The organism is Ensifer sp. YR511 (assembly GCF_900103045.1).
In the GTDB taxonomy this organism is placed as follows: Bacteria; Pseudomonadota; Alphaproteobacteria; order Rhizobiales; family Rhizobiaceae; genus Ensifer; species Ensifer adhaerens.
In genome coordinates this window covers 1-56,651 of sequence record NZ_FNGR01000005.1, presented here as the reverse complement: position 1 = coordinate 56,651, position 56,651 = coordinate 1, and the positions used below count along the sequence as shown (strand labels likewise).

Here is a 56,651-nt window from a genome sequence, read left to right as displayed (position 1 = left end):
GAGGCGCGCGCGGACGACCTGGTTTTCCAGCTGAAGAACAACACCGGCGCGGTACTGACGAATTTCTATACGTCGCCGGTCGGCGTCAATGAATGGGAAGACGATGTTTTCGGTCGGCAGGTCCTGAACCCCGGCGAGAGCATGGAGATCACCATTGCCGACGGGCGGGACGTCTGCAAATACGACATGCGATTCGAATTCGAGGAAGGCTCGGCCCTCGATACGACCGAGGACACGCAGGATCTCTGCGAACTCGGCGAATACACGATCCACGAATAAGCGATCTGGATTTCAGGTCGCCTTAAATGGAAAGAGCCTCGCCACTTTCAGTGGCGAGGCTCTTTTGATTCGGCGTTCTGCCTGGAATTCAATGGTAGCGGCGGATCAGCCCGACGAGCTTGCCCTGGATTTTCACGCGATCCGGTCCGAAAATGCGCGTCTCGTAGGCGGGGTTGGCCGCTTCGAGCGCAATCGACGCGCCCTTGCGACGGAAGCGCTTCAGCGTCGCTTCCTCGTCGTCCACGAGCGCCACGATGATGTCGCCGGGATTGGCCGAGTTGCCGTTGCGGATGATCACCGTGTCGCCATCGAAGATGCCGGCCTCGATCATCGAATCGCCCTTTACTTCGAGGGCGTAATGCTCGCCGCTGCCGATCATGTCGAGCGGAACGGTAATGTCATGGGTGTTGTTCTGGATCGCCGAGATCGGCACGCCGGCAGCGATGCGGCCCATCACCGGGACGGAAACAGACGTGCTTTCGGCGACCGTCGCCGGCTTCGGCGTGGCAGGAGCGGCGGCCGGCGGCTTTCCGAGGCTGCCCTCGATCACGCTCGGCGAGAAGCCTCTGCGCGGCTGTTGCTGGCCGGCGGCGTAGGCTTCCGGAAGCTTGATGACTTCGAGCGCGCGCGCCCGGTTCGGCAACCGGCGAATGAACCCGCGCTCTTCGAGCGCCGTGATCAAACGGTGAATGCCGGACTTCGACGCCAGGTCGAGCGCATCCTTCATTTCATCGAAAGACGGCGGTACGCCCGACTCCTTCATGCGTTCGTGGATGAACAGAAGCAATTCCTGTTGCTTGCGGGTCAGCATGGCACGTCGCTCCAGAGGCGTGAAACAAATCAAGAACAGACACTATCTGTTCCATATGTGTTCCGCAAGTGCCTAAAATTCCGTGAATTCAGGCAATTGGCTGCTTCTGTGGGGGGCGATTGGTCACTTTTGCGGGAGCGGGGCGGTTTTCGGCGACGGTTGCGTCCCAAAACAGCGCCGGGCAGGCCGGTCGCGCGCGTGATTCGAACGAATCGCGGCTCTCTTCGCGGAGAGACTTAAGTCGCTTGCGAGGCCGAGCAGGCGTCTTCGAACTCCTTCACCGTCTCGGCGCTGTTGTCTTCCGGAAGCACTGCGTCGGCCGCATCGGTCGCAACGGGCGTATCGCCGTCATAAACGAAGGACTGGATGTAGAACGCGAGCGCGCCCTTCCAAACATTGCGTCCATCGATCTGATGGCACGGTACGGCCCGTTCGAAATCGGTCTGGAGTTCATCCACCGTCGCGGCACTGAGCTTGACGTCAGGCATATTGGGCGATGCGACTATCGAAGCGAGAAGCAGGGCGGCAAGCACGGTGATCGTCCACTTGATGAAGGGGTGGGACTACGGGTTGGTAAACGATGTGAACCGCGCTTTCGTTCCGAAGTCCAGCAAGCATGGCGATCACTCTGCCATGTTCAACAGCTCTTTGCCCGCAGGCTGTGGCTGATTTGCGCCAGCCGCTCCATCTCAACCTCGTCTCGGCCGTTCTTCATGGACCGGCGCGGAGAATGCATCGGAGCTGCCAGCTTTCGCATCGGGCCTGGGGCGCGCAAAAATCCCTGCGGGGAAGGGCCTTCGCCGTCTCGACAGGCCTCTAAAAAAAGATAACTTTGCGTGGAAAGTGGGGTGGTTGCATGCATAGATTGTCGTTGGTGGTGCTCGGCCTGTTGCTCACGGCTGGAGCGGCGTCTGCCGAAGAAGGGCGTTCGAATATCTGGAAACGGATCAACGCCTGGACGGTGGGATCCGATCCTTCCCTGGGAGGCTCGTGTTACGCGGCGACGAGCTATGACGCCGGCGCTATCCTTCGTATCGGCTTTTATCCGCGGGGATCGACGAACCTGGCGTTTCTTTCGATCGGCAATGCCGAATGGAAATCCATCGAGCCGCAGCGGGAATACGATGTTGCCTTGCAGCTCGACCGTGGTCGTCAGTGGCCGGCCGTTGCGTTCGGTGTTGATCTGACCGGCGCCAAGGCCCTTGTCGTCAACTTTTCCAACACCGACTTCTTTACCGAATTCGTTCGCAAGAACACCTTGGCGCTGGCCTTCGAGGGGCGCGTCGTCGCGAGCCTAAGCCTGCGTGATTCGATGAAGGCGGTAAGCGAGATGTTCAAGTGCCAGGAGGCGGTGAGCGCCTTGATCCCGAATGGCGGTCAGGGAGCGGCGAACGATCCCTTTGCGGGCGCCGGTGGCAATGCGCCGAACAACGATCCCTTTGCCGGCGGCGGCCAGACCAAGTCATCGAAAGATCCTTTCGCCATGTGATGGGCAGTCCGCTTGCCGCGGAGAGGTGAATATTCCTAAAATATTGCCTGGGATCGGCTAGGCACCCTCGACAGCGATGCGGGGACCTATCAAAATGCGGGCAAACGGGGGTTTTGCATGCGTAGATTGCTGGTCGGATTGGTAAGCTGTCTGATCGCCGCGGGATCGGCCGCGGCTGAGGAGTCCGAAATCATCAAGTGGAAGGATGTCGACGGCTGGACCGTTGCTTCCGACACCTCGATGGAGGGCTCCTGCTTCATCTCGTCGGTATTCGACGGCGGGGTCACCTTGCGCCTTGGGTTCTATCCCAAGGGCTCCGAGTCGCCGCTCTATATGAGCTTCGCCAGCGACGACTGGAGGTCGCTCGAGGTCGGCAAAGAGTACGACCTGACCTTCCGCTTCGACAAGACCGATCCCTGGAGCGCTTCGGCGACCGCTGCCGGTGATGCGAGCGGAAAGTTTCTGTTCGTGAACGTCACCGACGCCGAGTTCCTGACGGGCTTCGTGCGCAAGCGGGCCTTGGCCATCGCGTTTGAAGATCGCGTCATCGCAAATCTCAGCCTGCGCGGCACCGGCCCGGCGGCCGACGAGCTGATGAAGTGCCAGCGGGCGGTCGACGAGATTATCGCCGACGAGGGCCGCAAGTCCAAGGAGAAGAAAGCCGACCCGTTCAGTGCACCGAGCGAGAAGCGATCGGCGCGGGATCCGTTCAGCCTCTGAAAACAGGTGGCCACGGGATCGGGCAGCGTTTCGCGAAGGCCGAACGGTGGCTTAGCATGGTGGTGTCCCCGAAAAGACTCGAACTGGCGATCTGCTGATGACAAATCAGCCGCTGTTCCGATACCTCGGCAACCGGGCACCTTCTGATCGTTTTGGTGGAGCCGAAGGGAGTCGAACCCTCGACCTCCGCAGTGCGATTGCGGCGCTCTCCCAACTGAGCTACGGCCCCGTAGCATTCAGTCAACACGACCGGCGCCGATCCTGTCAATACGCGCGCCAGCGCGCCCGCTCGAACGCCGTTGCACGATATGCGTTGTTCGATCCGGCCGGGCGCCGAAGGCGGTCGGTCTCTGAACCGCTTCTGCACTCCACCCATTGTCGAACTCTGCCGGCGGGTTTACGCTGCAACCTGACGATGGCGCTACGTGAACCACGTTGAAGTGTTGGCGGTATACGCCAAGCAGGAAATGACGTCCGGGCACTGGCTGTGAGCGCCATGATGCTCGAGCCAATTACACGATTTTCGTATGTGAGATAGGCCCCTGCCGGCCCACTGTTCCCATAAGAAACCTCTCCGTGGCCCGGCGATTGGAGGAGGATTGGCAAATGGCTCAGGCGATGAAGGCAGCCGTCGTTCGGCAATTCGGCGCGCCCCTGACGATCGAAGAAGTGGCGGTGCCCACGCCGCAGCCGGGACAGATCCTCGTGAAGTACGAAGCAACGGGCGTTTGCCATACCGATCTCCATGCTGCAAATGGCGACTGGCCGGTGAAGCCCAGCCCACCGTTCATTCCCGGGCACGAGGGGGTCGGCTATGTCTCGGCGGTCGGCGCCGGTGTCAAAAGAGTGAAAGAGGGCGACAGGGTCGGCGTTCCCTGGCTTCACAGCGCCTGCGGCTACTGTCCGCATTGCCGCACCGGTTGGGAGACGTTGTGTGCGGCCCAGTCGAACACGGGATACTCGGTCAACGGGACGTTCGCCGAATATGGCCTGGCGGATCCTGATTTCGTCGGCAGCCTGCCCAATGGGCTGGAGTTCGGTCCTGCCGCGCCGGTTCTGTGTGCCGGGGTCACCGTTTACAAGGGGTTGAAGGAAACGGAAGTCCGTCCCGGTGAATGGGTTGCCATCTCCGGCATCGGGGGGCTTGGCCACATGGCCGTGCAGTACGCAAAGGCGATGGGCATGCATGTCGTCGCGGCGGACATCTTCGACGACAAGCTGGCACTTGCAAAGCAATTGGGCGCCGACCTGACAGTCAACGGCAAGGCCAAGGATGCGGTCGAGCAGGTGATCAAGGCCACCGGCGGCGTGCATGGAGCGCTTGTGACTGCAGTCTCGCCCGCAGCGATGGAACAGGCGTTCGGTTTCCTGCGTTCGCGCGGCACCATGGCGCTCGTCGGCCTGCCCCCAGGTATGATCTCGGTGCCGGTCTTTGAGACTGTTCTTAAGCGCATCACCGTGCGTGGATCGATCGTCGGCACCCGCCAGGACCTGGAAGAGTCGCTCCAGTTCGCCGCTGAAGGCAAAGTCGCGCCGCATTTCTCGTGGGATAGCCTCGAGAATATCAACGAGATCTTCCGCCGCATGGAAGCCGGGAAGATCGACGGTCGCATCGTGATGAGCCTGCAGTAATCGACTTTGACAGGCCCGGCTGGTCGAGGCTTGCCGGGTCCGTGTCGATGCCCAAGCGACACGTGTCGAGCATTTACTCTTATGCGCCTTCCTTAGATCGCCGGTCACCAGAGGGCCGTCGGGCGAGATGCCGATAGACCTTTTGCAGAAAGGAAATGGCAATGAGCAAAGGCATGTTCTCAGACCAGCATGCACTGTCCAGGCGCGATCTCCTGCTGGTGGCGGGAACTGCGGCGGCCACGCTTACAGCCTACAGTCATGCTGCCCGTGCCGCGCCAGGCCCAAGCAACCTCGTGATCGACGACGTGAAGCAGGATGAGGATGTCTTTGCCTATATCAGCAGGATCAAGGGCGGCTTTGACGAGACGACCTATCGGCAGGTTCTGGGATGCGCGAATGCGTTCAAGGAAGGAGACCAGACGATCGCCGTGGCTGCGGAAAATGATACGTCCCGAACGAACGCCCGAGCCCTCCTGGCAAGAACGAAGATCGCAGACCTCGATCAGCACCCGCTGTTTGAGGACGATCTGCAACGACTGATTTGGCAGACCACCGACAGGGCTCAACAAGAAAAGCTGAAAGACTGGACGATGGGCCAGCTGAAGGAATTTCTTCTGACCAAATCGGAAGATGAGATCAAAGGCGTCATGTATGGCCTGACCAGCGATACCATCGGCTGTGTACCGAAGCTGATGAGCAATGAAGAGCTGGTGGCCGTCAGCCAGAAGATTTTCAATGTCATGCCCGGCACCAAGTTGGGCGCCAAGGGATACATGGGCGCACGTATCCAGCCGAATTCGCCGACCGACCACCCCGACGACATCATGTGGCAGGTCTTCGATGCGTTTTCCTATGCGACCGGCGACATCGTCATCGGCACCAACCCGGTGGACAGCACCGTCGACAGCGTCGTCACGGTGGAGCGGGCGCTCAAGGACATCGTGGATACGTTCAAGCTGGTCGACGTCATTCCGTGGTGCGTGCTCGCTCACATCGACGTCCAAGGTGAGGTAAGCGAAGACTTCCCCGGCACAGTTTCCACCGTGTTCCAGAGCCTTGCCGGTACGGATGATTGCAACAAGATCTTCGACATCACCAATGAGAAGATCCTGAAATATGCGCGCGCCAAGGCAGGGGAGCGGTACGGCCTTTACTTCGAAACCGGACAGGGCTCGGAATTCACCAACGGCGCGGCAAACGGCGTCGACATGATGGTGCTTGAGTCCCGGAAGTACGGGTTCAGCCGGGCTGTCGGCATGGAGCTTGCGAAAGTGCAGCCGAAAGGCGCATGGCTGCATGTCAACGATGTTGCCGGCTTCATTGGGCCGGAGGTCTTCAAGAGCCGAGAACAACTCGTTCGGTGCTGCCTCGAGGACATGGTCATGGGCAAGCTCCATGGGCTGACCATCGGTCTCGATATATGCACGACCCTGCACATGACCGTCAGCCTGGACGATCTGGATTGGTGCCAGGATCAGATCATGCCGGCCAATCCGGCCTATCTGATTGCTCTGCCGACCAAGAACGACCCGATGTTGAGCTATCTCACGACCGCATTTCAGGACCACGTACGCGTGAGGGATAAGTTCGGCTTCAAGGTCAACGATGCGATGTGGGATTTCTACAAACGCCTTGGAATTGTCGGCAAGGACAACAGCTACACGTCAAAATACGGCGATCCTCTTTGGGTCTATTATCAGTACCGCCTCGCCAAGGGGGACAAGCGCTCCAAGGACGCCGTTTACGCCGAGGGCAGGCGGATGATGACGGAGGTCGAGGCAAGAGGCGTCGACCTGGCCACGGGCCACGGTGAGAAGATATGGGATCTCAACCCGTCGCTCGCGGCGAAAGTGAGGGGTCTTTATGACGACGCCAAACTCTCTCTTTGGGCCGAGCTTACGCCGGAGTTCATAGCGGCAGTGCCCAGCGTCGTTCCGGTTCGCACTCTGTCCAAGGACCGGAACGACTACATCGCGCATCCGACGACCGGTGAAACGCTGAGCCCGGACTCAATCAGGGCGATTGACGCGATCAGGACGTCCTGGAAAGGCGATATGCCCAAGGGCCAGATTGTCATCTCAGATGGTCTGAACGCCAAGGCCATCATGGATGACGGCCATCTTTCGCCCTACCTGGAGGAGATGCGCAGGCTGCTCGGCGATGCCGGCGTGTCGGTGAGCGACAAGAATATCCTGGTCACCAGCGGCAGAGTGCGGGCCGGCTACCGGATTGGCGAGATGCTGTTTGCCGACGCCGATCCCAACACGTTTCGCGGAATTCTCCACATCATCGGCGAGCGGCCCGGAACCATGCACCACGCCTACTCGGTCTACATCACGGTTGCGAAGGGCAAGCGTTGGGCTGAGAAGGATATCGATCACGATATGACGAAGCTGGTCAGCAACGTCGCCGATACCGCACTCGCACCCAGGGAGGCGGCGAAGGAAACCCTGACCATTATCCGGGAGATCATCGGCAAGGACGTAAACGGCAGCCGGCGATTCGGGTGACCACAAACGCGCTACAGGGCAACAAGGGCGTCCGTCCGGAATAGGCGTCGGGCCGTGTATACCGTTGGGGCAGCCGCATACTCTCGCTTTCGGGCCCCCAAAGCGCGGTTGCTTCTTCGGATCGTGGCTTTCCGGCGTCAGAATCGCTTCTTTAGAAAGTAGCGCGCAATCGCCCCATCACCACCTTCAAGCTCGCCGAAAACTTCGAAGCCGAGTTTTTCATAAAAGGGCCTGGCCTGGAATTCGAAGGTGTCGAGCCAAAGGCCGACATAGCCGCGCTGGCGCGCGATCTTCTCCGCTTCTTCGACAAGGCGCCGGCCAAGGCCCTGGCCGCGGTACTCATCAGGGACGGCGAGGTAACGGATAAAGGCCCAGCCATAGCCATCCGTCGCATAGAGCCCGCCCGTCGCGACTTTCGTCTCCGGATCGCGAAGCACGATTGCAAAACCGGGCAGATCGACCATGCCGCTATGGGCATCGTTATAGGCATCCAGCGGCGCAACGATGCCGCTGAGGTCATTCTGACTGGGGTCTTCGAGAAGGATGTCTATGATCGGGGTGAGCATGATGGGAACTTGGTCGAATGGTGGTTCGGTCTATAAATTCTCGTTTTGTTCTCTAGAGAAATCCAACCCGAGGAAAACCTCGGGTTGGCAATGATGGTGGTCGTCGTCGTCATCAACGACGACGGGCCGCTTAGCTGCAGCCGCTCGTCGCGCCGCAGGTGTCGCACTTCTCGCAGGTACCGTTGCGCACCATCGTGAAGTTTTGGCATTCGGTGCACATGTTGCCGGTGTAGCCCTGCATGATCGAGCGGGCGCGGCGCTCAGCTTCCACCTTCTTGGCGTCCGACTTGGCCGATGCCGCTTCGGCGGCCGCCTTGTCGGAGAAGAGGGCGGTTACTTCCTGCTCGACTTCGTCGGCGATCTCTTCTGCCAGTTCCGCAGCGCGCTCTTCATAGTCGCGCTTGAAGGCGACGATTTCGGACGTTGCGATCGCCGTCGTCGTCTCGATCTTGCGCACCGTGTTTCCGGCGATCGCCGTCACGGTTGCGCCAGAGGAGGCGCGGGCAGGGGCTGCCGTCGACGAGCCCTTCGGCTCGCTGGAGGCCCGGTCACCGGTGCCACCGACGATCGTCGGCTTGTAGCCGCGGGTCCAGCCGGTCGAGATCAGGTTGGTCTTGCCTTCCTGAATGCCCTTGCCGAGCGCGGTATTGCCGAAGTCTGACGTGTCGACATGGGCGAGGTCGTGACGGCCGAGATAGGAAACCGCCAGTTCGCGGAAGACGTAGTCGAGGATCGACGTCGCGTTCTTGATCGCGTCGTTGCCCTGGACCATGCCGGCCGGCTCGAACTTGGTGAAGGTGAAGGCCTCCACATATTCTTCGAGCGGCACGCCGTACTGCAGGCCGAGCGAGATGGCGATGGCAAAGTTGTTCATCATCGCACGGAAGGCGGCCCCTTCCTTGTGCATGTCGATGAAGATCTCGCCGAGGCGGCCGTCACCGAATTCGCCGGTGCGCAGATACACCTTGTGACCACCGACGACGGCCTTCTGGGTGTAGCCCTGGCGGCGGTTCGGCAGCTTTTCGCGGGCGCGGATCACCTTCTCGATGACGCGCTCGACGATCTTCTCGGTGATGGTGACGGCCTGGGCGGCGGCGGGCGCCTGGATCAGATCCTCCAGCGCATCCTCGTCCTTGTCGTCCTCGATCAGCGAGGCGTTCAGCGGCTGCGACAGCTTGGAGCCGTCACGGTAGAGCGCGTTTGCCTTCAGCGCCAGCTTCCACGAAAGCATGTAGGCGTTCTTGCAGTCCTCGACGGTCGCCTCGTTCGGCATGTTGATCGTCTTGGAGATCGCGCCCGAGATGAACGGCTGGGCGGCCGCCATCATGCGGATGTGGCTTTCGACCGAGAGATAACGCTTGCCGATCTTGCCGCAGGGGTTGGCGCAATCGAAGACGGGCAGGTGCTCGTTCTTCAGGAACGGTGCACCTTCGAGTGTCATCGCGCCGCAGACGTGAATGTTCGCCGCTTCGATGTCCTTCTTGGAGAAGCCCATGTGGTCGAGCAGGTTGAAGTCCATCGCAGCGAGCTGTTCGTCGGAGACCTTCAGCGTGCCCTTGAGGAAGTCGGCGCCGAGCGTCCACTGGTTGAAGACGAACTTGATGTCGAAAGCGGACTTCAGGGCGGCGTTGACGGCTTCCACCTTCTCGTCGGTGAAGCCCTTGGCCTTCAGTGTCGACGGGTTGATCGCCGGAGCCTGGTTCAGGTTGCCGTGACCGACTGCGTAAGCTTCGATTTCGGCGATCTGGCTTTCGCTGTAGCCGAGAGAGCGCAGCGCTTCCGGAACGGCGCGGTTGATGATCTTGAAGTAGCCGCCGCCGGCGAGCTTCTTGAACTTGACCAGCGCGAAGTCAGGTTCGATGCCGGTCGTGTCGCAGTCCATGACGAGGCCGATCGTGCCGGTCGGCGCGATAACCGTTGCCTGGGCGTTGCGATAGCCGTGCTTTTCGCCGAGTTCCAGTGCCTTGTCCCAGGCGCTCATGGCGTGGATGACGAGGTCCTGGTCCGGATTGTCGGCATGGATGAGCGCGACCGGGTTGACCGAAAGCGCTTCGTAACCGGTCGTCTCGCCATAGGCGGCGCGGCGATGGTTGCGGATGACGCGCAGCATGTTGTCGCGGTTTGGCGCAAAGCCCGGGAACGGACCGAGCTTTTCGGCCATCTCGGCCGAGGTGGCATAGGAGACACCGGTCATGATCGCCGTCAGCGCACCGGCGATGGCGCGGCCTTCGGTCGAGTCATAGGGAATGCCCGAGGACATCAAGAGGCCGCCGATGTTGGCGTAGCCAAGGCCGAGCGTGCGGTATTCGTAGGAAAGCTCGGCAATCTCGCGGGACGGGAACTGCGCCATCATGACCGAGACTTCGAGAACGATCGTCCACAGGCGGACGGCGTGCTCGTAGTCTGCGATGTTGATGCGCTTGGTCGCCGCATCCTTGAACATCATCAGGTTCAGGGAGGCGAGGTTGCAGGCGGTGTCGTCGAGGAACATGTACTCCGAGCACGGGTTCGATGCGCGGATCGGGCCGGCAGCGGGGCTCGTGTGCCAGTCGTTCATCGTCGTGTTGAAGTGCAGGCCCGGATCGGCCGACGCCCAGGCGGCGTAGGAGATCGATTCCCAGAGGTCGCGTGCCTTCAGCGTCTTCATGACGCGGCCGTCCTTGCGGGCGGTCAGGTGCCAGTCGCCATCGGCTTCGACGGCGCGCAGGAAGTCGTCCTTGATCGAGACCGAGTTGTTGGAGTTCTGTCCCGAAACCGTGAGGTAGGCTTCCGAATCCCAGTCGGTGTCGTAGGTCTTGAACTCAAGGTCCTTGTAGCCTTGCTTCGCGAACTGGATAACGCGCTGGACGTAGTTTTCCGGAACCAGCGCCTGCTTGGCGGCGCGGATTTCGCGCTTCAGCGCCGGGTTCTGCTTCGGGTCATAGCAGGCGTCGTCGGTGCCTTCGCAGTTGACGCAGGCCTTCATGATCGCCTTCAGATGCTTGGCGACGACCTTGGAACCGGTGACGAGGGCGGCAACCTTCTGCTCTTCCTTGACCTTCCAGTTGATGTATTCCTCGATATCCGGATGGTCGATGTCGACGACGACCATCTTCGCAGCGCGGCGGGTGGTGCCGCCCGACTTGATGGCACCGGCAGCACGGTCGCCGATCTTCAGGAACGACATCAGGCCGGAGGACTTGCCGCCGCCCGAGAGCTTTTCGCCTTCGCTGCGCAGATAAGAGAAGTTGGAGCCGGTACCAGAACCGTACTTGAACAGGCGCGCTTCACGCACCCACAGATCCATGATGCCGCCTTCGTTGACGAGATCGTCACCGACCGACTGGATGAAGCAGGCATGCGGCTGCGGATGCTCATAGGCCGACTTGGACTTGGTCAGCTTGCCGGTAAACGGGTCGACATAGAAGTGGCCTTGGCCGGGGCCGTCGATGCCGTAGGCCCAGTGCAGGCCGGTGTTGAACCATTGCGGCGAGTTCGGCGCGACGCGCTGGGTGGCGAGCATGTAGGCAAGTTCGTCCTGGAAGGCCGAAGCGTCTTCCTCGGTGTCGAAGTAGCCGCCCTTCCAGCCCCAATAGGCCCAGGTGCCGGCCAGGCGATCGAAGACCTGACGGGCATCGGTTTCGGAACCGTACTGCTCATCCTTCGGCAGCGCCTTCAGCGCATCCGTGTCGGGAACCGCGCGCCAGAGGAAGGAGGGGACATCGTTCTCCTCGACGCGCTTCATCTTGGCGGGAACGCCGGCCTTGCGGAAATACTTCTGGGCGAGAATGTCGGCGGCAACCTGGCTGAACTGAGCCGGCACGTCGATATCGGCAAGGCGGAAAACGATCGAACCATCGGGGTTCTTGATTTCACTCGTAGCCTTGCGGAATTCGATCTCCGCATAGGCGGATTGCCCGGCTTTTGTGAAACGACGTTCGATCTTCATTGTCCCTGGTCCTTCGTGTTGCCTAGCGCCCGCCACAGGCGCAATTGTCCCCGCCCGGCCGCGAGGGCATCCCGCAGCCAGTCTCAGCTTCCGTCCTTGGAGAGAAACCCATAATTGGGTGACCCTGTATCTTGTGAGATAGGCTGTCTGCAAATACTAAATATAGTATCAACAACTTCTTGATGCCAGCCAAATATTGCCCCGGTGGACCCGAAAAATCGCACAGAAATCCTCAGGGCGACCCCATGGTGAAATCCATGACTGCCGCCTTTCAGAACCGCCGATTTGGGGAGAGGAACCGGGACTTGAACAATCCGGTCCGCCGCCGTTGCAACGTGAAATCCATTAACCGTGAATCGTCCGGAGGCGTCAAGGGGTGGTTTGTGACGGAAGTTTGAGCCCTAGATGTTGTGTGGACCGGCTGTGGAAAACGGGGACATCGGTCAACGCCATGAAAATCAGGCACTTCCGGAGGTTGCCTGTGAGACTGACGCAACGGTCGGCACGCAATCGAAATTTTGACGGGTAAAAACCCGCATAAAAAGTGTCCCTTACAGCAGGCTCGGTTGCATCGGTGAAAGCGATATGGGGTGGGGCAGTGATTCGTTTTTTGGCGGGCCCGTAAGCACCGGCATTTGGTTCGCAGCCGACGTCGGCGCGGCCTCAGCACGCCTGAACATCAACGCCTTGCGACAGGCCCGAAACTCCAAGCGTGGTGGGGCTCTCGGGCGCGGATGCGCCCTAGGCGGGCCAGACGCGTCTGCGCGCGGTCTGGCCCTGCTGATCTCAATCGACGCGCTTTTGCAGCTCGCGTGCGCCGTTCGGCGCATTCACCTTGCCCTCGGTGATGAAGTAGGCAAACACGTCACGCGGCTCCTTCTTGGCCGTGCGATCAGGCGCACTTTTTTCAAGCCCACTCGGCTCGTCGCCCGCCGCAAACGCCTTGGCACGCTCGGCCCAGAGGTCGAGCTTGTCGGCAGCATAGCAAGTCTTGATGTCGTCGCTGCCCTTTTGCAGGCGCAGATAGACAAAATCGGCAGTGACATCGGCGATCATCGGATAGTCCGCATGCTCGGCGAGCACCACGGCGACGCCGTATTTCTCCAACAGGGAGACAAAATCCGGAGACTGAAAGGTCGGGTTGCGGACCTCGACCACATGGCGCAGCGGCAAGCCGTCCTGCTTATCCGGCAGAAGCTTCAAAAAGCCTTCGAAATCGTCGGGCTCGAACTTCTTCGTCGGCGCAAACTGCCAGAGGATGGGGCCGAGATGAGGCCCAAGCTCGGTCAGTCCCTGCGTCAGGAATCGCTCCATGGATTCACCGGCTTCCGAGAGAACCTTGCGGTTGGTGACGAAGCGGCTCGCCTTCAGGGAGAAGATGAAATCATCAGGCACTTCCGACGCCCACTTGGCGAAGGTCTCCGGCTTCTGCGACGAATAGTAGGTGCCGTTCACCTCGATTGCCCGCAACTGCTTGCCGGCATATTCGAGCTGCCGCTTCTTTGCCAGCGTGTCGGGATAGAAGGTGCCTTCCCAGGGCTCGAAGGTCCAGCCGCCGATACCAACGCGGATCTTTCCGGATTTTGCCATGCCATCCTCCTCAACAACGGCCATCGCTTGACCGCGTGCTTTTCAGTCTTTGATCGATTTCGTCATGTCCACGAGTGCCCACCCTGGACGATAGGGATTGGGTCGGCGACCCGTTTCTTGAAATCCATAGGCGCGATAGAGCGCGATGTTTCGCTCCATGCGTGAATTGGTGTAGAGCCGCACCTCCGGCAAGCCCCACTCGGCCGCTTTGGCATCCACGAAGCGCAGCAATTCGATGCCGAACCCCTGGCGCTGATAGGCCGGGGCAACCGCAAGGCTGAAGATCATAAGGTGATCGGCGTGCCGTTCGAAAACGGCAAGCGCCGAGACAACCTCATCTCGCTCCCGAAGCCAGACCTCGTCGCGAAGGATGCGAGGCGCGTAGTCCTCGGTGACCGGGAGCGGCGGCCCACCAAAGAGCGCCCGATAGGGCTCATAGGCCGCCTCCGTCACGCTTTGCACGGCGGCCAGATCTTCCAGACGAGCAGGCCGCATCATGCCGTGATCACTCCTAAAGCGCGCCGACCAGATCGGCAGACTTACTCTGCTGCTTCGACCTTCTTCATCGGCCGGCGCTCCAGCAGCTCCTTCAGGAACAGGCCGGTATACGACCGCTTTTCCTTGACCACGTCTTCCGGCGTGCCCTTGGCGATGACTTCGCCGCCGCCGTCGCCGCCTTCAGGGCCGAAGTCGATCACCCAGTCGGCAGTCTTGATGACTTCGAGATTGTGCTCGATGACGACGACCGAATTGCCCTGGTTGACGAGCTCATGCAGAACTTCAAGAAGCTTTGCGACATCGTGGAAATGCAGGCCGGTGGTCGGCTCGTCGAGAATGTAGAGCGTGCGACCGGTCGAGCGCTTCGACAGTTCCTTGGCGAGCTTGACGCGCTGGGCCTCACCGCCCGAGAGCGTGTTGGCCTGCTGGCCGACCTTGATATAGCCGAGGCCGACCTGGTTGAGCGTGACGAGCTTGTCGCGCACCGAGGGAACGGCGGCGAAAAAGTCGACGCCTTCCTCGACGGTCATGTCGAGCACGTCGGCGATCGACTTGCCCTTGAAATGCACGTCGAGCGTTTCGCGGTTGTAGCGCTTGCCGTGGCAAACGTCGCAGGTGACGTAGACATCCGGCAGGAAGTGCATCTCGATCTTGATGACGCCGTCGCCTTGGCAGGCCTCGCAGCGGCCGCCCTTGACGTTGAAGGAGAACCGGCCCGGCTGATATCCGCGTGCCTTGGCTTCCGGCAGGCCGGCGAACCAGTCACGGATCGGCGTGAAGGCGCCGGTATAGGTTGCCGGGTTCGAGCGCGGGGTACGACCGATCGGCGACTGGTCGATGTCGATCACCTTGTCGATATGCTCGAAGCCATCGATGCGGTCGTGCTCGGCCGGGTTTTCGCGCGCGCCCATGATGCGGCGGGCGGCGGCCTTGTAGAGCGTCTCGATCAGGAAGGTCGACTTGCCGCCGCCGGAGACACCGGTAACGGCGGTGAAGACGCCGAGCGGGATCGAGGCGGTGACGTTCTTCAGGTTGTTGGCGCGGGCGCCGACGACGGTGATTTCCTTTTTCTTCTTCGGCTTGCGGCGTTCGGAGGGAACGGCAACCGAAAGCTCGCCGGACAGATACTTGCCGGTCAGCGATTTCGGATTGGCCATGATGTCCGACGGCGACCCTTGCGCGATGACTTCGCCGCCATGGATGCCGGCAGCCGGGCCGATATCGACGACATAGTCGGACGTCAGGATCGCGTCTTCGTCATGTTCGACGACGATCACCGTGTTGCCGATGTCGCGCAGATGCCGAAGCGTGTCCAGCAGGCGGGCGTTGTCGCGCTGGTGCAAGCCGATCGACGGCTCGTCGAGCACGTAGAGAACGCCGGTGAGGCCGGAGCCGATCTGCGAAGCCAGCCGAATGCGCTGGCTTTCACCGCCTGAGAGCGTTCCGGAATTGCGCGACAGGCTCAGATATTCGAGACCGACGTCGTTGAGGAAGCGCAGTCGGTCACGGATTTCCTTCAGGATGCGGACGGCGATTTCGTTCTGCTTGGCATTCAGATGCTCCGGCAGGACCTCGAACCAGTCGCGTGCAACGCGGATCGACATTTCGGTCACCTGACCGATATGCAGCTTGTCGATCTTGACCGCCAGCGCCTCCGGCTTCAGGCGGAAACCGGCGCAAGCCGGGCAGGGCGCAGCCGACATGTAGCGCTCGATCTCCTCGCGCGCCCAGGCGCTGTCGGTTTCCTTCCAGCGGCGTTCGAGATTGGGCACGATGCCCTCGAAGTTCTTGGTGGTGTTGTAGGAGCGGGCACCGTCCTCGTAATGGAAGACGATCTTCTCTTCCGTTCCGTGCAGGATCGCGTTCTGCGCCGCAGTCGACAGCTCGTTCCAGCGGCTGCCGAGTTTGAAGCCGAAGACCTTGCCGAGCGCTTCCAGCGTCTGGTTGTAGTAGGGAGAGGAGGATTTCGCCCAGGGCGCAATTGCGCCGTCGCGCAGCGTCCGGTGCTCTTCCGGCACGATCAGCGCCGTGTCGATCTTCTGCTGGCTGCCGAGACCGTCGCAGGTCGGGCACGCGCCGAAGGGGTTGTTGAACGAGAACAGCCGCGGCTCGATCTCGGAAATGGTGAAGCCGGAAACCGGGCAGGCGAACTTTTCCGAAAACAGCACGCGCTCGTGGGTTTCGTTCAGCGACTTGTTGGCCGAGCCGCCGGCAGCGGTCTCCTCGGGTGGCAGCGGCTTGTCAGCGAATTCGGCGACTGCGAGGCCATCGGCGAGCGTCAGGCAGGTCTCAAGGCTGTCGGCAAGGCGCGAGGCGAGGTCGGGCCGCACGACCACGCGGTCGACCACGACGTCGATGTCATGCTTGTACTTCTTGTCGAGTGCGGGCACCTCGGCGATCTCGTAGAAGGTGCCGTCGACCTTGACGCGCTGAAAGCCCTTCTTCATCAGTTCGGCGAGTTCTTTCTTGTACTCGCCCTTGCGGCCGCGCACGAGCGGCGCAAGAATATAGAGGCGCGTGCCTTCACCGAATTCGAGCACCCGGTCGACCATCTGGCTCACCGTCTGGCTTTCGATCGGCAGACCCGTCGCCGGCGAATAGGGGACCCCGACGCGCGCAAAGAGCAGGCGCATATAGTCGTAGATTTCGGTGACGGTACCGACCGTCGAGCGCGGATTGCGCGACGTCGTCTTCTGCTCGATCGAGATCGCCGGAGACAGGCCGTCGATCTGGTCGACGTCCGGCTTCTGCATCATTTCGAGGAACTGGCGCGCATAGGCCGAAAGGCTTTCGACATAGCGGCGCTGGCCTTCGGCATAGATCGTATCGAAAGCAAGCGAGGACTTGCCCGAGCCGGAAAGGCCGGTCATCACGATCAGCTTGTTGCGCGGCAGATCGAGGTCGATGCCTTTCAGATTGTGCTCGCGCGCACCACGAATGGAGATGGTCTTGAGTTCACTCATCGGAAGCCAGCTTTTGCATGTCGGTTGAAAGCCCCCTATGTAATGACGCCAACGCCCATGTCGAGGCGCAATCGGCAAAACAGGCGGCCAATTCGAGTCGGTTGACAGGATCATAGCCAAATACTAGAACAAATAAAGAACAAATCGCCCATAAAACGACCAAAACTGTTGTGGATTATGTGCGAGGCGGGGCGTATCGGCGGCATCAGGCCGCTAAGATGCGCGCTCTTGAAATTCCAAGCCGGGTCCATGGCCCGGTGAAACCACGGGAAAAGCAACATGGCTGGAAGCGTCAACAAGGTGATCTTGATCGGAAATGTCGGGGCAGACCCGGAAATCCGGCGCACGCAGGACGGCCGGCCGATCGCCAACCTGCGCATTGCAACGTCGGAGACCTGGCGCGACCGCAACAGCGGTGAGCGCAAGGAAAAGACCGAATGGCACACGGTCGTGGTCTTCAACGAAGGCCTCTGCAAGGTTGTCGAGCAATATGTGAAGAAGGGCGCCAAGCTCTACATCGAGGGCGCGCTGCAGACCCGCAAGTGGCAGGACCAGAACGGCAACGACCGTTACTCGACCGAAGTCGTGCTGCAGGGCTTCAACTCGACGCTGACCATGCTTGACGGCCGCGGCGAAGGCGGCGGCTCCGGTGTCAGCCGTGGCGGCGGCGGTGGAGCGGGTGACTTCGGCGGCGGCGGCAACTATGGCGGCGGCGGTTACGACGATTACGACCAGCCGCGCCAGTCCTCTGGCGGCGGTCGCTCGGGCGGTGGCCAGGGCGGTCAAGGCGGCCAGGGCGGCGGCTTCTCGCGCGACATGGACGACGATATCCCGTTCTGATCGCAAGCGGATCCTGTTACAGAAAAAAACGCCACGTCCTCGGGACGTGGCGTTTTTCGTTTCCGGTCTTCTTCGACTGCATCGGGCGAAGGATGCGCCCAGCCATCCGACCTCAGGTCGCCATCGCGGATTTGACGCCGTCGACGACGAACTGCACCGCGAGTGCTGCCAGGATCACGCCGAGCAGGCGGGTGAGGATGGCGCGGCCGGTGACGCCGAGAAAGCGATCGACGCGTTCAGCGATGACCAGCGCCAGAAACAGGCTGAGCATCGACAGCGCGATGACGATCAGGAGCTGAGTGCGCTCGACAGCGGTCGGGAACGAGCCGGCAAGCAGGATCGTTGCCGAAATCGCGCCCGGCCCGGCAATGAGCGGCAGGGCCAGCGGGAAGACCGCGATGTTGTGAATGTGGTCCTTGACCGTCGCATTCTCGCCGGTCTTTTCCTTGCGCTCCTGGCGCTTCTCGAAAATCATCTCGAAGGCGATCCAGAAGAGCAGCAGGCCGCCGGCGATGCGGAAGGCGCCGATCGAGATGCCGAGCAGGCCGAGGATGCTGTTTCCGAAGAGCGCAAAGGCCGCCAGGATGAAGAAGGCGATCAGCGAGCCACGGGTGGCCACCTGAAAGCGCTCCTGCCGGCTGAGGCCGACCGTGAGGCTCAGGAAGATCGGCGCGAGGCCAGGCGGATCGAGCGTGACGAGAAGCGTCGTCAGCGCATTGACCAGGAGGTCGACATTGAACATCCGTTTCCCCTTCCGGATTTTTGCCCCGGGTTTTCCCGGTGGCATGCCTACATTGTTAGGCAAGCGGCCGGGCATTGGGAAGGGGCAGACAAACAAAGTCTCAGCAATGACTTAATCAGCAATCGCTGCGAGCGTAGAGGCCGGAAATCCGCGGCGAGTCGGGCTTTGACGGACAGGCTCTTCCGATTTCCGGCGCGATGCCCTAGAAAAGCCTGCTCCGGCGGCAAAAGACTGTTCACAACTGCTGTGCGGCTCACCGGTCCCGATTGGGATAACTGGGTGAATCGTACAGCGAATCAAGGCATTACAAGGACATCTTCACAGTCCGGCGGGCAAGTGGCGCCAAAGGCCGCAAATTGGCGCTTCCGATGGCAATCCGCTATAAATATCCGACTGATTCTGAACAAAGATCGTGATCACCATTGACTGAGCAAAGCACCCCCGGCGGCGGAAAAACTCCGCCAGGCATCGAGCCGATTTCCATCATCGAGGAAATGCAGCGGTCCTATCTCGATTACGCGATGAGCGTTATCGTCAGCCGCGCGCTTCCCGACGTGCGTGACGGTCTGAAACCCGTGCACCGCCGCATCCTCTACGGGATGAGCGAGCTCGGCATCGACTGGAACAAGAAATACGTCAAATGCGCCCGTGTGACCGGGGACGTGATGGGTAAGTACCACCCGCACGGCAACGCCGCGATCTACGACGCGCTGGCACGCATGGCGCAGGACTGGTCGCTCCGCCTGCCGCTGATCGACGGCCAGGGCAACTTCGGTTCGGTCGACGGCGACCCGCCCGCGGCCGAGCGCTACACCGAATGCCGCCTGCAGAAGGCCGCGCATTCGCTGCTCGACGATCTCGACAAGGAAACGGTCGACTTCCGCGACAACTATGACGGCACCCTGCAGGAGCCGGCGGTCGTTCCCGCGAAGTTCCCGAACCTGCTCGTCAACGGCGCCGGCGGTATTGCCGTCGGCATGGCGACGAACATTCCGCCGCACAACCTGGTCGAAGTCATCAACGGCTGCATGGCGCTGATCGACAATCCGGCGATCGAACTGCCGGAACTGATGGAAATCATCCCCGGCCCGGATTTCCCGACTGGCGCGCTGATCCTTGGCCGCTCGGGCATCCGCTCGGCCTATGAGACCGGCCGCGGCTCCGTCATCATGCGCGGCCGTGCGCATATCGAACCGATGCGCGGCGACCGCGAGCAGATCATCATCACCGAGATCCCGTTCCAGGTGAACAAGGCGACGATGATCGAGAAGATGGCCGAGCTGGTCCGCGAGAAGCGTATCGAAGGCATCTCGGACCTGCGTGACGAATCGGACCGCCAGGGCTACCGCGTCGTCATCGAACTGAAGCGCGATGCCAATGCCGATGTCATCCTGAACCAGCTTTACCGCTACACGCCGCTGCAGACCTCGTTTGGCTGCAACATGGTGGCACTGAACGGCGGCAAGCCCGAGCACATGACGCTGCTCGACATGCTGCGTGCCTTTGTCTCGTTCCGCGAGGAAGTTGTTAGCCGGCGTACGAAATACCTGCTGCGCAAGGCGCGTGACCGTGCCCATGTGCTCGTCGGTCTTGCCATCGCGGTTGCCAACATCGACGAAATCATCAAGCTCATCCGCCATGCGCCCGACCCGCAGACGGCGCGCGAGCAGTTGATGGAGCGCCGCTGGCCGGCCCATGACGTCGAGAGCCTCATCCGCCTCATCGACGACCCGCGCCACCGCATCAACGAGGATGGCACCTACAACCTCTCGGAAGAGCAGGCCCGCGCCATCCTCGACCTGCGCCTGCAGCGCCTGACAGCGCTCGGCCGCGACGAAATCGGCGACGAACTCAACAAGATCGGCGAGGAAATCAAGGATTACCTCGACATCCTGTCGTCGCGCCTGCGTATCATGAGCATCGTCAAGGACGAACTCGTCGCCATCCGCGACGAGTTCGGCACCCCGCGCCGGTCCGAGATCATGGAAGGCGGCCCCGACATGGACGATGAGGATCTCATCGCCCGTGAAGACATGGTCGTGACCGTCTCGCATCTCGGCTACATCAAACGCGTGCCGCTGACGACCTACCGCGCGCAGCGCCGTGGCGGCAAGGGCCGTTCGGGCATGGCGACCCGGGACGAGGATTTCGTTACCCGGCTATTCGTTGCCAATACCCATACGCCGGTTCTGTTCTTCTCCTCGCGTGGCATCGTCTACAAGGAGAAGGTCTGGCGCCTGCCGATCGGCACGCCGCAATCGCGCGGCAAGGCGCTGATCAACATGCTGCCGCTGGAACCCGGCGAACGCATCACCACGATCATGCCGCTGCCCGAGGATGAGGCAACCTGGGAAAACCTCGACGTCATGTTCTCGACGACCCGCGGCACGGTTCGCCGCAACAAGCTGTCGGACTTCGTCCAGGTCAACCGCAACGGCAAGATCGCGATGAAGCTCGAGGAAGAGGGCGACGAGATTCTCTCCGTCGACACCTGTACGGAGCATGACGACGTCATGCTGACGACAGCGCTCGGCCAGTGCATCCGCTTCCCGGTCGACGACGTGCGCGTCTTTGCCGGCCGCAACTCGATCGGCGTTCGTGGCATCAATCTCGGCGACGGCGACCGCATCATCTCGATGGCGATCCTTGGCCATGTCGAGGCCGAACCGTGGGAGCGTGCCGCCTATCTCAAGCGCGCTGCGGCGGAACGTCGGGCGACGAACGGCGACGAGGAAGAAATCGCTCTGGTCGGCGAGGAAGTCGCTGACGGCGGAGAACTGTCGAACGAACGCTTCGAGGAACTGAAGGCACGCGAACAGTTCGTGCTGACGGTCTCGGAGAAGGGCTTCGGCAAGCGCTCGTCGTCCTACGATTTCCGGACTTCGGGCCGTGGCGGCAAGGGCATCCGCGCCACCGACACCTCGAAGACGACGGAAATTGGCGTGCTCGTCGCGGCCTTCCCGATCGAAGACAACGACCAGATCATGCTTGTATCCGACGGCGGCCAATTGATCCGCGTGCCGATCAATGGCGTCCGGCTTGCGAGCCGCGCGACCAAGGGCGTTACCATCTTCTCGACCGCCAAGGACGAGAAGGTCGTTTCGGTCGAGCGCATCAGCGAACCGGAAAGCGACGAAGAGGAAGGCGAAGAGGCGGCCGTCGAGAACGGCGCAGCGGAAACGCCAGCCGAATCCGAAGATTAAGCGCTCGACTTGAAGTGCCAAGGAAACTGAAAGCCCGCCATTTTGGCGGGCTTTTTTGTGCGTAGGACTAGTATTGAGCAGCAGCGGGAGGTGTCTGAAAGTCAGATTTCGGTATTCGCGTCTGCAAGCGCAGTGCCACGAATATAGGCCCGCAGTCCCGCGGCAAGTGCGTCGAACGTGACGCGACAGCGGGGAGCCGTCTTCAGGTTCTCATGCATCACCAGCCAGGTATCGAGCTTCATCTCGAACAGGCCGGGCAGCACTGGGCGGAGGTCGGGATCGCGTGCCGCAAGTCCGTTCTGGCAGATGCCGACGCCGAAGCCGGCGCGGATTGCGGCCAATTGGGCAAGATTGCTGTCGGCCCTCAGCGCAAAGCGTGTAGCCGGCAGTTCGGGCGAGCGGGCGATGATCGCCCGGATCGCAGCAGTCTCTCGGTCGTAACCGATCAGGCTGTGATTGCTAAGGTCTGCCAGTGTCTGCGGCATGCCGCGTCGCTCGATGTAGCGGCGATGGGCGTGAAAGCCTAAGGGAACCGCGCCGAGATGGCGGGCGATCAGCGCATCCTGTGCGGGCGCCACCATGCGCACCGCGATATCGGCCTCCTGGCGCAAGAGGTCCTCGACCGTGTCCGAGGCGGAGAGCTCGATCGTCAATGCAGGATAGGCGGCGTGCAGTTCTGAAAGGATCGGCGGCAGGACCTCGATGCCGATGACTTCGCTGGCGCTGATGCGCACAGTGCCGCTGACCGTATCGCGCTGGCCCGACGCGGCGCGCAAGAGCGCAGCCGACGTCGCGGCGAGCGTCTCGGCATAGGGCTTGAGTGCCAACGCGGCGTCGGTCGGCAACAGACCGTGCGGGGAGCGCACGAACAGCGGATAGCCGAGTGTCGCTTCCATGGCGTCCACGTGCCGGCCAACGGTCGGTTGCGTCAGGCCAAGCTCGCGGGCGGCGGCTGACAACGATCCCTCCTTAAGCACGGCGAGGAATGTTCGGTAGAAATCCCAGCTCAAATCCATCTTGCTCATGGATTTCAGTATAGCCGCGCAAGGTTTTTCGGCAATTCCGTTTAGCTCGTGAATGCGTGATCCTGCCTTCATCGAAGCGGATGGAGTGTGACATGACCGAGATGCAGCAGAGAACAAGACGTGTGCTGGTGCTCGGCGCGACGGGCGGTATCGGCAGCGCCGTCGCCCGTGGGCTCCTCAGGCGCGGCTGGCAGGTGCATGCCTTGAACCGAAACGCCGCGACGGCGGCGCAGGCCGAGCCGGCGTTCGACTGGCGGCAAGGCGATGCCATGAACGCGGACGACGTTCGCACTGCTGCCGAAGGGGTGGATCTGATCGTGCACGCGGTCAATCCGCCGGGTTACCGCAATTGGGGCACCTTGGTGCTGCCGATGCTGGACAATACGATCGCCGCCGCCAAGGCCACCGGTGCACGCATCCTTTTACCGGGAACGATCTACAATTTCGGCCGCGACGCCTTTCCCGTCCTGACGGAGGACGCGCCGCAGAACCCGGATACCGACAAGGGTCTGATCCGCAGGGAGATGGAGCGCCGTCTGAAGGACGCCTCGGAGGCAGGTGTCGGCGTCATCATCGTGAGGGCAGGCGACTTCTTCGGTCCCGGTGCGGCCAATAACTGGTTTTCGCAAGGGCTGATAAAGCCGGGCAGAGCGTTGGGCGCGATTTCCTACCCGGGCCGCGAGGGGATCGGCCACCAATGGGCCTATCTGCCCGATGTCGCCGAAACCATGATCCGCCTCGTCGAGCGCGCCGAGGACCTGCCGCCTTTCGCCGTTTACCACATGCGCGGCTTCCTCGACCGCAATGGAACCGAGATGATCGCGGCGATCCGCCGGGTTGTCGGCAAGCCGGCGCTTCCCGTCCGGGCCTTCCCGTGGTGGCTGATCGACTTGGCTTCGCCCTTCGTTCCGCTCTTCAGGGAGTTGCGCAAGATGCGCTATCTCTGGCGCGAACCGTTGAGAATGCCAAACGAGCGGCTGCTTGCCGTGCTCGGCGAAGAGCCGCACACGCCGATCGACGAGGCGGTTGCAACGACGCTCGTCGGACTTGGCTGCCTGAACGCCCCGCGGGCGCTTCCGCAAGGGATTGCCGCAGGCTAGCGCGCGCTCATGTCCAGGATCGGACAGGCCTCGATAGCTGTCAGTTCCGGAAGACGAGGCAAGCGCCGCCACTCTTGCGGATGGTGGCGCAAAGCTTGTTCGCGTCCGCCTGGGTCTCGCGGCCGATGCGTGCGGCGTAGCGGATTCGCAGGCCGAAGCTGGCATTGCGCTCGCGCAGCAGAAGCGCCTTCTCGCTGCGGATCGGCTCCGGCAGGCGCTTGACGGCGCTGACGAACAGTCGCTGCGCCACTGATTTCTGGAAATGCGCGGCAAGCTGTACGCCCCAGGGCGCCCATTCGGCTTCGTCGATCACCTCGATGTCGCGGAGGTTGCGGGTGCTGGCGAGCGCCACACAGCCGTCGATGAAGCTCTTGTTCTTGTCGAGCGTCAGGTCGAGGATCTTCGGCGGATTGTCGCGCCAGTCCTCGACGCTGTAGGCGGTGATCGCGAGCACGTAGTTGCGCGTTTCCGCCGGCAGCCAATCGACCTCGAGAAAACGCTCCAGCCCGTTCTCGCCGGCATTGTAGGCGGCAGCCGCATAGCCGAGATTGCCGTAGCGCGACTTGAGTTCGTTCAGATACTCTGCCGACTTGCCAAGCGCCTCGACGACATCGAAGCTGTTGTTGAGCCCTCGCATCTTCGCCGTTCCAGGCATGAATTGCGCGATGCCTTCGGCACCCTTGGGGCTGACGGCATTGGGCCGGAACAGGCTTTCGCGCCAGATGAGCCGGGCGAAGAAGGCCGCGGGCAGGTCGTTGACCGTCGCATAGTGGTCGATCACGCCGCAGATATCGCGGGCGAAGTTTTCCTTGCTGATGCAGAGCGACTTGGCGGAGTCGGTGGCCGACGGGCCGGAATAGACGCACTTGGGCTGCGCGGCGAAGTCGTCGATACGAGCCTCTGCCTCGCTCATGTTTAATGCAGGAATGCTGACAGCCAACGCCAGTGCCGCTCTCGCGATACGCGCCCAGGCGCCCGATCTGACCTTCCGCCGAAGACCCACGTCAAAACATTTCCAGAAACAGTCCTTGAAGGTTCATAGCATCTCCCGCCGCCTAGACAAACGGCCATTGTCGAGGCGCCGCCGCGGGTTAGCGCGGCGAGCCCGTCGGAAGCACCAGTTGCATGAATGTCAGATCAAGCCAGCGGCCGAACTTCGTGCCGACCTCACGCTGCCGGCCGGTATCCTCGAAACCCAGTTGGGCATGAAGGCGGATCGAGGCTGCGTTCTCCGATTCGATGCCGGCGATCATCACATGTTTGCCAAGCCGTTCGGCCTCGGCGATCAACGCGACCATGAGTTTCCGGCCGATGCCGCCACCGCGCCGATCCTTGTGAACATAGACGGAGTGCTCGACCGTATGGCGATAGCCATCGAAGGCGCGCCAATCGCCGAAGGATGCATAGCCGATGACATCGCCTTCCTCGGAGACCGCCACCAGTACAGGATAACCCACGTCCGTGCGCGCCTTCAACCAGGCCACGCGATTGGCGACATCGACCAGGGTCTCGTTCCAGATCGCCGTCGTGTTCGCCACGGCGTCGTTGTAGATCTCGCAGATGACTGGCATATCGTCTTGGATGGCCGCCCGGATCAGCATGCTTGCTCCTCGCATTCGTTCACTATATGACTACGATATGAATACTAAAGTAGACAGTCTGGATCAACGGCTCAGTGAACGAATTCGTCTGGAAAGAGAGGGGCGCGGCTGGTCGCTGAGCGAGCTTTCGGAGCGATCGGGCGTCTCGCGCGCGATGATCCACAAGGTAGAGCGGGGCGATAGCAGCCCGACGGCGACGCTGCTGGCAAAGCTCGCCGGCGCGTTCGGGCTCACCATGTCCAGCCTGATCGCGCGTGCGGAGATTAGCCAGGGCAGGCTGTCGCGGCGCCAGGATCAGGCGGTGTGGCGCGATCCGCAGACCGGATATCTTCGGCGCCACGTCTCGCCGATGTCGGACCTGCCGCTGGAGCTCGTCGAGGTCGAGCTTCCGGCCGGCGCCGAGGTGCCGATCCCGGCATCCGCCTATGCGCTCCATCGCCGGTGGATATGGGTGACTGCGGGGCGCCTGACCTTCGTGGAAGGACTGGAGACCCATACGCTCGGCATCGGGGATTGCCTGGAGCTCGGCCCGCCGCAGGATTGCGTCTTCCGCAATGTCGGCGGAGAGACCTGTATCTACGCCGTCGTCCTGTTGCGGACGGGTTGAGCCTAGCTGCCGAGCTCGGCGATTGCGATCCGCGCCATCGTAAGGTCGTTCTCGACGCCGAAATCGTCATGGTCTTCCAGGAACCAGGCTGCGGAAAGCCCGGCATAGGCAAGCACCCAGTTGAGAATGCGGTGCGGGTGAAGGCCGGTCTCCTTCGCGACAATCGGCAGATGCCGCTGCAGCCGGCCCGGAGCGGTGACCAGGGGCAGTTCCGGATTGCAGAACAGGTTGGCGTAGTCGTATCCGCGATCGCCGAGGACGCGTTTCGGATCGATCGCCAGCCAGCCGCGGTCGCCAAAATCGAGGATGTTGGCGTGGTGGACGTCGGCATGCAGCACGACCGGCGGTTCGGGATCTGCAAAAAGGCTTTTCGCCGCCTCGAGCGCGCGGGCAAAGAGACCGCCTTGAGCGGGAGCAGCCGTCTCCAGGGAAGCGAACCATTTGTCGAGTGGAACGAGACCGCCGGGAACCGGTGTTGAGCGCGGCGCATGGAGCTCGGCGACGGTGCGGCAGATGATGCGCGTCACTTCCTCGTCGCTTCCGGTCATCGCCATGTGGAAAAGGTTGCGCTGGCTGTCCGTGCGCTCCATCAGCACCGCGTCGCCATCGGCTTCATAGACCTTTGCAGCGCCATGCCCGTTCCAGTAGAGCAGGGGCAGGCGACCATACTTCTCTTCCGGGTCCTCGGCGACCTTGAGCATCGCCTGCTGGCCGCGATAGCGGACGGGGTAAAGACGGCTGGAGGGGGTTACGATGACGTCGCCGTCAGGATGCAATGACCATTTTTCTGAATATAGCGAAAACATAAGCTCTTCATTCCCAAAGACAAATGCCCCGCCGAAGAGGCGGAGCATTGCCATGTGGGAGTGTCAGGCGACCTGTTCAAGGGCTGGATAGTCGGTATAGCCCTTGGCGCCACCGCCGTAGAAGGTTGCCTGATCCGGCGCGTTGAGCGGCGCATCGCGCTTCAACCGTTCGACGAGATCCGGGTTGGCGATGAACGGCTTGCCGAAAGCGACAAGGTCGGCTTCGCCGTCCTTGACCGTCTTTACCGCGAGTGCCCTGTCATAGCCATTATTGGTCATCCAGGCAGCCTTGCCGCCGGCAGCGACATAGGTCGAACGCAGGGCGTCGTAGTCGAATGGCTGGTCGCCCTGCTGGTGGTCGCGCGGGCCGCCGGTCGCGCCTTCGATGATGTGGACATAGGCGAGGGGGTAGCGAGCGAGGTTCTTGACCACATGGCCGAACACCTCCTGCGGTTGCGGATCAAAGGCATCGTTGGCGGGAGTGACGGGCGAAAGGCGGATACCGACCCGGCCGGCGCCGATTTCATTCGTCACGACATCCATGACCTCGAACAAAAAGCGGGCGCGGTTTTCGATCGAACCGCCGTAGGTATCCGTGCGGTGGTTCGAACCCGAACGCAGGAACTGGTCAATGAGATAGCCGTTGGCCGCATGGATCTCGATGCCATCGAAGCCGGCGTCGATCGCGGCGCGCGCAGCCTTGCGATAGTCCTCGACGATCGCTTCGATCTCGGTGGTCTCCAGTGCATGCGGCTCGGAGGTTTCGGCAAAGGAGCCAGTACCGTCCGAATTGACCAGATAGGTCTTCGACTTGGCGCGAACGGCCGACGGCGCAACAGGCTTGCCGCCACCCGGCTGCAGAGAATCATGCGAAATGCGACCGACATGCCACATCTGGACGACGATCCGGCCGCCCTTGGCGTGCACCGCGTCCGTCACCTTGCGCCAGCCTTCAAGCGCTTCCGGCGTATAGAGGCCCGGAACGTCGGCATAGCCCTGGCCCTGCTGGGTGATCGCCGTTCCCTCCGAGATCAGCAGGCCTGCCGTCGCGCGCTGCTCGTAGTAGGTCACATTCAGGGTGTTCGGAACGGCGCCCGGGGATCGGTTGCGGGTGAGCGGCGCCATCACGATGCGGTTTTTCAGCGCGATGTCACCAATGGTGATGGGGTCGAAAAGCGAGGCCATGGGAGGTCCTTTCAGGGGGCTGCTTGGGAGAAGGTGGTTGATTCAGAGATCGCCGATGCTCTCGAGGAAGGCGGCGATCGTCTCTTCATCGCGGCGGTAGAAGATCCATTGGCCAACCTTGCGGGTTGTCACGAGGCCGGCGCGCTGAAGCACAGCGAGATGCGAGGAAACGGTCGACTGCGACAGGCCGCAGCGTTCGAACTGGCCGGCACATACGCCGAGATCGAGCGGATGCTCCTGGGTCGGAAAATGGCGCTGCGGCTCCTTCAGCCAGGCGAGGATGTTCACCCGCAAGGGATGGGCAAGCGCCTTGAGGATTTCGTCTCGGTCCATGGTATATCGCCATATCGTGTTTTAACGATAAATGTATCGCTAAAACACGATATTCAAATCACAAGACCGTGAGCGTGCTGCAGGCAAAAAAAGAGGGCCTCAAGAAAACTTGGGCCCTTGTAGTTGTGAAGGTAATAAGAACCTCCAGAGGGGAACAGCTAATGCGGTGGCGGGGAGGAGAAGCCACCAAGAATGCATCAGCTGCATTTTAATATGGGAAGCGAAGTATCGGCTTTCAATAGCCGGCTGTGATTTTCGTCACGTTTCGCCTGTATCTAACAGTAGACAAAAAAAGAGGGCCACAAGATGACTTGGGCCCTTATAAGTTGTGAAGGTAATTAAACCTCCAGAGGGGAACAGCTGCTGCGGTGGCACTGGGAGGAGAAGCCACCAAAGATGCATCAGCTGAGTTTGGTATGCTGCTTTTTTGGGCGCGCAACAATCATTTTCTGTGCATGACAGCCATGTCATGCGCGCATCCCTGCCTATTTCTGCGGCGAACAATAAAAATGCGCCGCACAATATAGACGGCGAATCCGTAATATCGATGTAAAAACAGATGGTTGACGGCCTCTTGGGGAAATGCTCGGAAAATGAGCATTCGCCGAAGCGTCTTAAAAGTTCCAGTTGCGGGCCTTGGCGACGATGTAGTCGCGGAAGACCTTGAGCTTCGCGGCGTTCTTCATCTCGTCCGGATAGCAGAAATAGGTATCGAAGGACGGGATGTCGGCGCTGATCGGCAGCTGGATGAGGCCAGGATCGCGGCCGACGATATAGTCGGGCAGCATGGCGACGCCGATGCCGAGCAGGCAGGCGCGCTTGATCGAGGTCTGGCTGTTGATCTGCAGGTGCGACACGCGTGGATTGTCGGAATCGCGGCCGGCGATCTCGAGCCAGTTCACGTCGAGCAGATAGTTCGGCGCCGGCTCGCCGAATGTGATGATGCGGTGGTTGTCGAGGTCCTCGACCGACTGCGGCTCGCCATACTTGTTGATGTAGGAGGGGGCGGCGTAAACGTGCATGTGCACGGTGAAGAGCTTGCGCTGGATGAGGTCCGACTGCTGCGGCTGACGCAGGCGGATGGCACAGTCCGCGTGGCGCATGTTCACGTCCAGCTCCTCATTGTCGAGGATGAGCTGAACCTGCACGTCCGGGTGCAGCGACATGAACTCCTGGATCTTGTCGGTGAGCCAGCCCTGGCCGAGCCCGACCGTGGTGGTGATGCGCAGCTTGCCGCTCGGCTTGTCCGTGGTTTCGCTCAGTTGGACCTTGACACTCTCGAGCTTCATCAGCACTTCATGCGCGGTGCGATAGAGGATCTCGCCCTGTTCCGTGAGGATCAGGCCGCGCGCATGGCGGTGGAACAGCTTGATGCCGACATCCTGCTCCAGCGAACTCACCTGCCGGCTGATCGCGGACTGCGAAAGATGAAGCTTGTCTGCCGCATGGGTGAACGACCCAGCCTCGGCCGCCGCGTGAAAAATGCGCAGTTTGTCCCAGTCCAGCGACATGTAGTCCCCCATAAGAAACCACTCCGGAAGACGGGGTCCTGTCTTCCGGGCGTGGCTGATGCATCTGTTCCCACACGGGCGAGGTGCCTCAGCGGCACCACCCCGATTCGCAGCTTCTATTCGGCTGCAATTGCGACGGGCATATGACCCGCCAGGTATTTCTCGGCCTCAAGCGCTGCCATGCAGCCCATGCCGGCCGCCGTAACCGCTTGACGGTAAATGTCGTCCGTCACGTCGCCTGCGGCAAAAACGCCGGGCACGTCGGTCGCCGTCGAATCGGCCGCGGTCCAAAGATAGCCGTTGGACTTCTGCCGAAGCTTGCCTTTGAAAAGTTCGACTGCCGGCGCGTGGCCGATCGCGACGAACACGCCGTCGGTGACCATGTCGGAGGTTTCGCCGGTCTTGGTGTTGCGCAGCTTCACGCCGTTGACGGAAGCGGGCATCGGCGGCTTGGCCGGCGCACCCAGGTATTCCGTGACCTCGTGATCCCAGATCACCTTGACGTTCGGCTTGGCGAACAGGCGCTCTTGCAGGATCTTCTCGGCGCGGAAGCTATCACGGCGGTGAACGACAGTGACCGTCTTGGCGAGGTTCGAGAGATAGAGCGCTTCCTCAACGGCCGAGTTGCCGCCGCCGACGACGATCACGTCCTTGTTGCGATAGAAGAAGCCGTCACAGGTGGCGCAGGCCGAGACGCCGAAGCCCATGAAGGTCGGTTCGGTCTCGATGCCGAGCCACTTGGCCTTGGCGCCGGTTGCGATGATCAGCGCGTCCGCCGTCCAGTCGTTACCGCTGTCGGTCTTGATGCGGAACGGGCGCACCGACAGATCGACATCGGTCACGAGATCGTTGACGATCTCGGCGCCGACATGGGTCGCCTGCTTCAGCATCTGTTCCATCATCCACGGGCCTTGGACCGGATCGGCATAGCCCGGGTAGTTTTCGACGTCAGTCGTGATCATCAACTGGCCGCCCTGTTCCATACCGGCGATCAGTACGGGCTCGAGCATGGCGCGCGCCGTATAGATGGCGGCGGTATAGCCAGCCGGGCCGGAGCCGATGATCAGCACTTTCACGTGACGGGCAGTCATAATCTTGTCCTTCGCTCATCGGAGAGGATTGCCTCCACATCCGATTCCATTGCGTCAATGGGAAATCGTCCCATACTTTAGGTATTCCCCACCATGACTTTCAAGAGTGCGCAGCCTGATACACACAAGTGCTTGAGCCTCAAGCCCGCTTTTGCCACCAGATGACGCGCTTAGGGCACAGGCGTCGGCCCGGCATCGATCCGCGCCTCGCGCCGACAATGGAGCGCTCTTCGCGTCGCTCCTGAAGATGTCCACCTCTATTTGCGCATCTACCGGCATCGCCAACGCCATTTTCCCGCGAATAGTCGGCCGGGCTGCTTGTTGTCCAGCGGGTTTGACGATATTTCACGCGGATTCACTTTGCTGGAGAAGCATATGGGGTTGAATGCCGGCCGTGCATGGTTGCACTGCGAAAGCGCTGCGCTCGGCCACGCACCGACTCGAGACGACCTTGCCCTTGACGAGCGCGCCTTGCTGAAAATCTCGACCGAGATGATCGCGGCAGCGCCGGGATAGGCAGACATCAGTCGACGTCGCCCGCCATCGGGGCAACCTCACCATCGGCAGACACAAGTTTTCGACTTTGCCTCGCGCTCAAAGTCACCACGAAAAGGACGAACGTTCATGACGAAACAAGTCGAGCTCGACGCTATCGATCTCAAGATCCTTCGCGAGCTCCAGCGTGATGGCCGGATGACCAATGTCGATCTCGCGCAAAGGGTCGGCATCTCCGCGCCGCCCTGCCTCCGGCGCGTGCGCAAGCTCGAAGAGACCGGCGTCATCAAGGGCTATCACGCACTGCTGAACGCACCGGCGCTCGGCTTCGATCTCGTCGCTTTCTGCATGGTCGGCCTGAAGCGTCAGTCGGAGGCCGACCTCAAGGCGTTCTCGGCCGCTACTGCAGAATGGCAGATCGTCCGGCAGGCCTGGACGGTTTCCGGCGAAAGCGACTTCCTGCTGCATTGTGTTGCCGAAAACCTCACGACTTTCCAGGATTTCGTCATCGAAGTGCTGACGGCCAATGAACGGGTCGACACGGTGCGCACGATGCTGACCATTCGCCAGGTCAAGGATATCGGCCTCGTCCAGATCTAAGGCCCGCCCATGAACAAGCTTCCGCTGTCCGCCTTCATCATCTGCCAGAACGAAGAAGCCTATCTCGGCAATTGCATCGAGAGCCTCGAGCAATGCTCAGAAATCGTCATCGTCGATTCCGGCTCGACCGACGGAACGGCAGCACTCGTGCAGTCCTACATCGACAAGGGTTGGCCGATCCGTTTCCTGCATGAGCCGTGGCGGGGCTATGCCGGCCAGAAGCAGTTCGCGCTCGACCAATGCACGCAGCCCTGGTGCTTCAACATCGATTCCGACGAACGCCTGGACGAACCGCTGAAGGCACTGCTGCCCTCGCTGCTCGATGCGCCGCCGGAGACGGTCGGCTGGCGCGTCGCGCGCAGGCCCTACCTCATCGGCTACGGCTACACGCCGGAGCGGGCGCACGAGCGGCGAAACCTGCGTCTGATCCGCCAGGGCAGGGGACGATACGATCTCAATCAGAAAGTCCACGAGGGGATCGTGCCGGATGGCGCGGTCGGCGCCGCTGCCAAGGGCAGCCTGCTGCACTATCGGCCGCTGATCATCGACGAGCAGATCCTCAAGGAAAACAAGTATTCGACGCTGAAGGCCGATCAGCAGTTCGCCGCCGGTAAGTCGGCGCGCCCTTACAAAATGCTGTTCAGCCCGCCACTCTATTTCCTTAGGCTTTATTTCCGCAACGGCCTGTGGCGCTGCGGTTTTCCAGGCTTCATTGAGGCGATGACGGGAGCGGTGTACGCTTTCCTGACCGCCGCCAAGATCTATCAGAGGCACGCGCTCAAGCGGCATCCGAACCATGACGACATGGATCGGCGCGCCAGCAAGCGGTGAGGTTTTCATGAAAGTCATGCATTTTCACTTCGGCAAGGATGGCGGCGCTGAGCGTTTCTTCGTCCACCTGGTCAACGCGCTCGCCGAGCGTGGCGTCGAGCAGACCTCGGTCATCCGCCATGGTCGTATCTGGAAGAAGGACATCGAGGGTGCGACGCGCATCATCGAAAGCAACTTCCGCAACCTGTCGCTCGACCGGATCCTCCTGCCGATGAAGGTCAGCAGCATGGCACGCCGCGAAAAGCCGGATGCGCTGTTTGCCTGGATGCCGCGCGCCAGCCGCCTGATGCCCAACTACAAGGGCTGCATCAAGATCTCGCGTCTCGGCGACTATCCGCTGCGGCTCGACTATTTCCGCAACACCGATTGCCTCGTCTGCAACACGCCGGGCATTGCCGAGCATGTGCGCAAGATCGGCTGGAAGCGCGACGTCGAAGTCATCTCCAACTTCACCGGAACCGAGCGGGTCGCGCCCATCAGCCGCGCCACGCTCGACACGCCTGAGAACGTGCCTGTGGTCATGTCGATGGGGCGCTTCGTTCCGCGCAAGGGCTTCCACACGCTGATCCAGGCGATCGCCAAGGTGCCGGACGCCTATCTGTGGCTCGTCGGCGATGGCGAAGAACGTGCAAATTTGGAGAAACTGGCCGCCGACCTCGGCGTAGCAAAGCGCGTGCGTTTCGCCGGCTGGCAGAAGGACACGCGGCCTTTCCTTGCCGCTTCCGACATCTTCGTGATGGCGTCGAGCCACGAGCCGCTCGGCAACGTAATCCTCGAATCCTGGGCGCAAGGGACACCGGTTGTTTCCAGCCGTTCGGAAGGGCCGCAATGGTTCATGCGCGATGGCGAAAACGGCTTGATGGTCGATATCGGTGACGCCGACGGCTTTGCCCAGGCAATCGACCGCATCGCGGGCGATACGTCGCTCGGTGAACGGCTTGCCGAACGTGGGCACGAGACCCTGATGAACCAGTTCTCGAAGCAGGCGATTACCGACGCCTATCTGAAGCTCTTCGCTTCGAAGCGCTGAGAGAGTCTAGTGCGAGGCTGCCACGCGGTGGCAGCCTGTCAGGGACGCATCAGGCGTTCATAGACCGCGTTGATCGCGCGGGCCTCGCCCTCTATCGCAAAGGATGCGCGGGTCAGCCCCAGACCGTTCGCGCCAGCCAAGGTCCGGCGATGATCATCGTCCATGAAGCCAGCCGTTGCCTCGACCATGGCCTGTAGATCGTTGGCGGCGATCACGGCGCCGGTTTCCTGCTCTCCGACGACGACCAGTTCCGAAAACGCGCCGACGTCGGTTGCGATAACGGGCACGCCTGTCGCCATCGCTTCGAGCGGCGTCAGCCCGAAACCTTCCCAGCGCTGCGGCGCGATGAAGAGATCGAGCCCACGATACCAGTCCGGAATGTTGGTGTGTTCGCCAACGAAACGGATGCGGTCGGTGAGCCCGGCCTTTGCGACCCGCTCTTTCAATTCGTTCTCGAAGGCGACGTGCGGGCCGGTGGCGCGACCGGCGACGATGGCACTCCAGCCAGGCCGGCACGGCAGAAGCCCAACCATGCTGTCGACGAAGAGATCCGTGCCCTTCTGCTTACGCACCCGCCCGAAGCAGCCGACATATTTTTGGTTGGGGTCGAGCCCGAGCGCAGCTTTGGCTGCCGCTGTGTCAACCGGCGGCTGGAAGCGCTTGGTATCTATGCCGTGCAGGATCACCGTGTTCGGCACTTGCAGATAGGCGGCGGTCTTGCCGCTGGTCGCGATTACCGCGTCCATTCGCGAAATCAGAAACTTGCTCCAGCCGGTGTGGCGGCGCTGCGACGCAGAGGTGAAGACGATCCTCAGCTTCATGCCGAGAAGGTCGCGCAGCACGATCGCCGGCAGCATTTCGACATTGCGGCGGGCATGCCAGACCCGGCAGGGCCGTCCGTCCGGTGCGCTCCACAGGCGCAGGAGATCGCGGAAGCGGATCGAGGGCAGGGTGTCAGGCAAACCCGGGCCAAGCACGGCGATCTTTTCGCCGAGCGCGCGCTGGATCGGAATTAACTGGATGATGGTGGACGTCACGCCCGAGAGGCGGCGCTTGAAATTGGGAGCGATGACCTCGACGTTCCGGATATCGGCCACGAAAGCGCACTCCTTGCGCGAGCAACGATCGTCTTTTGAAAAGGAGAAACGGGGCGAAGGCAGGCTTCGCCCCTTGGCTAGGGCTGATCAGCCCCAGTTGACGGCGAGAATTTCGTAGGCCTTGGAACCGCCAGGCGCGTTCACTTCGATGGAATCGCCGACTTCCTTGCCGATGAGCGCGCGCGCGATCGGCGACGAGATCGAAATGCGGCCAGCCTTCACGTCGGCTTCCTGGTCGCCAACGATCTGGTAGGTCTTTTCTTCTTCAGTGTCTTCGTCGACGAGTTTGACCTTGGCGCCGAACTTGATCTTGGAACCGGACATCTTCGAGAGATCAATGACTTCCGCGCGGGCGATCAAGTCTTCGAGCTCGGTGATCCGGCCCTCGTTGTGGCTCTGCGCTTCCTTGGCAGCGTGGTACTCGGCATTTTCCGACAGGTCGCCATGTGCACGGGCTTCGGCAATCGCCTCGATGATTCGCGGTCGTTCTTCCTGCTGGCGCCAGCGCAGCTCCTCCTGCAGGTTGACGAATCCGCCCTGTGTCATCGGCACTTTTTCGACCATTTCAATGTCCTTCATCAAGCACGAGGCGCCGCCCTTAGGGCGGCGCCAACGCAAAAGAAAACGGTCTCCGGCGCGTAAACGCCGGAACCGTCCGAAACTTCGAACCTTGGTTATAGCAGAAACGGAAGCGCGAAAGCCAGATATTTCGCCATCATCCACCGAACCCTGAAAGGCGACTGCAACTTGTGGGGGAAGCGATGGGGTGGCAAGCTACGCAGAAAGCGCTTTACCTCAACCGCGGTTGAGGTCGTAACAAAGGTGTTCCGAAGAGATAGCAGCGAGGAACGTTGGGCATGGTTCTGGCGAGGGACGAAACCAAGGCAGGCGGGGGCAATACCGCACTTCAGGAGGACGGCCGCTGGAGCGAACTGTTGCGGCCGGACTATCTGGCGACGACGGCTGCCCTTTGCCTCGGGGTCGCGTTGTTCGCATTCAACGAGTTTTTCGTAGCGACCGCGCTGCCCACAGCCGTCGAAGAGATCGGCGGCGCTACGCTGTTGTCCTGGGCCGTCACGCTCTATCTCGTCTTTGCCATTCTCGGCGGCGCTGTTGCCGCCACGCTCAAGTCAAGGTTCGGCGCACGCGGGACGCTGATTACGGCCGCGCTCATCTTTGTCGTCGGCACCCTCATCGCGACCGCCGCCGGCAGCATGCCGCAGGTCCTCGCCGGTCGCGTGTTTCAGGGATTCGGCGAGGGGATCATTGCTGCGGTCTGCTACGCGCTGATTCCCGAACTCTTCCCGCCGCGCCTGGTCCCAAAGGTATTCGGAGCCGAGGCCATCGTCTGGGCAACGGCGGCCTTTGGCGGGCCACTCGTGTCCGGATTCCTGACGGAACACTGGTCATGGCGGGTGGCTTTCGCCGTCAACGTTCCCGCAACCGTCATCTTCGTTGCGCTCGTTCTGCTGATCGTACCGGCACGCAAGGTGCCATCGACCGACACGCCTCGTCCAATCCCGCTGCTGCGGCTGACCGTCGTCGGTTCCGGCATATTGCTGATATCGGTCTCAAATACGGCGAGCAGCGTCCCATTGATGGCGGCGGCGCTGGCGACGGCGCTGACCATCCTCTGGGCGGCCGTCGCAACCGACCGTCGGGCGGAGCATCCGATCCTGCCCGCGGGCGCCTTTCAGCTCACAAAACCGCTCGGCACCGGACTTTGGGTCGTGCTGCTGATGCCGCTCGCTCAGGCGTCCGGCTCGGTGTACCTCATTTATGGCCTGCAACATGTCTGGAATTTCAGCCCCACGGCCGCCGGTTTTTCCGCGGCATTGATGGCGATCTCCTGGAGTGTGACCGCTATCGCCGTCGCAAGCCTGCACTCGCACGCTCTGCGCGTGAAGCTCATCCCTGCGGGACCTGCGCTTCTCAGCCTCGGGCTCGCTGGTCTGATGATCGCCTTCGCGATCGACGATTACCGGCTGATCTTCCCGAGCCAGATCGCGGTCGGGGCCGGGTTCGGCATGTCGTGGGGCACGCTCAGCCAGCTGATGATGGACGTCTCCTTGCGAGGAGAGCGGGACAAGACCTCAGCGTTTCTGCCGACGTTGCAGTCGGCCGGTTATGCGATCGGCGCGGCGATCTGCGGGCTGACGGCCAATCTTCGCGGTTTCGACGAGAAGGCGAACGTTGCCACGATGCACGCCGCCTTGTTCACGGTTTTCGTCGTCGCGTTCCTGATCTCCACGGCTTCTCTCTATCTGGGCGTCAGAACCGTGCGGCTCGCAGCGAGCCACGCGCGTCGTGATCGGGCCAGAACTGCTGCCGAGGCCCTGGCGGCAGACTAACAGTGTGATCAAGCGCAGGATGGATGTTCCTGCGCTTTGCTCGTGGCGCTGCTTCAGGCTGCAGCGTAGAGAGAGGCGCCGACGTGGCGGCGGGCAAGCAGAGCCCGCTGTTCGGCGCCGCGGCCGATGGAGGGCACGATTGTTGCCAGCAGCCTGCGGTTGCTGGAACGGACCTGAACCTTCAGCGAACCATAATCGGCATCGCGGCCGATCTTGTCTGCGATCCGCTGGCCGTAATAGAGGGCCGATCCCTCGTCGAAATGGCTGATACCGTCTTCATCGACGAAGTGCTCGTCGCCCCACAGCAAATCAAAGAAATAGAGTTGCACGATCTTGCCCCATGTCGCGCCCACCGGCGAAGCCGCCGATCTCTCAGTGCGCAGGGTCATAGAAACATGTGCCGGGGGAATGCAGGCTGAACCGGTCGTTCATGCGGCGTTCAGCGGAGGGGCGGGCTGTTGAAGCGCATCACACCCTCGGGGATGGCGGCGGCGCGCGACGGTTTCGCGCGCCGCGGTCTTTCTTAGGCCTTGAAGTAGCTCTGCAGCGGGCGCACTTCGAGGCTGCCTGCCTTCAGAGCCTTGATTGCGTGCGCAGCCGCTTCAGCACCGGACATGGTGGTGTAGTAGGGCACCTTTTGCATCAGCGTGGCGCGGCGCAGCGACTTGGAGTCCGAGATCGCCTTGTTGCCGTCCGTCGTGTTGATGACGAGCTGAACGTGACGGTTGCGGATCGCATCCTCGACGTGCGGACGACCTTCCTGAACCTTGTTGATCTTGGTGGCGGCAATGCCGTGTTCACCGAGGAATCGAGCCGTGCCGCTGGTCGCCATCACCTTGAAGCCGATGTCGACGAGGATGCGGATTGCCGGCAACACCCGGGTCTTGTCCTCGTCGCGCACCGAAACGAACACTGTTCCATCGCGCGGCAGGTCGACGCCGGCGCCGAGCTGCGACTTGGCAAAGGCCAGTGCATAGTCGGTGTCGAGACCGATGACTTCGCCGGTCGAGCGCATTTCCGGGCCAAGCAGCGTATCGACGCCGGGGAAACGTGCGAACGGGAAGACTGCTTCCTTGACCGCGATGTGCTTGAGGTTGCGCGGATCCGGCTTTTCGCCATAGGCGGCGATCGCGACATCGAGCGCTTCGCCGGTCATGACGCGGGCCGCGATCTTCGCGATCGGTGCACCGATCGTCTTGGCGACGAAGGGTACGGTACGCGAAGCGCGCGGGTTGACTTCGAGCACGTAGATCGTGCCGTCCTTGATCGCGAACTGCACGTTCATCAGGCCGCCGACATTGAGCGCCTTGGCAAGGGCTGCCGTCTGGCGCTCGAGTTCGTCGACCATGTCCTTGTCGAGCGTGTGTACCGGCAGCGAGCAGGCGCTGTCGCCCGAGTGGATGCCGGCTTCCTCGATATGCTCCATAATGCCCGAGACGAAGACATCCTTGCCGTCGCACAGGCAGTCCACGTCGACCTCCGTGGCGTTGGTCAGGTAGCTGTCGAACAGCAGCGGGTTCTTGCCGAGCAGCGTGTTGATCTGGCCGGTCTTGTCGTTCGGATAGCGCTGCTTGATGTCCTCAGGAACGAGGCCCGGCACCGTGTCGAGCAGGTAGCTCTGCAGCATGCTTTCCGAATGGATGATCTGCATGGCGCGGCCGCCGAGAACGTAGGACGGGCGCACGACCAGCGGGAAGCCGATCTCGGCAGCGACAAGGCGGGCCTGCTCGACCGAGTAGGCAATGCCATTGTTCGGCTGGTTGAGGTCGAGCTTCATCAGAAGCTTCTGGAAGCGGTCGCGGTCTTCGGCCAGGTCGATCGCGTCGGGTGCCGTGCCGAGGATCGGGATGCCGTTCTTTTCCAGCGCTTCGGCAAGCTTCAGCGGCGTCTGGCCGCCGAACTGGACGATGACGCCGACCAGTTCGCCCTTTTCCTGTTCGGCGCGCATGATCTCGATCACGTCCTCGGCCGTGAGCGGCTCGAAGTAGAGGCGGTCGGAGGTGTCGTAGTCGGTCGAGACCGTTTCCGGGTTGCAGTTGATCATGATCGCTTCGTAGCCGGCATCCTTCAGCGCGAAGGCGGCGTGGCAGCAGCAATAGTCGAACTCGATGCCCTGACCGATGCGGTTCGGACCGCCGCCGAGAATGACGACCTTCTTGCGATCGGAGACTTCTGCTTCCGAGCGGGCGGCACCGACGAAGGGGGTCTCGTAGGTCGAGTACATGTAGGCGGTCGGCGAGGCGAATTCGGCAGCGCAGGTGTCGATGCGCTTGTAGACCGGGCGGACATTAAGCGCATTGCGCAGTTCCGCGACTTCCTTCGGGCGCTTGCCGCCGAGCGTTGCGAGGCGGGCGTCGGAGAAGCCCATGGCCTTCAGCATGCGCAGGTTCTCGGCATCGGCAGGCAGGCCGTGCTCGCGGATGCGTGCTTCCATGTCGACGATCGCCTTGAACTGGGCGATGAACCACGGGTCGATCTTGCTCGCCTCGTGAACCTCGGCTTCGCTCATGCCAAAGCGCAGCGCCTGCGCAACCATGCGCAGTCGGTCCGGCGTCGGCGTGCCGATCGCCGCACGAATGGCGTTACGGCCATCGCCGTTCTCGTCCATGTCGGGGATTTCGATTTCGTCGAGGCCGGTAAGGCCGGTCTCGAGGCCGCGCAGCGCCTTCTGCAGCGATTCGGCAAAGGTACGGCCGATCGCCATGACTTCGCCGACCGACTTCATGGCGGTGGTCAGAACCGGCGAGGCGCCCGGGAACTTTTCAAAGGCGAAGCGCGGGATCTTGGTGACGACGTAGTCGATCGACGGTTCGAACGAGGCCGGGGTTGCGCCGCCGGTGATGTCGTTGTCGAGTTCGTCGAGCGTGTAACCGATCGCGAGCTTCGCCGCGATCTTGGCGATCGGGAAGCCGGTCGCCTTGGAGGCGAGGGCCGACGAGCGCGACACGCGCGGGTTCATTTCGATGACGACGAGACGGCCATCCTTCGGATTGACGGCGAACTGCACGTTCGAGCCGCCGGTCTCAACGCCGATCTCGCGCAGAACCGCGATCGAGGCGTTGCGCATGATCTGATATTCTTTATCGGTCAGCGTCAGCGCCGGCGCAACGGTGATCGAATCACCGGTGTGCACGCCCATGGGGTCGATGTTTTCGATCGAGCAGATGATGATGCAGTTGTCCGCCGTGTCGCGGACCACTTCCATCTCGTACTCCTTCCAGCCGAGCACCGATTCTTCGATCAGCACTTCGGTGGTCGGCGACGCATCGAGACCGCTGCCGACGATGTCGAAGAATTCCGTGCGGTTATAAGCAATGCCGCCGCCGGTACCGCCGAGCGTGAAGGACGGACGGATGATGGCGGGCAGGCCAACATCGTCAAGCGCCTGCGCGGCAATCGCCATCGCGTGGTTCATGTAGCGCTGCTTGCGGTCGCCTTCGCCAAGGTTCCACTGGTTCTCGAGGTCATCGAGCGCCTTGTCGAGCTCGGCGCCGGAAAGCCGGCTCTTCAGTTCGGCGCGCTCGGCCTCGTGCGTCTTGCGGTCATGGTCCTTGATGTCGGTGGCATTCGCCAGCCGCGACTTCGGCGTTTCGAGGCCGATCTTCGCCATGGCTTCGCGGAAGAGGGCGCGGTCTTCGGCCTTGTCGATGGCGTCCGGCTTGGCGCCGATCATCTCGACATTGTAGCGGTCGAGAACGCCCATGCGGCGCAGCGAGAGCGCCGTGTTGAGCGCGGTCTGGCCGCCCATGGTCGGCAGCAGCGCGTCCGGGCGCTCCTTGGCGATGATCTTGGCGACGACTTCCGGGGTGATCGGCTCGACATAGGTTGCGTCCGCCAGACCCGGGTCGGTCATGATCGTCGCCGGGTTGGAGTTGACGAGGATGACGCGGTAGCCTTCCTCCTTCAGCGCCTTACAGGCCTGGGTGCCGGAATAGTCGAATTCGCAAGCCTGACCGATGACGATCGGCCCCGCGCCGATGATAAGAATGGACTTGATATCTTGGCGCTTCGGCATGGTCGATCATCCGTTTCTAGCTGCGCGAAAAACCGGCCGAGGTGGGAGGTCACCGGCCGGGCACGCATTGATGGGTCTTTTCAGGCTAGAAGCGGCTTATAGGCAAATGTTTCTGCAAGCGAAACCCCGAAAATTCCGGAATCGACAGGAACCAGCCATATTTGCGCACCTCCGGCCATGCAGCGCGCTTCGCGCGCGGCGAAACAACGCCGGGAATGTCAGGGGCGGCCGGGGATGACGAGAACTTTGACCTCTCCGGCCGCCGGCGGATGCGCAATGACGTCGGCTGCTTCGCCGAGCGTCACTTGCCGCGAGATCAACTTGTCGATCTCGATGGCGCCTGAGGCGACGAGGTCTGCTGCACGGCGGTGGACGAAGGGGTTTATGAAGGATCCGAGCACCCGCAGTTCGCGAAAGAGAATGTCGAACGGTTCGATTTCCACGGTCTCGCCCTTCGGCATGACGCCGAGGATCACGACGGTGCCACCGGACCTGGCAAGGCGAGTCGACTGCATGACGGTTTCGGCAACGCCGGCGCATTCGATGACGACATCGACCCCGCTGGGAACGAGCCCGGTGTCACCGGCGATCTGTTCGATGATATCGGTAGAGGAAGGATCGACCGTCGCCGTTGCGCCGACCTCTTCGGCAAGACGGCGCTTTGCCGCCTGTCGTGTGGAAAGAATGACCGTCGTTGCGCCGGCGAGGCGGACGAGCTGCACGACCAGTAGGCCGATCACACCGCCGCCAAGGACGACGACGGAGGAGCCGGCGCGGATGCCCGCCATATCCACGCCATGCAGGCAGCAGGCGAGCGGCTCGCAGAAGGCGCCATGAACGGGGTCGAGGCTCAGTGGTATGTCATGGGCCTGCTTGCGGGGCATAACCACGTACTCGGCAAAACCACCATCACGATGGATGCCGATCGCCCGGAGATTGCGGCAGAGATTGATGCGCCCCGCGGTACATTGCGGACAGATACCGCAAGCGATGTTGGGGTCGCCGGTGATTCTCGCGCCGATTGCGATATCGGAGACCCTGCTTCCGACCGCCTCGACGATGCCGCAGAATTCGTGGCCGAGCGTCACCGGCGGGCTGGAGGGGAATTCGCCGTGCAGCAGATGCCGGTCCGTGCCGCAGATGCCGCAGGCTTCGACCCGCACCAGCAGATCGTCCGGGCCGGGCAGGGGCTTTGGCACTTCTGCGACCCGCAGCTGACCGATACCTTCGAGCCGCAATGCCTTCATCGCCCTGCCTCCTCGTCCTGTCCGCATGGGCATAGGAGCCGCAAAGCAGGTTTGCGTCAAGGCGAGCGCGGCTGTTCAAGAGAGGGCGGCCGGTCGGGCCGGCGGCCCGGCTGCCGGCAGCGCCTTGGCGAAGTGTCCGCCTTGTCAAAAAGATTGGTGAGATCGCGAACTTACGGGGCGCGATTGCGTTTTACAACGACGTTAGGGCCGTCTTATAAAAGAGCAGACCGACAACGCCTTTCAGAGGCCGGGGAGGACAGATCATGGAATGGAAGGGCCGCCGCCAATCCGACAATATCGAAGACCAGCGCGGCGCGAGCCCCGGTGGCGGCAACCCGTTTGGGCGGGGGGGCGGTTTCCGCATGCCAGGCGGTGGCGGCGGCATGCGGCGCGCCGGAGGCGGTATGAGCTTCGGTACGATTATCTTCCTCGTCGTGCTCTATTTTATCCTCAAGGCCATGGGCATCGACATGCTGCAGGTGCTGGAAGGCGGCGGCGGCCAGGTGCAGATGCCGGGCTTCGAGCAGAGCGATGGTTCGCCGGCACCGCGCGGATCCGCTCAGGAAGAGGAAATGAAGCAGTTCATGGCGACGGTGCTCGCCGAGACTGAAGACACCTGGAACGGCATCTTCCAGGCAAACGGCCAGCAGTATGAAGAGCCGAAGATGGTGCTTTTCCGTGGCCAGGTGCGTTCTGCCTGCGGCTTTGCTTCGGCTGCCTCCGGGCCGTTCTATTGCCCGGGCGACCGCAAGGTCTATCTCGACATGAGCTTCTTCGACGAACTCGCGCAGAAGTTCGATGCGGCCGGCGATTTCGCCCAGGCCTATGTCGTCGCGCATGAGGTCGGCCATCATGTCCAGAACCTGATCGGCGTTCTGCCGAAGTTCAACCAGATGCGCCAGTCGATGAGCGAGACCGAAGCCAACCAGATGTCGGTGCGCGTCGAACTGCAGGCCGATTGCTTCGCCGGTGTCTGGGGCAAGTACACCCAGCAGAAGGGCCTGCTCGAACAGGGCGACCTTGAAGAGGCGCTGAACGCGGCCACCCAGATCGGCGATGATACGCTGCAGAAGCGCATGCAGGGCTATGTCGTTCCCGAGAGCTTCAATCACGGGACCTCCGAGCAGCGCATGCGCTGGTTCAAGCGCGGCTTCGACAGCGGCAAGATGACGGCCTGTGATACTTTCTCGGGCGCAGCCTGATTTCTTTGAACCAGAATCATTCGAAAGGGCCGGCTTGTCTGCCGGCCCTTTCGTTTGTGGCTTAGCGCTCGCTGTCCATGTGGGCGAGCTGGGCTTCTGGATACCGCGCGCCGGCTGCCGCATTCTTCGGCACTGCCTGTTCGATCACCGTCAGATCGTCTGCGCTGAGATGGACGTCGCGCGACGACAGGGCCTCTGCCAGTCGATCACGCCGCCGCGCGCCGACGAGCGGCACGATGTCCTTGCCCTTGGCCGCAACCCAGGCGATCGCGGTCTGAGCCACCGACACGCCCTTGCCTTCGGCGATTCGTCTCAAAGCCTCGACGAGGGCGAGGTTTCGATCGATGTTGCCTTCCTGAAACCGCGGGCTCATGGCGCGGAAATCGCCCTTGCCGGCCGCGCCTTTCTGCCAATGGCCGCTGATCAGCCCGCGTGAAAGGACGCCGTAGGCGGTGATGCCGATACCGAGTTCGCGGCAGGTCGGCAGGATCTCATCCTCGATGCCGCGCGAAATCAGCGAATACTCGATCTGCAGGTCGACGATCGGATACACGGCCGCCGCACGCCGGATGGTTTCTGATCCGACTTCCGAGAGGCCGACATGCCTGACGTAACCCGCCTTCACCAGATCGGCGATTGCGCCAATGGTGTCCTCGATCGGCACATCCGGGTCGAGCCGGGCGGGACGATAGATGTCGATATGGTCGACGCCGAGCCTCTGCAGCGTGTAGGCGAGAAAATTGCGAACGGCCTTGGGCCGGCAATCGTAGCCCAACCAGTTGCCGGCGGCATCGCGCAGGGCGCCGAACTTCACGCTCAGCAGCGCCCTGTCGCGCCTTCCGCCCTTCAACGCTTCGCCGATCAGCATCTCGTTGTGACCCATGCCGTAGAAATCGCCGGTGTCGAGCAGCGTGATGCCGGCTTCCAGCGCTGCATGGATCGTGGCGATGCTTTCGGCCCGGTCCGCAGGGCCGTACATGCCGGACATGCCCATGCAACCGAGGCCGAGCGCCGAAACCGAGAGACCGGTCTTTCCGAGTGAAACGTAATCCATCTTCGTTCTCCTTCGACAAGGCCGAAAACCAGCCGGCCGTTTGCTCGGTCTCCTGTTTACTTCGTCCGATGCCGTGCGATAATCCGATCTCAATCGAACGACTTGTACGAAATTCCGCACAATGGACGACTTGCCGCTTGCCGATCTCGATGCCTTCACCGCAGTGGCCGCGGCGCGGAGCTTCCGCGCGGCTGCGAAGAAGCGCGGCGTTTCCGCGTCGGCGCTGAGCGAGGCGCTCCGCCGCCTTGAAGCGAAGCTGCAGGTGCGCCTGCTCAACCGCACGACCCGCAGCGTCACCGTGACGGAGGCGGGCACGCGGCTGCTCGATCGGCTGACGCCGGCCCTTGGCGAGATCGCCGGTGCGCTCGATCAGGTCAACGAGATGCGCGACAGTCCGGCGGGAACGCTAAAACTGAACGTTCCGACCATCGTCGCGCGCGAAATTCTACCACCGATCATCGGCCGGTTCTTGCGCGAGCACCCGGCAATTTCCCTGGAGGTGACGGCGGAGGACGGTTTCGTCGATGTCCTCGCTGCCGGTTTCGATGCGGGCGTCCGCTACGAGGAACGCGTCGAGCGCGACATGATCGCGATCCCGATCGGGCCGAGCCGCCAGCGTTATGTCACCGCCGCAGCGCCGGATTATCTCGCAAGGCGCGGCGTGCCCGGCCATCCGCGCGACCTGCTTGAACACGCCTGCATTCGCCACCGCTTCGCCAGCGGCTTCTCGCTTCCCTGGGAGTTCGGCGAGGGCGAGGCGGCGCTGACGATCGCGCCGCCAGCCGTCGTCACCGCCAACACGATCGATCTCGAACTCGGGGCGGCCATCGACGGCCTTGGCGTGATCCGGACGTTCGAGGAATTCATCGCGCCCGCGGTGGCCGCAGGGCGCCTGATGCTCATCCTTGAGGCGTGGACGACGAGCTTCTCGGGTCCGCTTCTCTATTATGCAAGCCGCAAGCATATGCCGGCGGCGTTGCGTGCCTTCGTGGACTTCCTGAAGCGCGAACAGCGGCGGGATCATCGCTGAGGCATAGGCTGTAGATCGCTCGACCTATCAACCATTGCGATAGTCCCATCAGAAAATTTGAGACGTTCACGGATTGTTTCGTGCGAAATGATCCGTTACACCTAAATTGGTAGCGTTGTTCACGTTCTGTCTCTTTTCCCGGGGCAGGCCGCCGGGGAGGGATCGCATGCGCGACGAGAAATTTGTGCGACGCGGCCTGTTCCTCGTCTTCCTCATCCTGTTTCTCGATATCATTGGCATCGCAATCATCGTGCCGGTGCTGCCGGCCTATCTTAAGGAATTGACCGGCGCCAATGTCAGCGAGGCGGCGATCGATGGTGGATGGCTGCTGCTCGTCTATGCGGCGATGCAGTTTCTCTTTGCGCCGCTGATCGGCAATCTCAGCGATCGATTCGGCCGCCGCCCGGTGCTGCTCGCATCCGTCTTCACTTTCGCGCTCGACAACCTGATCTGCGCGCTCGCCACCAGCTACTGGATGCTGTTCATCGGTCGTGTACTCGCCGGCGTCAGCGGCGCCAGCTTCGGCACGGCATCGGCCTACATCGCCGACATCAGTCATGACGGGAACCGAGCCAAGAATTTCGGGCTGATCGGCATTGCCTTTGGTACCGGCTTCGCGCTCGGGCCGGTGCTTGGCGGTCTGCTTGGCGAACTCGGCCCGCGGGTCCCGTTCTACGGCGCGGCAGCGCTGTCCTTCGTCAACTTTATCCTTGGCGTATTCCTGCTGCCCGAGACGCTCGACAGCGCCAACCGCCGCCGCTTCGAGTGGAAACGCGCCAACCCGCTCGGCGCCCTCAAGCAGATGCGCAATTACCCCGGCATCGGCTGGGTGGGGCTGGTGTTCTTTCTCTTTTGGCTTGCCCATTCGGTCTATCCGGCCGTCTGGTCCTTCGTTTCCAGCTACCGCTACGGCTGGAGCGAGGGGCAGATCGGACTTTCGCTCGGGATCTTCGGTATCGGCGGTGCCTTCGTCATGGCCGTCATCCTGCCGCGCGTGGTGCCGCGGCTTGGGGAGTGGCGCACGGCCGTGCTCGGCCTGACCTTCACCACGCTCGGAGCCATCGGCTATGCCGGCGCCTGGCAGGGGTGGATGATCTATGCGGTGATCATCGCGACCGCGCTCGAAAGCCTCGCTGATCCGCCGCTGCGCAGTATCGCCGCGGCCCACGTGCCGTCGTCGGCACAAGGCGAGCTTCAGGGCGCGCTGACCAGCATCGGCAGCATCACCACGATCATCGGTCCGTTGATCTTCACCCAGGCCTTCGGTTATTTCACCAGCCCTGCCGCGCCCGTCGCCTTTGCCGGCGCGCCCTATGCGCTCGCCAGTTGCTTCCTCGTCGGCGCGCTTATCGTGTTCTTCCTGAAGATACCGAGAAGCAGGGCGGTCGGACCGCAAGGCGCAGAGAATGTCGGGCCGGCCGACGCCGTAGCGCCGGACGAGCCAGAGGCGATGGAGCGGCCACGATTGCACGGAAATTGATCAATTTTCGTGATCTATCGATGAAACTTTGAGCAACCTCGCCCTTGCGGCTGGCTCTTTGCCCGACGGTATTCTATTTCCGGATTCCTCCCCCCGATCTTCGGTTGCGGCCCGGAGCCGCATTGACTGCCAGGAATCTGCCATGCTGACCGCGAATGCGAGCCCGATACCGTTGACGACCGACAATTCCTGGCGGACGCACTATCGCGCGAGCTTCTATCTGGGCGTGCCGTTCATCGGTGCGCAGCTTGCGCAGCTCGCGATCAACACGACGGACGTCCTGATGGTCGGTAAGCTCGGCGCCACCGAGCTCGCGGCGATCATCCTCGCGACCCAGATGTATTTCACCGTCTATGTTTTCGGCAACGGATTTGCCAATGCGGTGGTGCCGATGGCAGCACAGGCCGTCGGCCGTGGCGACAAGGTTTCGGTGCGCCGCTCGGTGCGCATGGGCATGTGGGTGGTGATGCTCTACGGCCTGTTGACCGCGCCGATCCTCTGGATGGCCGAGCCGATCCTGCTATTTGCCGGCCAGCAGCCCAAGGTCGCAGCCCTTGCAGGAGAATATGTCCGCATCGCGCAATGGGCGATCTTCCCCGGCCTCATCTTCATGGTGCTGAGGGCCTTCCTGAGCGGCCTGGAGAGGGCAGGGATCATTCTCTATGTCACGCTGGCGACGCTCGTGCTCAATGCCGCGCTCTGCTACGTGCTGATCTTCGGCCACTTCGGCTTCCCGAAACTCGGCATCTTCGGTGCGGCGGTCGCAGCGCTTGGCGTTGCCGTGCTCGGCGCTGCGCTGACGATCGGCTATATCAAGACCAAGCCGGAACTCAACCAGTACGAACTCTTCGTCCGCTTCTGGCGGCCCGACTGGGTCGCCTTCCGCGAAGTCGTTTTTCTCGGAATTCCGATTTCGCTGACGATCCTTGCCGAGGTCAGCCTGTTCACCGTCGCCTCGCTGCTGATGGGCACGATCGGCACGGTCGAGCTTGCGGCGCACGGCATCGCGCTGCAATTCGCCTCGATGGCCTTCATGATCCCGCTCGGGCTTGCGCAGGCCGCCACGGTGCGGGTCGGGCTTGCCTATGGCCGCGGTGACCTCCTGGGCGTTCGGCGCGCGGCGATCGCTTCGCTGGTGCTCGGCGCCGGCTTTGCCATTGTCGGCAGCGCCATCTTCGCATTCTTCCCCAGCCAACTGGCTGCCCTTTATCTCGACACAGCCCGTCCGGACGCTGCGGCGGTGCTTGCCTTCGCGGCTCCGCTCATTGTCATTGCCGGTGCGTTTCAGCTCGTCGATGGCATGCAGGCGATCGCCGCCGGCATGCTGCGCGGCCTGAAGGACACAAAGGTGCCGATGCTGCTGGCGATGGTTTCTTATTGGCCGATCGGCTTCGTCTGCGCCTGGCTCTTTGCCTTTCCCTTCAATTTCGGCGGGATCGGCGTGTGGTTCGGCTTCGTCCTCGGGCTTGCAGCCGCCGCGGTGCTGTTGAACTGGCGCTTCTTCCGGATGCTCGGCGAGATCACGGCGAAGGCTGCCGCTAAGGGCGCCTGACTTGGGGCGAAGAAGAGAAAAGAAAAAGCCGGACGGGCAGGGGATGCCGTCCGGCTTACAATGGCGGTCGCCTCAGGGGAAGGGAACGACGGCCGCTTACTACCACGCTTCGTTTTACGAAGCTTTGGAACTGCTAGACGTTGAAGCCGTCGAGCCGTTCCGAACCCTGGCGATCGCGCTGGAGGTCGCGTATCGTCCGGGCAAAGTCGATCAAGAATACGAGACTAATGACCGCTGCCGCGATCATGAATAGGGTGGCCATAGTGCCCTCCATCAACGGAAGATTTTCTGGGTCGCGTAGCGCTCGCGCCGGTCACGGGACTCGTTGCGCAGTCCATGTATCGTCGCAAAGATCATCGCGAAAAACATCGCCATCGAAAACAGAGCAAGTCCCATAGCCGTAATCCTTTCGCATCCTAAACGGCAGTACGTTCAAAAAAGTTCCGTTGTTACTGGCACTACACTTAACGTCTTTGCTGTGAAGCACCGTTGAACATGGCATTCATCTAGCATTCATTCTTTCTGTCCCGCTGTTTCCCAGGGAACAGGGTCAACCGCCGTACAACTCTTGCGATCTGTCGCCGTCCGTGACAAAAGGCTTCACCAAACGGAAACAGGTGCGATGACCACGGCATTTTATCCCGGCTCCTTCGATCCGATGACGAACGGGCATCTCGATGTGCTCGTGCAGGCGCTGAACGTGGCGGCGAAAGTCATCGTCGCGATCGGCATCCACCCCGGCAAAGCACCACTCTTCTCCTTCGACGAACGCGCCGAGCTCATCCGCCGCTCGCTCCAGGAATTTCTGCCGGACAGGGCAGGCGACATCGATGTCGTTTCCTTCGACAATCTGGTCGTCGACGCGGCGCGAGAGCGCGGCGCAAAGCTGCTTGTGCGCGGCCTTCGCGATGGCACCGACCTCGACTACGAGATGCAGATGGCCGGGATGAACCGGCAGATGGCGCCGGATATCCAGACCTTGTTCTTGCCGGCGGGCACGGCATCACGGCCCATTACGGCCACATTGGTCCGCCAGATCGCGGCCATGGGCGGCGACGTCAGTGCCTTCGTGCCCAAGTCCGTCTACGAAGCACTGCAGGCCAAACGCCGTACCTGACGGGCGGCCCCAAATTCACCACGCAGGGAGAAACCATGAAAATCCTCCACCTCGCATTTGCCGGCGCCATCGCGCTTGCCTCCTTCACGGGCACGGCGCTTGCGCAAGCGGCCGACAACTTCATCACCATCACGCTCAAGGATGGTCCGGTCGTCGTCGAACTCAGGCCTGACATCGCGCCGAAGCATGTCGAGCAGATCAAGGCGCTGGCCGCGGCCGGTGAATACGACAACGTCGCTTTCCACCGCGTGATCAAGGGCTTCATGGCCCAGACCGGCGACGTGCAGTATGGCGACATGGAAAACGGCTACCAGCCGCAGGCTGCCGGCACCGGCGGTTCGTCGCGTCCGGACGTCCCGGCAGAGTTCTCCGACGTCCCGTTTGAACGCGGCACGGTCGGCATGGCTCGCTCGCAGGACCCGAACAGCGCGAATTCGCAGTTCTTCATCATGTTCGCCCCGGGCGACTTCCTCAACGGCCAGTACACGGTCGTCGGCAAGGTCGTCTCCGGCATGGAGAATGTCGACAAGATCAAGCTCGGCGACGACGCCAACAACGGCTCCGTCACCGATCCCGACCGCATGATCAGCGTCAAGGTCGGCAAGTAAAATCAACAGAAGGAGAAAACCCATGGCCGAGATCAAGGATCCGGAAAACACGATCATCCTGGAGACCACCAAGGGCAAAGTCGTCATCGAGCTTCTGCCCGACGTCGCTCCGGGGCATGTCGCCCGCATCAAGGAACTGGCCCGCGAAGGCGCCTATGACGGCGTGGTATTCCACCGCGTGATCGAGGACTTCATGGCCCAGACCGGCGACGTGCAGTACGGCAAGACCGGCGGCGAGCACTTCAACCCGGCCCGCGCCGGCATGGGCGGCTCCTCAAAGCCGGACCTGAAGGCCGAATTCTCGAACGTCAGCCACGTTCGCGGCACGTGCTCGATGGCCCGTAGCCAGATGCCGAACTCGGCCAACTCGCAGTTCTTCATCTGCTTCACCGACGCGCCGTGGCTCAACAAGCAGTACTCTGTCTGGGGCCAGGTCATCGAAGGCATGGACAACATCGACAAGATCAAGCGCGGCGAGCCGGTGCGCGATCCCGATACGATCGTCACGATGCGGGTTGCCGCAGACGCCTGATTTGCGCTAATGCACGAACCCGCCCCGGTCGCCAACTGCGCCGGGGCGGGTTTGCTTTTGTCTGAAGATAACAATGCGCGTAGACCTGTTCGACTTCGACCTCCCGGAAACTTCGATTGCGCTTCGGCCCGCAAGCCCGCGCGACAGCGCCCGTATGCTCGTGGTGCGCCCCGATGGCGCCGACGTTCTTGCGGACAAGGGCGTGCTCGACCTGCCGTCGTTCCTGAGGGAAGGCGACGCGCTTGTCTTCAACGACACCAAGGTGATCCCGGCGCAGCTCGAAGGCATCCGCCGCCGCGGCGAGGAGATCGCGACGCAAGTTTCGCTGACGCTGCATATGCGGGTCGCACCCGACCGCTGGAAGGCTTTCGCCCGCCCGGCACGACGCCTCAAGGTCGACGACCGCATTGCCTTCGGCCACGGTGGCTCAAGCTGCTTTCTCGGAACGCTCGACGCGACCGTCGAGGAAAAGGGCGATGCCGGCGAAGTGACGCTGCGCTTTGATCTCTCGGGTCCCTCGCTTGACGAGGCGATCATGGCGGTCGGCCACATTCCCTTGCCGCCTTACATCGCTTCCAAGCGCGCCGAGGATGCGCAGGACCGCGCCGACTACCAGACCATGTATGCCCGAGAGGAGGGCGCCGTTGCGGCGCCGACCGCCGGTCTGCATTTCACCGACCGTCTTTTCGCCAAGCTCGACGAGGCCGGCATCGAGCGCCACTTCGTGACGCTGCATGTGGGCGCGGGTACGTTCCTGCCGGTCAAGGCTGATGATACCGACGACCACGTGATGCACCAGGAGATCGGCCACGTCGATGCCCGGACCGCCGAGAGGCTGAACGCCGTCAAGGCGAGGGGCGGGCGCATCGTCTGCGTCGGCACTACCTCGCTGCGGTTGATCGAAAGCGCCACCTCGGAAGACGGCACGGTCAAGTCCTGGTCCGGTCCGACGGGTATCTTCATCACGCCCGGCTACCGCTTCCGCGCGGTGGACATGCTGATGACCAATTTCCATCTGCCGAAATCAACGCTGTTCATGCTGGTTTCGGCCTTTAGCGGCCTGGACACGATGCGCGCGGCCTACGCGCACGCGATCGAAACCGGCTACCGCTTCTATTCCTATGGCGACGCCAGCCTGCTTTTCCGGAAAGACTAAATGACCGAGACCTTCCAGTTCAAGCTACACAAGACCGACGGCAAGGCCCGTCGCGGCGAAGTGTCCATGCCGCGCGGCACGATCCGCACACCGGCCTTCATGCCCGTCGGTACCGTCGGCACGGTCAAGGCGATGTATCTCGACCAGGTGAAGGATCTTGGCGCCGACATCATTCTCGGCAATACCTACCACCTGATGCTGCGCCCAGGCGCCGAACGCGTCGCGCGGCTCGGCGGTCTGCATGGCCTGATCCGCTGGCAGGGCCCGATCCTCACGGATTCGGGCGGCTTCCAGGTCATGTCGCTGGCGGGCCTTCGCAAGCTCGACGAGCAGGGCGTCACCTTCAAGAGCCACGTCGATGGCGCGCTCTTCCATATGTCGCCGGAGCGCTCGATCGAGATTCAAGGCTTGCTCGACAGCGACATCCAGATGCAGCTCGACGAATGCGTGGCGCTGCCGGCCGAGCCAAAGGAAATCGAGCGCGCGATGGAAATGTCGCTGCGTTGGGCCGAGCGCTGCAAGGTCGCCTTCGGCGACCAGCCGGGCAAGGCGATGTTCGGCATCGTGCAGGGCGGCGATATCCCGAAGCTGCGCGAACGCTCGGCTGAAGCGCTGAAGGGCCTCGATCTCAAGGGCTATGCGGTGGGCGGTCTCGCCGTCGGCGAGCCGCAGGAGGTGATGCTGCGCATGCTCGACATTACCTGCCCGATCATGCCGGTGGACAAGCCCCGTTACCTGATGGGCGTCGGCACGCCAGACGACATCCTGCGGTCGGTCGCCGAGGGCATCGACATGTTCGACTGCGTGATGCCGACCCGCTCGGGACGCCACGGCCTCGCGTTCACGCGCCACGGCCGCATCAACCTGCGCAATGCCCGCCACGCCGAAGACATGCGCCCGCTCGACGAGCAATCCTCTTGCCCTGCGACGCGCGACTATTCGCGTGCCTATCTGCACCATCTGATCCGCTCGAACGAATCGCTCGGCGGAATGCTGCTCAGCTGGAACAATCTGGCCTACTATCAGGAACTGATGGCCGGAATTCGCCTGGCGATCGAAGAAGGTCGCTTCGCTGACTTCATGGCCGAAACGCAGGAAACCTGGCGGCGAGGGGACCTTCCCCCGGTTTGATGGCCGCCAGCGGACCGGTGTCTCAGATGGCCGGTCCCGACGCCGACTGCAAAATCATCACGCCGTTGATCTTGTAGCTGCCATCCGGCTGCTTCACGAGTTCGTAGACTGCGGTCCAGTCCCTGCCGTCTGGCGCCGAGATCAGAACTTCCTGCAGCACCTGGTCGCCAACCACCTTCGATCGACCAAAAGCAAAGTTACCAGGCCGGTAGACGGGCTGGTAGCCGCGCTTCACCATCTCGAAGAAGCTTTCCTTATCGGGAAACTTGCCGCGGATCGCGGGTGAAGCGAAGGAGTAGGCGGTCTCCGCATCATCCTGCAGAAAGGCAGTGATCTGTTCCCGTATGATCGTTCGCGCCGTATCGACGGGTTCCTCCGCACAAGCGGCAGTCGCGGCTGCCAGTTGTGCCACCATACCGAGGGCAATCGCAAAGCTCCTGAACATCGTCGATCTCCATAGCCGCAATGAAAGACCATAGGACAGTCGCGGCTTTTGGAAACAGGAGCTTTGGTGGCAGCTTCAGATAGTTGCTCAGATCTGTCTATGTAAATCGTGTTAATTCAATTTGTTGCCTGGCGATATGAAAGTCAGATATCAGATATCATAAGTTGGTGATGTCCGCGTAATGGCGTGCGCAGGCTGGCGGCGGCGAGGCGCCCGCTGCCAATGGGCGATCTAGTTGAACGTTGTCGCCATCCATTCCTGCCATTTCGGCTCGCTGCCTTTCGCGCGCGACTTGGCACCGTCTCCATAGTGATAGAGCGCGATGCTGGCATTGGTGCCTTCGCCGGTCGAGTAGCTTCCGATGAGCGCGATGCCGGCGCCGGGTTCCTTCAGGCGCAGCAGCAAATAGCGTTGCTTGGTGTCCTGCTGCACCCGTTCGACGATGCCGGCAAGGCGTTCGGGCCGTGGTGGCGTGCTGCGCTCCTCGCCGACATTGGCGCCGACAAGTCCCAGCGCTTCGGTCAGGCGTTCCCAGACACTTGCCTGCGGTTCCCCGGTTGAAACCATGGCGAAGCTGCTGACCGCCTTCTCGCCGGCGAAATGTGCGAGATAGATCTTCAGGATCTCGAAGAACGCCGGCCATCCGCCCTCGAAGCCTTCCAACTGGTCGTCCCAGTCGTCGTTCGCTGTGAACAGCGAATGCACCATGCGCAGCACGCAACGATTGCCGGAACGCGCCGTGACGGTGATTTCGGTTGCGACCGGCGGCGCGCCCTCGCTCCACTCGCGTTCCACATAGGCAAAGCGGGCAGGCGGCTCCCAATGCGTCACTTCGCCGGTCGAGCTGCCGTTCGGACCGAAGTCGAAGGCGATCTTGCCCCCGACCCGCTCATCGATTTCCGTCTTGGTGAACCAGGCATTGTTGCCGCTGCCGGTTGCGATCGCCTGCCAGACCTCTTCGGGCGAGCCGGGCACGATCAGTTTCATTTCAACCCAGCGCTTTCCGCTGCCATCCTTCTTGATCGGCATGGGTTATCCTTTCAGGAGTTGGTGTCGTCGGGTTCGCCCTTGGCTGCGCTCTCGTCGCTCGGCCCAGGGTAGGAGGCGATGATGAGCCGGTGCGGCCGGGCGTCCGGCGCGCCTTCGTCGTGGTAGCGCGCAGCGAGCGCGCTCACCGCCTGGGCGAGATCGGCGGTAAAGGTGGCGCGCTCCGCAGGCGAACGAAAGTTGATCACGGTGTCGATCGACAGCGTTGCCAGGCGCTTGTCCTGCGTGCGGGCGCTGCGCAGCAGTCCGCCGACCTCACGGACCATGCGGGCCGCCAGTGCGACCAGATAGCTCGCAGACAGGCGATCGCTGCTCCGCCCGGGGTCGGCAGCAATCGGCCCCAGCGCCGCCGGCGAAACTACATAGGACGTGGCGGTTGCGACCATCAGGCGCTCGGTCAACCCGCCCCAGCGGCGTTGCTCTGCCGGTTCTATCAGTTTGTGCTCTTCGAGCGCACGCAGATGGTAGTTGACCTTCTGGCGCGTCAGCCCCACCCGCACAGCCAGCGCGGCAGCCGATGCGGGCGCGGCAAGTTCCGCCAGCAAACGGGCCTTGATCGGCTCCAGGGCAAGTGCGGCGGCGGCCGGCGCGTCTATGACATCGAGATCGAGCATGGTGCAATCATCGCCTTGACAGATTTTTTTGTCAAGGCGATGATTGCACCTAATGCGGGTAGGGGAATGCCGAGTGCCCGCTGACATGCGCGACCTCAGCTATGCGGAGCCTTCCAACCATTCAGGCTCGCCCAATGGAGGCAGCCATGCGGAAAGGCGCTGAGCCGGGTTAGGCTCCCGGTTGAGCTTCTCCACGCGATGCGACGCTAACGTTTGCCGACCGCTTGGCAGTTCGTCGTTTTTCTCCGAATGTCACCACCCAAGGTGGCGGGAGGCAATGTATCGATGGGAGCGCCGATGAATGCCGGAACGATCGAGATTTACCGCCCACGTGATGTTTCTACCCTGGGCGACTGGAACATCGGCGGCCTCAAAGCCTATGGCCTTGCCGCCGATTGCAGGCGCATCGATGACGCGATGGTGACGCTGGCTCAGTCATTCGTCCGACAGGACGTCATTCCGCGCGCGGCGGCTGAGGGCGATAGCAATGGCCCCGGCTTTGTCATCGTCCATCCCGGCAGCCTCGGCATCTCCATCTCGGCTCACTGGTGGATACAAGGTTCGGTTCTGTGTCAGCGCAACTATCGGAAGCTCTATACGGCTTCTGAGCCGATGGATGCTGCAAGGAGACCGGCCATTGCCTGTGTTTGGGAATTGGCGCTGATCAACGCCGAGCAGGAAGCCTGGCGAAAGACGATGATGAAAGACGAACCTGATCCATTGGCCTACATGGAAGAGCGTGCCGCGTTTGGGACGGCTTGAGCGCCAGGGGCGTGCTGCAAGTGGCGAGGGCGCGCTTTGCGCAAACGTTGGAAAGAGGGTCGCATGTCATCCTTGAACCCGCCCGAGGGAGATCCTAACTGAAGTGCAACACGCCGGTTTTCAGGGTAGGGGTTCAGCCTCCCTCTTGCAAATGTGCCCGGAACACTTCGGCGGGTGTTCTGTAGTCGAGGCACTTTCTCGGCTGGTCGTTGAGATGGCGAGCAA

50 protein-coding genes and 1 tRNA gene (1 of these 51 running past the window's edge) are annotated in these 56,651 nt (G+C 62.0%); 23 read left to right on the top strand and 28 right to left on the bottom strand.

Going from position 1 to position 56,651, the window contains the following annotated elements; translation table 11 throughout:
• Positions 1-279, top strand: the 3' portion of a protein-coding gene (locus BLU15_RS11700; RefSeq protein ID WP_034791197.1) for a hypothetical protein. It extends 63 nt beyond the left edge of the window; the window shows 279 of its 342 coding nt (coding positions 64-342); its start codon lies beyond the left edge, outside the window; the stop codon is at positions 277-279.
• Positions 280-367: 88 nt separating this feature from the next.
• Here the strand turns inward: BLU15_RS11700 and lexA are convergent, their stop codons facing one another.
• Together lexA and BLU15_RS11690 are read right to left on the bottom strand one after the other, a co-directional pair.
• On the bottom strand, positions 368-1,090 hold the full coding sequence (gene lexA / locus BLU15_RS11695; RefSeq protein WP_090295533.1) for a transcriptional repressor LexA: 723 nt from the start codon (positions 1,088-1,090) through the stop codon (positions 368-370).
• A gap of 236 nt (positions 1,091-1,326) precedes the next feature.
• The gene (locus BLU15_RS11690; protein ID WP_034791202.1) at positions 1,327-1,623 is read right to left on the bottom strand and encodes a hypothetical protein; all 297 of its coding nucleotides are present in this window, start codon (positions 1,621-1,623) and stop codon (positions 1,327-1,329) included.
• A 323-nt stretch (positions 1,624-1,946) separates the two neighbouring features.
• Here BLU15_RS11690 and BLU15_RS11685 point away from each other — a divergent pair, with 323 nt between their 5' ends.
• A complete protein-coding gene (locus BLU15_RS11685) occupies positions 1,947-2,579 on the top strand; it encodes a hypothetical protein (RefSeq protein ID WP_060517113.1) in 633 nt (210 codons plus the stop codon).
• 126 nt (positions 2,580-2,705) lie between these two features.
• Positions 2,706-3,299 (top strand): hypothetical protein, encoded by a 594-nt coding sequence (locus BLU15_RS11680; RefSeq protein WP_060582150.1) that lies wholly within the window; start codon positions 2,706-2,708, stop codon positions 3,297-3,299.
• Positions 3,300-3,452: 153 nt separating this feature from the next.
• Here the strand turns inward: BLU15_RS11680 and BLU15_RS11670 are convergent.
• Positions 3,453-3,528 (bottom strand) — tRNA-Ala (locus BLU15_RS11670).
• A gap of 377 nt (positions 3,529-3,905) precedes the next feature.
• On the opposite strand from BLU15_RS11670, the gene adhP reads away from it, so the two are divergent.
• Both adhP and BLU15_RS11660 read left to right on the top strand, forming a co-directional pair.
• The gene (adhP, locus tag BLU15_RS11665; protein WP_034791206.1) at positions 3,906-4,931 is read left to right on the top strand and encodes an alcohol dehydrogenase AdhP; all 1,026 of its coding nucleotides are present in this window, start codon (positions 3,906-3,908) and stop codon (positions 4,929-4,931) included.
• 161 nt (positions 4,932-5,092) lie between these two features.
• The gene (locus BLU15_RS11660) at positions 5,093-7,441 is read left to right on the top strand and encodes an ethanolamine ammonia-lyase (protein ID WP_090295530.1); all 2,349 of its coding nucleotides are present in this window, start codon (positions 5,093-5,095) and stop codon (positions 7,439-7,441) included.
• A gap of 137 nt (positions 7,442-7,578) precedes the next feature.
• On the opposite strand, the gene BLU15_RS11655 is transcribed toward BLU15_RS11660, so the two are convergent.
• From BLU15_RS11655 to uvrA, 5 genes are all read right to left on the bottom strand, one after another.
• Positions 7,579-8,007, bottom strand: coding sequence for a GNAT family N-acetyltransferase (locus BLU15_RS11655; protein WP_060517123.1), 429 nt, complete (start codon positions 8,005-8,007; stop codon positions 7,579-7,581).
• A gap of 130 nt (positions 8,008-8,137) precedes the next feature.
• Positions 8,138-11,935, bottom strand: a complete 3,798-nt coding sequence (locus BLU15_RS11650) for a vitamin B12-dependent ribonucleotide reductase (RefSeq protein WP_089045908.1) — start codon at positions 11,933-11,935, stop codon at positions 8,138-8,140.
• 786 nt (positions 11,936-12,721) lie between these two features.
• Positions 12,722-13,525: a DUF72 domain-containing protein gene (locus BLU15_RS11645; RefSeq protein WP_034791394.1), complete on the bottom strand. Its 804-nt coding sequence runs from the start codon at positions 13,523-13,525 to the stop codon at positions 12,722-12,724.
• A 42-nt stretch (positions 13,526-13,567) separates the two neighbouring features.
• On the bottom strand, positions 13,568-14,020 hold the full coding sequence (locus tag BLU15_RS11640; protein WP_060606523.1) for a GNAT family N-acetyltransferase: 453 nt from the start codon (positions 14,018-14,020) through the stop codon (positions 13,568-13,570).
• 44 nt (positions 14,021-14,064) lie between these two features.
• Positions 14,065-16,986, bottom strand: a complete 2,922-nt coding sequence (gene uvrA / locus BLU15_RS11635) for an excinuclease ABC subunit UvrA (protein ID WP_090295528.1) — start codon at positions 16,984-16,986, stop codon at positions 14,065-14,067.
• A 279-nt stretch (positions 16,987-17,265) separates the two neighbouring features.
• On the opposite strand from uvrA, the gene BLU15_RS11630 reads away from it, so the two are divergent.
• Entirely contained in the window at positions 17,266-17,826 is a 561-nt protein-coding gene (locus BLU15_RS11630; RefSeq protein WP_034791264.1) for a single-stranded DNA-binding protein, read from the top strand.
• Between the two features lie 112 nt (positions 17,827-17,938).
• On the opposite strand, the gene BLU15_RS11625 is transcribed toward BLU15_RS11630, so the two are convergent.
• On the bottom strand, positions 17,939-18,568 hold the full coding sequence (locus BLU15_RS11625) for a MarC family protein (RefSeq protein ID WP_090295526.1): 630 nt from the start codon (positions 18,566-18,568) through the stop codon (positions 17,939-17,941).
• A gap of 422 nt (positions 18,569-18,990) precedes the next feature.
• Between BLU15_RS11625 and gyrA the strand changes: the two genes are divergently transcribed.
• Entirely contained in the window at positions 18,991-21,771 is a 2,781-nt protein-coding gene (gene gyrA, locus BLU15_RS11620; RefSeq protein ID WP_034791267.1) for a DNA gyrase subunit A, read from the top strand.
• Positions 21,772-21,872: 101 nt separating this feature from the next.
• Here gyrA and BLU15_RS11615 read toward each other — a convergent pair whose 3' ends face one another.
• Positions 21,873-22,787, bottom strand: coding sequence for a LysR family transcriptional regulator (locus BLU15_RS11615; protein WP_371589848.1), 915 nt, complete (start codon positions 22,785-22,787; stop codon positions 21,873-21,875).
• Between the two features lie 101 nt (positions 22,788-22,888).
• Here BLU15_RS11615 and BLU15_RS11610 point away from each other — a divergent pair, with 101 nt between their 5' ends.
• Positions 22,889-23,896: an NAD-dependent epimerase/dehydratase family protein gene (locus BLU15_RS11610; RefSeq protein WP_090295520.1), complete on the top strand. Its 1,008-nt coding sequence runs from the start codon at positions 22,889-22,891 to the stop codon at positions 23,894-23,896.
• A gap of 40 nt (positions 23,897-23,936) precedes the next feature.
• On the opposite strand, the gene BLU15_RS11605 is transcribed toward BLU15_RS11610, so the two are convergent.
• Positions 23,937-24,809: a lytic transglycosylase domain-containing protein gene (locus BLU15_RS11605; RefSeq protein WP_090295517.1), complete on the bottom strand. Its 873-nt coding sequence runs from the start codon at positions 24,807-24,809 to the stop codon at positions 23,937-23,939.
• A 178-nt stretch (positions 24,810-24,987) separates the two neighbouring features.
• The gene (locus BLU15_RS11600) at positions 24,988-25,497 is read right to left on the bottom strand and encodes a GNAT family N-acetyltransferase (RefSeq protein WP_090295516.1); all 510 of its coding nucleotides are present in this window, start codon (positions 25,495-25,497) and stop codon (positions 24,988-24,990) included.
• Between the two features lie 37 nt (positions 25,498-25,534).
• Between BLU15_RS11600 and BLU15_RS11595 the strand changes: the two genes are divergently transcribed.
• On the top strand, positions 25,535-26,104 hold the full coding sequence (locus tag BLU15_RS11595) for a helix-turn-helix domain-containing protein (RefSeq protein ID WP_090295785.1): 570 nt from the start codon (positions 25,535-25,537) through the stop codon (positions 26,102-26,104).
• Positions 26,105-26,106: 2 nt separating this feature from the next.
• Here BLU15_RS11595 and BLU15_RS11590 read toward each other — a convergent pair whose 3' ends face one another.
• From BLU15_RS11590 to trxB, 5 genes are all read right to left on the bottom strand, one after another.
• A complete protein-coding gene (locus tag BLU15_RS11590) occupies positions 26,107-26,910 on the bottom strand; it encodes an aminoglycoside phosphotransferase family protein (RefSeq protein WP_090295782.1) in 804 nt (267 codons plus the stop codon).
• Positions 26,911-26,973: 63 nt separating this feature from the next.
• The gene (locus tag BLU15_RS11585) at positions 26,974-28,095 is read right to left on the bottom strand and encodes an alkene reductase (protein ID WP_090295514.1); all 1,122 of its coding nucleotides are present in this window, start codon (positions 28,093-28,095) and stop codon (positions 26,974-26,976) included.
• 42 nt (positions 28,096-28,137) lie between these two features.
• A complete protein-coding gene (locus BLU15_RS11580) occupies positions 28,138-28,428 on the bottom strand; it encodes an ArsR/SmtB family transcription factor (RefSeq protein ID WP_090295510.1) in 291 nt (96 codons plus the stop codon).
• A gap of 614 nt (positions 28,429-29,042) precedes the next feature.
• Complete coding sequence (locus BLU15_RS11575) at positions 29,043-29,939, bottom strand: LysR family transcriptional regulator VtlR (protein WP_034791460.1); 897 nt, start codon at positions 29,937-29,939, stop codon at positions 29,043-29,045.
• Positions 29,940-30,055: 116 nt separating this feature from the next.
• Entirely contained in the window at positions 30,056-31,030 is a 975-nt protein-coding gene (gene trxB, locus BLU15_RS11570) for a thioredoxin-disulfide reductase (protein WP_034791290.1), read from the bottom strand.
• A gap of 624 nt (positions 31,031-31,654) precedes the next feature.
• On the opposite strand from trxB, the gene BLU15_RS11565 reads away from it, so the two are divergent.
• Genes BLU15_RS11565 through BLU15_RS11555 form a run of 3 tightly spaced genes read left to right on the top strand, consistent with a single transcriptional unit; the run spans position 31,655 to position 33,986 of the window.
• Complete coding sequence (locus BLU15_RS11565; RefSeq protein ID WP_034791292.1) at positions 31,655-32,125, top strand: Lrp/AsnC family transcriptional regulator; 471 nt, start codon at positions 31,655-31,657, stop codon at positions 32,123-32,125.
• Between the two features lie 9 nt (positions 32,126-32,134).
• Positions 32,135-32,956 (top strand): glycosyltransferase family 2 protein, encoded by an 822-nt coding sequence (locus BLU15_RS11560; RefSeq protein ID WP_034791294.1) that lies wholly within the window; start codon positions 32,135-32,137, stop codon positions 32,954-32,956.
• 7 nt (positions 32,957-32,963) lie between these two features.
• Positions 32,964-33,986 (top strand): glycosyltransferase, encoded by a 1,023-nt coding sequence (locus BLU15_RS11555; protein WP_060517419.1) that lies wholly within the window; start codon positions 32,964-32,966, stop codon positions 33,984-33,986.
• A gap of 38 nt (positions 33,987-34,024) precedes the next feature.
• On the opposite strand, the gene BLU15_RS11550 is transcribed toward BLU15_RS11555, so the two are convergent.
• Positions 34,025-35,083, bottom strand: a complete 1,059-nt coding sequence (locus tag BLU15_RS11550) for a glycosyltransferase family 4 protein (protein ID WP_090295508.1) — start codon at positions 35,081-35,083, stop codon at positions 34,025-34,027.
• Between the two features lie 87 nt (positions 35,084-35,170).
• Positions 35,171-35,647: a transcription elongation factor GreA gene (greA, locus tag BLU15_RS11545; protein WP_034791305.1), complete on the bottom strand. Its 477-nt coding sequence runs from the start codon at positions 35,645-35,647 to the stop codon at positions 35,171-35,173.
• A 293-nt stretch (positions 35,648-35,940) separates the two neighbouring features.
• Here greA and BLU15_RS11540 point away from each other — a divergent pair, with 293 nt between their 5' ends.
• The gene (locus BLU15_RS11540; RefSeq protein ID WP_090295505.1) at positions 35,941-37,434 is read left to right on the top strand and encodes an MFS transporter; all 1,494 of its coding nucleotides are present in this window, start codon (positions 35,941-35,943) and stop codon (positions 37,432-37,434) included.
• Between the two features lie 53 nt (positions 37,435-37,487).
• Here BLU15_RS11540 and BLU15_RS11535 read toward each other — a convergent pair whose 3' ends face one another.
• From BLU15_RS11535 to BLU15_RS11525, 3 genes are all read right to left on the bottom strand, one after another.
• Positions 37,488-37,823 (bottom strand): hypothetical protein, encoded by a 336-nt coding sequence (locus BLU15_RS11535; RefSeq protein ID WP_060606488.1) that lies wholly within the window; start codon positions 37,821-37,823, stop codon positions 37,488-37,490.
• Between the two features lie 134 nt (positions 37,824-37,957).
• Positions 37,958-41,449, bottom strand: a complete 3,492-nt coding sequence (carB, locus tag BLU15_RS11530; RefSeq protein ID WP_034791307.1) for a carbamoyl-phosphate synthase large subunit — start codon at positions 41,447-41,449, stop codon at positions 37,958-37,960.
• 218 nt (positions 41,450-41,667) lie between these two features.
• The gene (locus tag BLU15_RS11525) at positions 41,668-42,696 is read right to left on the bottom strand and encodes a zinc-dependent alcohol dehydrogenase family protein (protein WP_090295503.1); all 1,029 of its coding nucleotides are present in this window, start codon (positions 42,694-42,696) and stop codon (positions 41,668-41,670) included.
• Between the two features lie 263 nt (positions 42,697-42,959).
• On the opposite strand from BLU15_RS11525, the gene BLU15_RS11520 reads away from it, so the two are divergent.
• Complete coding sequence (locus BLU15_RS11520; protein WP_034791344.1) at positions 42,960-43,898, top strand: KPN_02809 family neutral zinc metallopeptidase; 939 nt, start codon at positions 42,960-42,962, stop codon at positions 43,896-43,898.
• Between the two features lie 61 nt (positions 43,899-43,959).
• Here BLU15_RS11520 and BLU15_RS11515 read toward each other — a convergent pair whose 3' ends face one another.
• Positions 43,960-44,952 (bottom strand): aldo/keto reductase, encoded by a 993-nt coding sequence (locus tag BLU15_RS11515; RefSeq protein WP_090295500.1) that lies wholly within the window; start codon positions 44,950-44,952, stop codon positions 43,960-43,962.
• Between the two features lie 121 nt (positions 44,953-45,073).
• On the opposite strand from BLU15_RS11515, the gene BLU15_RS11510 reads away from it, so the two are divergent.
• The 3 genes from BLU15_RS11510 to BLU15_RS11500 all read left to right on the top strand — a co-directional run bounded on the left by BLU15_RS11510 (position 45,074) and on the right by BLU15_RS11500 (position 49,014).
• A complete protein-coding gene (locus BLU15_RS11510) occupies positions 45,074-45,982 on the top strand; it encodes a LysR family transcriptional regulator (RefSeq protein WP_090295498.1) in 909 nt (302 codons plus the stop codon).
• Between the two features lie 166 nt (positions 45,983-46,148).
• Positions 46,149-47,462, top strand: coding sequence for a TCR/Tet family MFS transporter (locus BLU15_RS11505; protein ID WP_090295496.1), 1,314 nt, complete (start codon positions 46,149-46,151; stop codon positions 47,460-47,462).
• A gap of 142 nt (positions 47,463-47,604) precedes the next feature.
• Complete coding sequence (locus tag BLU15_RS11500; protein WP_090295493.1) at positions 47,605-49,014, top strand: MATE family efflux transporter; 1,410 nt, start codon at positions 47,605-47,607, stop codon at positions 49,012-49,014.
• Positions 49,015-49,147: 133 nt separating this feature from the next.
• Here BLU15_RS11500 and BLU15_RS40630 read toward each other — a convergent pair whose 3' ends face one another.
• Both BLU15_RS40630 and BLU15_RS40625 read right to left on the bottom strand, forming a co-directional pair.
• On the bottom strand, positions 49,148-49,276 hold the full coding sequence (locus tag BLU15_RS40630; protein ID WP_255380878.1) for a hypothetical protein: 129 nt from the start codon (positions 49,274-49,276) through the stop codon (positions 49,148-49,150).
• Positions 49,277-49,287: 11 nt separating this feature from the next.
• The gene (locus BLU15_RS40625) at positions 49,288-49,410 is read right to left on the bottom strand and encodes a hypothetical protein (RefSeq protein ID WP_255380879.1); all 123 of its coding nucleotides are present in this window, start codon (positions 49,408-49,410) and stop codon (positions 49,288-49,290) included.
• 226 nt (positions 49,411-49,636) lie between these two features.
• On the opposite strand from BLU15_RS40625, the gene coaD reads away from it, so the two are divergent.
• The 5 genes from coaD to tgt all read left to right on the top strand — a co-directional run bounded on the left by coaD (position 49,637) and on the right by tgt (position 53,558).
• Positions 49,637-50,131, top strand: coding sequence for a pantetheine-phosphate adenylyltransferase (gene coaD, locus BLU15_RS11495; protein WP_060517145.1), 495 nt, complete (start codon positions 49,637-49,639; stop codon positions 50,129-50,131).
• Positions 50,132-50,166: 35 nt separating this feature from the next.
• The gene (locus BLU15_RS11490) at positions 50,167-50,739 is read left to right on the top strand and encodes a peptidylprolyl isomerase (protein WP_034791360.1); all 573 of its coding nucleotides are present in this window, start codon (positions 50,167-50,169) and stop codon (positions 50,737-50,739) included.
• A 22-nt stretch (positions 50,740-50,761) separates the two neighbouring features.
• Positions 50,762-51,271: a peptidylprolyl isomerase gene (locus BLU15_RS11485; RefSeq protein ID WP_034791362.1), complete on the top strand. Its 510-nt coding sequence runs from the start codon at positions 50,762-50,764 to the stop codon at positions 51,269-51,271.
• 73 nt (positions 51,272-51,344) lie between these two features.
• Positions 51,345-52,427: a tRNA preQ1(34) S-adenosylmethionine ribosyltransferase-isomerase QueA gene (gene queA, locus BLU15_RS11480; protein ID WP_090295490.1), complete on the top strand. Its 1,083-nt coding sequence runs from the start codon at positions 51,345-51,347 to the stop codon at positions 52,425-52,427.
• Positions 52,428-53,558 carry a tRNA guanosine(34) transglycosylase Tgt gene (gene tgt / locus BLU15_RS11475; protein ID WP_034791366.1) on the top strand — a complete coding sequence of 377 codons (1,131 nt, stop codon included), beginning with the start codon at positions 52,428-52,430 and terminating at the stop codon, positions 53,556-53,558. It begins immediately after the preceding gene.
• A 22-nt stretch (positions 53,559-53,580) separates the two neighbouring features.
• Here tgt and BLU15_RS11470 read toward each other — a convergent pair whose 3' ends face one another.
• From BLU15_RS11470 to BLU15_RS11460, 3 genes are all read right to left on the bottom strand, one after another.
• Positions 53,581-54,003, bottom strand: a complete 423-nt coding sequence (locus BLU15_RS11470) for a DUF4864 domain-containing protein (RefSeq protein ID WP_090295488.1) — start codon at positions 54,001-54,003, stop codon at positions 53,581-53,583.
• Between the two features lie 231 nt (positions 54,004-54,234).
• Positions 54,235-55,032, bottom strand: a complete 798-nt coding sequence (locus BLU15_RS11465) for an SRPBCC family protein (protein WP_090295485.1) — start codon at positions 55,030-55,032, stop codon at positions 54,235-54,237.
• 11 nt (positions 55,033-55,043) lie between these two features.
• Positions 55,044-55,664, bottom strand: a complete 621-nt coding sequence (locus tag BLU15_RS11460; protein ID WP_090295482.1) for a helix-turn-helix domain-containing protein — start codon at positions 55,662-55,664, stop codon at positions 55,044-55,046.
• A 285-nt stretch (positions 55,665-55,949) separates the two neighbouring features.
• Here BLU15_RS11460 and BLU15_RS11455 point away from each other — a divergent pair, with 285 nt between their 5' ends.
• Entirely contained in the window at positions 55,950-56,426 is a 477-nt protein-coding gene (locus BLU15_RS11455) for a hypothetical protein (protein WP_244546734.1), read from the top strand.
• Positions 56,427-56,651: the final 225 nt, after the last annotated feature.

Excerpts from the sequence above, each read along its gene's own strand:
- BLU15_RS11615 (WP_371589848.1), bottom strand. The coding sequence starts at position 22,787 with ATGGATTTGAGCTGGGATTTCTACCGAACATTCCTCGCCGTGCTTAAG.
- BLU15_RS11560 (WP_034791294.1), top strand. The coding sequence starts at position 32,135 with ATGAACAAGCTTCCGCTGTCCGCCTTCATCATCTGCCAGAACGAAGAA.
- BLU15_RS11460 (WP_090295482.1), bottom strand. The coding sequence starts at position 55,664 with ATGCTCGATCTCGATGTCATAGACGCGCCGGCCGCCGCCGCACTTGCC.
- BLU15_RS11525 (WP_090295503.1), bottom strand. The coding sequence starts at position 42,696 with ATGAAGGCATTGCGGCTCGAAGGTATCGGTCAGCTGCGGGTCGCAGAA.
- BLU15_RS11590 (WP_090295782.1), bottom strand. The coding sequence starts at position 26,910 with ATGTTTTCGCTATATTCAGAAAAATGGTCATTGCATCCTGACGGCGAC.
- BLU15_RS11645 (WP_034791394.1), bottom strand. The coding sequence starts at position 13,525 with ATGGCAAAATCCGGAAAGATCCGCGTTGGTATCGGCGGCTGGACCTTC.
- BLU15_RS11500 (WP_090295493.1), top strand. The coding sequence starts at position 47,605 with ATGCTGACCGCGAATGCGAGCCCGATACCGTTGACGACCGACAATTCC.
- BLU15_RS11515 (WP_090295500.1), bottom strand. The coding sequence starts at position 44,952 with ATGGATTACGTTTCACTCGGAAAGACCGGTCTCTCGGTTTCGGCGCTC.
- tgt (WP_034791366.1), top strand. The coding sequence starts at position 52,428 with ATGACCGAGACCTTCCAGTTCAAGCTACACAAGACCGACGGCAAGGCC.
- BLU15_RS11625 (WP_090295526.1), bottom strand. The coding sequence starts at position 18,568 with ATGTTCAATGTCGACCTCCTGGTCAATGCGCTGACGACGCTTCTCGTC.
- BLU15_RS11520 (WP_034791344.1), top strand. The coding sequence starts at position 42,960 with ATGGAATGGAAGGGCCGCCGCCAATCCGACAATATCGAAGACCAGCGC.
- BLU15_RS11630 (WP_034791264.1), top strand. The coding sequence starts at position 17,266 with ATGGCTGGAAGCGTCAACAAGGTGATCTTGATCGGAAATGTCGGGGCA.
- BLU15_RS11565 (WP_034791292.1), top strand. The coding sequence starts at position 31,655 with ATGACGAAACAAGTCGAGCTCGACGCTATCGATCTCAAGATCCTTCGC.
- BLU15_RS11685 (WP_060517113.1), top strand. The coding sequence starts at position 1,947 with ATGCATAGATTGTCGTTGGTGGTGCTCGGCCTGTTGCTCACGGCTGGA.
- BLU15_RS11605 (WP_090295517.1), bottom strand. The coding sequence starts at position 24,809 with ATGAGCGAGGCAGAGGCTCGTATCGACGACTTCGCCGCGCAGCCCAAG.
- BLU15_RS11660 (WP_090295530.1), top strand. The coding sequence starts at position 5,093 with ATGAGCAAAGGCATGTTCTCAGACCAGCATGCACTGTCCAGGCGCGAT.
- BLU15_RS11510 (WP_090295498.1), top strand. The coding sequence starts at position 45,074 with ATGGACGACTTGCCGCTTGCCGATCTCGATGCCTTCACCGCAGTGGCC.
- carB (WP_034791307.1), bottom strand. The coding sequence starts at position 41,449 with ATGCCGAAGCGCCAAGATATCAAGTCCATTCTTATCATCGGCGCGGGG.
- BLU15_RS11600 (WP_090295516.1), bottom strand. The coding sequence starts at position 25,497 with ATGCTGATCCGGGCGGCCATCCAAGACGATATGCCAGTCATCTGCGAG.
- BLU15_RS11585 (WP_090295514.1), bottom strand. The coding sequence starts at position 28,095 with ATGGCCTCGCTTTTCGACCCCATCACCATTGGTGACATCGCGCTGAAA.
- BLU15_RS40630 (WP_255380878.1), bottom strand. The coding sequence starts at position 49,276 with ATGGCCACCCTATTCATGATCGCGGCAGCGGTCATTAGTCTCGTATTC.
- BLU15_RS11455 (WP_244546734.1), top strand. The coding sequence starts at position 55,950 with ATGGGAGCGCCGATGAATGCCGGAACGATCGAGATTTACCGCCCACGT.
- uvrA (WP_090295528.1), bottom strand. The coding sequence starts at position 16,986 with ATGAGTGAACTCAAGACCATCTCCATTCGTGGTGCGCGCGAGCACAAT.
- adhP (WP_034791206.1), top strand. The coding sequence starts at position 3,906 with ATGGCTCAGGCGATGAAGGCAGCCGTCGTTCGGCAATTCGGCGCGCCC.
- BLU15_RS11555 (WP_060517419.1), top strand. The coding sequence starts at position 32,964 with ATGAAAGTCATGCATTTTCACTTCGGCAAGGATGGCGGCGCTGAGCGT.
- BLU15_RS11485 (WP_034791362.1), top strand. The coding sequence starts at position 50,762 with ATGGCCGAGATCAAGGATCCGGAAAACACGATCATCCTGGAGACCACC.
- BLU15_RS11595 (WP_090295785.1), top strand. The coding sequence starts at position 25,535 with ATGAATACTAAAGTAGACAGTCTGGATCAACGGCTCAGTGAACGAATT.
- queA (WP_090295490.1), top strand. The coding sequence starts at position 51,345 with ATGCGCGTAGACCTGTTCGACTTCGACCTCCCGGAAACTTCGATTGCG.
- BLU15_RS11470 (WP_090295488.1), bottom strand. The coding sequence starts at position 54,003 with ATGTTCAGGAGCTTTGCGATTGCCCTCGGTATGGTGGCACAACTGGCA.
- trxB (WP_034791290.1), bottom strand. The coding sequence starts at position 31,030 with ATGACTGCCCGTCACGTGAAAGTGCTGATCATCGGCTCCGGCCCGGCT.
- greA (WP_034791305.1), bottom strand. The coding sequence starts at position 35,647 with ATGGTCGAAAAAGTGCCGATGACACAGGGCGGATTCGTCAACCTGCAG.
- BLU15_RS11490 (WP_034791360.1), top strand. The coding sequence starts at position 50,167 with ATGAAAATCCTCCACCTCGCATTTGCCGGCGCCATCGCGCTTGCCTCC.
- BLU15_RS11540 (WP_090295505.1), top strand. The coding sequence starts at position 35,941 with ATGGTTCTGGCGAGGGACGAAACCAAGGCAGGCGGGGGCAATACCGCA.
- BLU15_RS11655 (WP_060517123.1), bottom strand. The coding sequence starts at position 8,007 with ATGCTCACCCCGATCATAGACATCCTTCTCGAAGACCCCAGTCAGAAT.
- BLU15_RS11535 (WP_060606488.1), bottom strand. The coding sequence starts at position 37,823 with ATGACCCTGCGCACTGAGAGATCGGCGGCTTCGCCGGTGGGCGCGACA.
- BLU15_RS11640 (WP_060606523.1), bottom strand. The coding sequence starts at position 14,020 with ATGCGGCCTGCTCGTCTGGAAGATCTGGCCGCCGTGCAAAGCGTGACG.
- lexA (WP_090295533.1), bottom strand. The coding sequence starts at position 1,090 with ATGCTGACCCGCAAGCAACAGGAATTGCTTCTGTTCATCCACGAACGC.
- coaD (WP_060517145.1), top strand. The coding sequence starts at position 49,637 with ATGACCACGGCATTTTATCCCGGCTCCTTCGATCCGATGACGAACGGG.
- BLU15_RS11465 (WP_090295485.1), bottom strand. The coding sequence starts at position 55,032 with ATGCCGATCAAGAAGGATGGCAGCGGAAAGCGCTGGGTTGAAATGAAA.
- BLU15_RS11610 (WP_090295520.1), top strand. The coding sequence starts at position 22,889 with ATGACCGAGATGCAGCAGAGAACAAGACGTGTGCTGGTGCTCGGCGCG.
- BLU15_RS11505 (WP_090295496.1), top strand. The coding sequence starts at position 46,149 with ATGCGCGACGAGAAATTTGTGCGACGCGGCCTGTTCCTCGTCTTCCTC.
- BLU15_RS11650 (WP_089045908.1), bottom strand. The coding sequence starts at position 11,935 with ATGAAGATCGAACGTCGTTTCACAAAAGCCGGGCAATCCGCCTATGCG.
- BLU15_RS11575 (WP_034791460.1), bottom strand. The coding sequence starts at position 29,939 with ATGTCGCTGGACTGGGACAAACTGCGCATTTTTCACGCGGCGGCCGAG.
- BLU15_RS40625 (WP_255380879.1), bottom strand. The coding sequence starts at position 49,410 with ATGGGACTTGCTCTGTTTTCGATGGCGATGTTTTTCGCGATGATCTTT.
- BLU15_RS11580 (WP_090295510.1), bottom strand. The coding sequence starts at position 28,428 with ATGGACCGAGACGAAATCCTCAAGGCGCTTGCCCATCCCTTGCGGGTG.